Source organism: Victivallis vadensis, from assembly GCF_003096415.1.
GTDB lineage: Bacteria > Verrucomicrobiota > Lentisphaeria > Victivallales > Victivallaceae > Victivallis > Victivallis vadensis.
Genome location: NZ_QEKH01000018.1, coordinates 56,967 through 114,637, shown reverse-complemented (window position 1 = coordinate 114,637; position 57,671 = coordinate 56,967). Strand labels below are relative to the sequence as shown.

Sequence of the window (57,671 nt, the reverse complement as noted above, 5' to 3'; positions counted from 1 at the left end):
AAATTCTCATCCGACGGAGCGTGAGAAAATCACAGCCCGTCTGCGTCGGCTCTACCCGGCTTATTCCTTTCTCGATCGGGAGGCGGCAGACGGCTGCTTCGCAGATTCCCGATCCGGGCGGCGGATCGTCATCATCACCATAGCCGAAACGGCCGTAGAGGGAGACGGCCTTATCTCTTGCGGCGGAACCATCACATACGGTTCACTAGGCAGCTCCGGCTTCACCTTTTTCTTCAGGGAGAACAGCGGCAGGTTCCTTCTTGAGAAAATCCAGATCGCCAATGCCATAGGCTGAAATACGAGGTTTTCTTATGCGTATCCCGCCCCTGCCGTTGATCTTACTGCACCTTTTCGGCGCCGGCTGCGCCGCCACTTCTCCGCCGGAAAAGTTTCTTGGAGAATATCTTGCGGCCTGCAAACTGAATCTTCTGAAGAAATCTGTTTCCATTGCCGCAGCTTCCGGGGACCACGGGCTGACTTTCAGAATCGCGGTTCCGGAATATAACACGCAAGTTGCCACGGACATTCTTGAAAAATTGCGGGCCGAATATCCGGCATATACATTTCTTCCGGCCGATTTTTTTGAACCAGCTCCCGGATCTCCGCCCGGCATCCTCATTCGGCTGCATCCTCAACTCGCCATAGATGGCCCGGAAACCATTGCCTTTTTCGTCAGTATCTCCGTAGACTCCGCAAACGTGACCATGTACCGGATGCAGGTAAACGCTCAGGAAGAGGTTTCCGGCCTCTCCGTCTGGAGCCGTTACCAGCTTCAATAAACAATCGGCCGCCGCAATCCAGCTCACCCCAGCCCGCGGCGGCAGGGACGGGGGCCGCAGGGACCGAACTTTTCCTGCGTCAGGCCCTCCGGCAGGAACGGAGCGGCAGGATAGCGGATCATCATGCGTCCGGGGGCGATATCGACTCCAAACGCATGACCGGTCAATTCGCAGGCCTCGCCGAATGTGCCGTAAATCCCATCCTCCCGCAGGCGGAATCCGGCTGTGTGTTCCGGCGTCAGCTCGCACAGCGCCGTAAACCTGAACTCCCGCTGTCCGGTGCACTCCGCCACACGCGAAAACTGCCGGATCGCACCTTGCGCCCACGGATAGAACCGCCCGCCCAGCACCGCGTCATAGCCTGCCGTCCGGTATTCGCCCGAACGAAACTCACCGTCCCCGCGTAAGGTCAGGAAGGTACGGATTCCCTGTTGTTCCAATACCGCTTCCGGACTGTCTTTCACTGTTTTTCCGGGTGCGTTGAACTGGCATTCGATGCTGCCGACTGAACCCTCACCCGTTCGCCGCACCCGGTCGGCGACCAGCAAGAATCCGTCCCGCTTCAACAGCACCGCCCGACTCCACACCCAGCCGCCGATATTACCCAATACCGTTTCGAGCAGGAAACAATCCCCGAATCGCCTGCGGGCAATCACGGCCGCGAAAGGAGGCGGAATCAGCACATTGCCCTCCTGATCCCGGAAGATCAGAGTGTTGTGACAGTTCGGACCGGTTTCGTGCCGGTCGTAGGCCTCCGCCATATTCTCCACGCCGCTCGGCTTGCCGTAGCCGTTGTCCACCAGCCCCCACCGCCTGTGATGTGTGTAGGCGAGGATCGAATTCATATCGAAATGGGCGTGCGCGTCGCAGGAATAAGGCTCGAACAGCAGATACTGCGCCTCACGGTCCCAGCCGGAACGCCATGCGATCTTATCCGCGAGCCATTCCGGCGGCATTCCCGGCTCGTTGCGAAGCCGGACGTGGCCGGCCAGCGGCAGAACCTCCCAATCCCCCGCCCCATCCGCTTCCGCTTCCTCCGGCTCGTCCGGCGCGAACAAATTGCCCCAGCCCGGCTGAGGCAGCAACAGAAAAGGCTCCCGCCCCATCCCGTCGAAGCACCGCTTGAGCAAAGTTCCCGGCAGCGGATCCGCCGGATTCAGCGCAGCGGCGGCCCGCAGCAGGTCGAACACCGCAACCGTCGCCACCACCGGCTCCCCGTCGCCGTAAGGAACCGACATTCCCAGCGGATCGGTCGCGGCCCGGATCCCGGCGACCACTTCGCGCATACCGGCACGCCGCGCCGCCCGTTCCGGCGAAGTCAGCGAATCGTACACAAATTTCTGCGACGGGACGATCCACTGATAGGAGCTGGAATTCTCCGTCTGCCGTCCGAAACGCTCCACCATGCCGGAAAAAACCAGCGCGGCATGTTCGTGCCACGCCGTAAACTCCGGCGAACTGACGAAGGTTTCAAAGTAACGCGCCGCCCATTCCAGCGACAGCGCCGGAAAGGTTTCGTGGTTGAAGCGCAGCAGCTCCGGCTGAACCGGCCAGTAGATCCGGTGATACTTGTCGATCAAACGGCAGGAGGCAAGCAGAAACGATGCGATCAGCAGCCGGTCGGACTCCGAAAACAGTTCATCCGCCTCCACGTCGCTCCAGCAGTTGATCAGGTTGCCGAGGTAGAAATCATAGTCGCTCGGATAGCTCGCCCCGTCCGGCGTCGCCAGAAAGTATTCCACCAACCCGAACAGCGTATCGCGGAACACCCGCAGAAAGCGGCGGTCGCCGGTATATCGGTACGCCCAGTGCATCCGGATCATGTTCGGAATGGTCGGATGGCCGTTGTCCCGGTTCACCGCCTTGCCGCCCGAATCAAACGAGCGGATAATCTCCCGCGACATGCCGTCGAATGTCGCGGCAGCTTCGCCCAGCCGGGAAACGTGCAGCGCGATCGAACGCAGCAACTCCGGCGCCGTTCCAAGCCGTTCCCGGCAGGCCGTCCCCGGTGCGGTATGGTCGGCCCGCGTCAGAAACCAGCCCCCTTCCCGACGTATCAGGCAATTGCGCCAGTGCGACAGAAGTTCCGGCAGGCTCTCCGCATCGGCGGCCAGCACCAGTTGATTGCCGCCTGTAACCGTCTGGATCATCCACCCTCCCCGTCCCGGTACGAGGCCGTTCGCAAAGGCCAGTTGCCGTGCCGCCAGTTCCCGGATCAGCCGGTTCGTATTGGAGTTTCCCAGCAACAGAAGCGGTTTTCGGCACTCCGGTTTCACCTCACGGTCCGTGCAGCAGGCGATACCGCCCGCAACCGTACCGCTCAGGGCCGCCGCCATCTGCCGGTGGAACGGATCATTTTCCGGCACGACCAGCAACGCTTCATCAAGTTTCACCTCCCGTACCAGCGGTCTGGGGGCGGGCAGATCCAGCGCCGGGAACGCGAACTCTCCCTGACATCGCAGTTTTTCATCCAGTGCGGCCGCGCCATGCTGTTCCAGCAGTTCCCGCTCCGCCGCCGTCAGGTCAACCACCGTATCGGCCCGCTCCGTCCAGATCGGCAGCGCTGCCGTCTGTTTGCGTAAATGCCAATGCCGTTCCATGCAGATTTCCGTTAATAACATCACCTTCGCCCCCAATGTCAAACAATTTGAAACACTATTGATTCCCGTTATTATTACGCAGGTTATTATACCTTTTCTCCCTGTAATATTCAAGGATTATTTAAAAAAATTAAACAATTTCACACAGCGCTCTTGACAAACACCGGATTCTTTGGTATAATATAGACAAACACATTGAAACAGTTCAGGAAGGCGATACGATGAAAACCACAAACGATCCCCGGAAAAACCTGATCCGCGCCATCGAGGCGCGAATCTCCGCCGGGCAGCTCGCCCCCGGAACCCGCCTGCCCTCGCTGCGGGAACTGGCCGGAGAGTTTTCCCTGACCGTTTCCGGCGTGCGCCGCAGCCTCGAAACATTGTGCGAGCGCGGCGTACTGGAATCCCGCCACGGTTCCGGCATCTATGTGCGGGCACACCGTGACAGCACGAAACCGGAGGCCGCCTGCCGGGTCACCGTATTCGTCAGCGGCGAAGACCGCAGCCGCGATTACTGCGCCCACGCGCTGGCAGGAGTCCGGAAAGCCGCCGAAAACGGAAACACCGCTGTGAATTTCGACATCGTTTCCTGCCATCTCCAGCAACTACGCAGCAGACAACTGGCCCTTCCGGAGCCGGACGCACTGATCCTGCTCGGCTGTTACGATCTCAATCTCCCGGAGCTGCCCGGCAACTGCCCCGCCGTCGGGCTGGAAATGCACGACAACTACGGCGGCCGCCTCTCCACCGTCGCGCTCGATCCGCTGGCGGCGGCCCGAACCGCGACCGATTACTTTCTCGCCGGAGGCTTCGACCGGGTCACGGTTTTCACCTCGGAACTGCCTTCCTATCAGTTCCGGGCGGATATCTTCTGCTCCACCTTCCGGCGCGCCGGCGGCGAATGCGGCCTGATCCCCTACCATCAGGCCGGCATGGAGTGCCTGAAGGATGCCGGTTCCGGCTATCTTTTCATCGGCGACTCCATCGCCCAGCTCTTCGCACAGGAGTACCGCGCCGCCACCGGGCGTTTCCTCGCCGCCGACCGCAAGATCCTCGGACTGGACGGCAAAAGACGGCTGTTCCCCAACTATGAACCTTTCCCCTCCGTGTCCCTCGACTGGCAGTATGCCGGGCGGATCGTATTGGAAGAGTGCGTGCGCCGAATCGTCCGGCCGGGATTGCCCGCACGTCGCATCTACCTGTGCGGAACGCTCGACGAAGCCTGATCATGTATATCATCCCCAAAAAACTCAAGGAGTCCGCCATGAATTCCAAGCTGCCGCCTTCTTCCCGAAAAAGTCATTTTACTCTGATTGAACTTCTGGTCGTTATTGCCATCATCGCGATTCTCGCCGGGATGCTGCTGCCTTCGCTGAACAAGGCGCGCGACCGGGCCAATCAGATCAAATGCGTCAGCAACCTCAAGGGACTGAACACGTTATTCGCAATGTACGGCGACACTTTCGGGTGCTGGCCCGCGATCATGAATGCCGACGGAGCCATCGACTGGCACATTCAGGTGCAGGAGTTCTCCTCGGTCAAAGGCGACCCGGCCCTGACCAGCAACATCTGGAACTGCCCGGCCAAGAAAGGACCGGATTACGTCGGCGACATCCCGGTGAACTCGCAGTGGTGCTTTGCGCTGACCGCCTTCACCGGCACCGGCGAGGCCTCGCTGAAAACACCGTTCGTCCCCAGCCGGGTCAAAAACGCCTCCCAGAAAATCTACCTTGCCGACGGCATCAGCGGTTATCTCGATTACTGGAACTTCATCCCCGGTCCGGGCCGTTACCAGTCGCTCGCCGCACGCCATTCACAGAAATCCAATGTCGCCTACGTCGACGGCCACACGGCAACCCATTCACCTCACGACTTCCCGCCGATCTCCGGCGACGACGCCTATCGCAATGCAATACACCCGTTCTTCTACAAATAAAGGTATCCGGATCATGTTTCATAAATTACTCCCCTGCACTGTAATCGGAGCTGCCATCTCATTGGGCGCGGCCACGGTTGTCACGGTTGACCCGTCCCGGTCGGAGGGGGCGGTCAACCCCTATATTTTCGGACACAACATCGAAGGCGGCAACGGCAAAGGCTATCAGGGCAGGACCGACACTCCCGCCGGCAATTACGCTTCCGGTGCATGGCGCCCCGAACTCAACGCTCCCAACTCCGAATTGGTCGGAATCCTGCGGGAAGCCGGAGCGAAACTGATCCGCTATCCCGGCGGCTGCCTGTCCCACAACTTCGACTGGGAAACCGCCGTCGGACCACAGGAAAAACGGCCTCACCAGAAATTCGGCATCCCGGAACTGGTGCGCTTCTGCCGCGAGATCGGTGCGGAGCCGCTGATCACGCTCGGCGACCTGACCACCCCGGAATCCGCCGCTGAACTGGCCGAATACCTGAACTCCCCCGCCGATGACGCCCATCCGTGGGCGAAACAGCGTGCAGCCGACGGTTTTCCGCAGCCCTGCAACGTCAAATTCATTGAAATCGCCAACGAGAGCGATCACGGCAACCATCAGGGGGAACCGCGCCTCGTGCGCACGCCGCAGCAGTATGCCGACTGGGTCGATCGGGTGATCCGGGCCATCCGCAAGGTCGATCCGACGATCCGGCTCGGCGGCCACTTCAGCACCGGAACCGGCTGGCAGGATCCGTGGAATACCGCGTTGCTGCGCAAAAACGGCCGTCAGCTCGACTTCATCGCACTGCATCCCTACGCGACCGTAGTGGAACAGGCCGCCCGCGCCAATGCCTACCCGGAACTGATTCTGGAATCCGCGCTCGCGGCGCCCGACCAAACCGGTGCGCTGGTCCGCGAGTACCACGCCAACACCCGCCGCCTGACCGGGCGCGACATCCCGATCGCGCTGACCGAATACAACATGCTCTGGATCGACACCCGCTCGCCGCAGGGGATGCTCAGCTATGGCCCGGCCCTCTACTGCGCCGACCTGATCCGCGTGATGCTGCAAAAGGAGAACAACATCGCCTTCGCCAACCAATGGCAGTTCGTCAACGGCTACTTCGGTTTCGTACACGGCGGCCGCTGGAAAGAGGGGCGCCCGCTCAACCCGTGGCACAAGCTGCCCGGCTACTGGCTTTACCGGCTGTGGGGATCCCACTTCGGCACCGAACAGGTCGGCGTTGCCGTGACCGGCGAACCGAAGGTCGAATTCGGCGGCATCTCCCGTACCCGGCAAGCCGGAGACGCGCCCGCTGTACCGGTGGAATTCCGGCCCGATGCCGCCGACAAAGAAAACTATCGGATAATTCCGACCGGTCCCGACTCTTTCACGTTGAAGTTGAAAGATTTCAGCGGCGAAGCGTATCACAACTTCCCGCCCTTTGCCATCCGTCCCGGCGTCTCCTACCGGGCCGACTACGAATTCCGCGTGAAATCCGGTGACGACTCCGGCGCGGCGGTCGGGCTCGGCTTCACCGATGCGCGCGGTTGGAGCAAGACCATGTCCGCCAGCGGAATGGAGTCCGAATTGTGGGAAAGGGAGTGGATCCGGCGCAGCGTCAGCCTCGCCGTGTTGCCCGATGCCGAACAACTGAGTCTGGTGGTGCGGATGATCCGGGGAGTGAAACCAGTCAACGCCGAAATCGAATTCCGCAACATTCGGCTCACGCAGGGCCCGCAGTTCCCGGCCTACTCCGCCGTGACCTCAGCCGCATCACTGTCGCCGGACCGCCGGACGCTCTATGTGATTATCTTCAACAAACTTCAAAAGGAGTCCGCTCCGATCACCGTGAAAGTGGCGGACGGCTCCGCCCGTTCCGCCCGGCTCTGGCAGGTCACCGGCCCCTCGCTCGCCGCCAACAACTGGAAGACGCAGGAGGTTGCGGAAACCGTTTCCGGGGCCGAGATTCCGGCGGTTTCGCCGCAGGGCTTCGGACTGACGCTGCCCCCGCTGTCGATGACTGCCGTTGAGATCACCCGCGAACTCCCTGCCGGAAAGTGAGCGCTGACATGAAAATCAGAACCGCCCTGGCCGGCCTTGGCCGGATCGCCTGGGAATTCCATTTGCCGGAACTGGCGCGCCATCCCGCTTTCTCGCTGGAAGCGGTCGCAGATCCGCTGCCGGAGCGGGTCGCCGACACCCGCGAACGATTCCGGGTGCCGCGCGGCTACCGTTCCTTCGCGGAACTTCTCAGCGCGGAAACGCCGGCACTGGTGGTGATCGCCTCGCCCACCTGCTGCCACAAGGAGCAGATTCTGCAGGCGTTTGATGCCGGATGCGATGTTTTCTGCGACAAGCCGCTGGCACTGTCGGCGGCGGAAGTGCGCGAAATCGCCGCGGCCGCCCGGAATCGGAACCGCAAAATCATGACCTATCAACCCCACCGCCTGATGCCGGAAACACTGGTACTGCGCCGGATTCTGGAAGAAAACCGGCTCGGCCGGCTCTTTCTGGTCCGCCGGGTCTGGGCGCGCTACCAGCGGCGGGATGACTGGCAGGCGTTCCGCGCCAACGGCGGCGGGATGCTGAACAACTACGGCTCACATTTCATCGACCAGTATTTCAGCTTATTCGGAACCGCGCTGGCACGGCGGCACATGGAAACCCGCCGCATCGTTTCCGGCGGCGATGCCGAAGACATGGTCAAGGCCCAACTGATCCGGCCCGACGGCCTGATCTTCGACCTCGAAATCAACATGGCTTCGGCTTTCGACTCCTCGGCATGGGAGCTTCACGGAGAACGGGGCAGCGCCCGGCTGCACCCCGCCGAACGGCGTTGGGAGCTGCGCACTCTCGCCGCGCTTCCGCCGCTGCGGATCGACCGCGAACTAGCCGCCGCCGGTCGTCGCTATCCTTCCGAACGGCTCGACTGGCAGGCGAGCAGTATCAGTTTCGCCGACATGCCGCCCGGCCCCTTCTACGACCGGGTTGCCGGTTATCTGGCCGGAACCGAACCGCCACTGGTACCGCTCGGCGACACGCTGGCTTTGCTGGAACTGCTGGATTTCGCCCGCAGCACCTCCCCCGCCGCCGAGAGTGTGAAGGAAAGGTCGCATGAATCGCTTCCTGCCGCACTCCAATCGCGGCCACCGTCGTCGGTCAGGTCGGGACCGATGCTGTAAAGCCGCGCCCCCGGTTCCGCAACCGTCCGGTTGACTTTCACGAACCGCCCGCCCTCCCGGTGGATGTCGGAGCGGCTGATTTCAACTATTCCGGCCCGGTAACGAAGCGGCTCCCCGTCGAATGGATCCGACGGCACCTCCGGCAGAAACTCCGGCACCAGTTGCCGCAGCGAATCCGGGTAGCCGCCATACCGGCGGCGGTACAGTTCCAGCGCCGCCCCCGCATACCCCAGCCGGCAGACCAGCCGGTGGCGGGACACCGTGACGATGTCCCGACTTCCGGGAGCCTGCAGCAGCAACTGTTTCCAAGTACCGTCAAACTCCTTTGCATATTGCTCCACGGCTTCCCGGACTTCGGAGAAGTCCTTTCCGGCAAGCCGTATCGCCCGCTGTACCGGGCGGAATTTCCGCATCCGGATGAACGGTCTTTGAACAGCTCCGCCCCACTCCAATGCCTCCGAACCGGCGTACCGCCATGCCAGCTCCCGGGCGAACAATTCCGCGACCTCCTTTTCCTCCTCCCGGAAGTATGCGATTTCCTGCCGCAGATTCTCCGCATCCAGATCGCGCGCCTGCTCCTCCAGCCCCCGCATCCGGCTCAGATCAATCAGGTAGGAATAGTGCTGGACCTCTTCGTCATTTTCCCGCAGATAACCCCGGAACCGGTCGAAGCGTTCCCGCGTCCGGTTCCAATCGACGGCCTCACCGTTCCGTCGGGCGATCCTGTCTTTCTCCCGGAAGAAACCGGTGAGCCGCACAAGGGCGTATGCGACATCCTGCTTCGTCCGCCCCTCTCCGTTATTCTCCACCGGGAATCCCCATGCGGGAAACTCCCGCAGTTTCCGGTCCAGCCGCTCAAATACGGGGGTATACCGGAGGTAAGAGGCTTCGGCACGCTTTCGGAATTCCGGGTCGATGCTTCCCGTAAAACGCATCGCATAATCCCGGTTTTCGGCAACCCGTTCTTCGTGTTCATGTTCCGGCACGTCCGTCGCCTTCACCGCCGATGACGCATACGGTCCCGGCGGCAGCGGTGTGCTCAACTGCTGCCGCGTCAGGCGCAGTTGCGGATGCTCCCGCACGACCTCTCGCCAGCGGTACTCATTCGCCAGCCACGGCGGTCCGAAGCCGACCAGCAGCGCAGCCAGCCCGATCAGCAGCCCGATTCCGGCCTCCCGCCAGCTTCCGCCGAGCTGCTGTTTTCCCCAGCGCCGGGCTGTGCGCAAAGGTTCCGGCAGCCGTAGAAACACTCCCCGCGGCGGTTTCGGCAGCGGATTTTTCTGTTTCAACCGCCGCAATTTCCGAATCAGCAGCGGACACAACCCCAGCCAGCTCCCAGTCATGCTCAACACCAATCCGGCAAAGCATACTCCGGAAAGGATCTCCGCCGGAGCGATCCACAGCGACAGTGTGAACAGCGCCGCGAATACTCCAATGCAGACATTGCCCGCCGACAGCACGCGCCATTCCCATATCCTCAGTTGCGCTCTCAGTCCAACGATTCGTTCCCGAAAATACCGTGGCCCGTCCCACAGATTCCAGTAGGGAATCAGCAACATCATCATCCGCACCGGTTCCACGTTGGTCCGGCCGTAACAGAATAGGTTACACACCTGCATCATCCCGAGAAAGCCAAGCCAGGCGTACAGCACCGCCAGAATCGTCCCTTGCGGTTCGTAAAGGCGGAAACTTCCGCAGTCCACCAACGTGAGGCCGAACCTCCCCAATGCGATGAGCAGCAGGCTCGGGAAACAGACCAGCATGTACTTCAAGCAGTTGCAATATAAAGCGATCACTCCCGCCGCGCACTCCGCAAGCCCGGGAACTGCGCGCAATTCCCGGAATCCGCTGCCGGAGGCAACGGAGCGCACCGGCGTCGCCGCACTGATTTCACCGGCAATCAACCGGTCGAAAAGTTCCGTCGAATCGACCTCCCGGTCACCGTCTGCAAAACGGACCACCCAGTGTTCCGAAAGAGCCTCCGGTTGCCCGCCGCCCTGAAATTTCATTCACCTTCCTCCGCTGTTGCCGTTTTACTTGAGGAAGTATATTCCTCTTCGGCGTTTTTCACAAGGGGATGACGGAAAGATATCCGCTTTTTTTCGGAAAAAACGTCCGCCGTATTTGCGTTTCAGCAGGAATGGCGTTATACTCGTTCTCCATAAATCCATCAATGCGAGGAAACCGACATGGAAAAGATCAAGATCGGCCTGTACGGCGACAACGGCCATCAAATCTGGTTCGCTTTTCAACACCCCGGAGCGGAGATCGTCGCGGCGGCCGGAATCGCTCCCGAAAAGATTCCGGCGGAGCATCGTTCCGAACTCCGTTTCTGCGATTCGCTCGACGAGCTGCTCCAGACCGACGCCCAGTTGATTTCGCTGTGCTCGCCGCTGCGGTCGGAACAGGCACAGCACGCGCTGCGCTGTCTGGAGGCGGGCAGGCACGTCTACGCCGAAAAGCCCTGCGCTTTCCGCGAAGAAGAGTTGGACGAAATCATCCGCACCTCCCGGCGGGTCGGCCGGAGATTCCACGAAATGGCTTCGGTCGCGTTCCAGGCCCCCTACGCGGCGCTGCGCAAATGCGTGGCCGCCGGAACCATCGGCGAAGTCCTTCAGGTCGTCTCCCAGAAATCCTATCCGTGGCGGCTGGAACGCCCCGCGGACGAGCATGTGGACGGCGGCCTGATCCGGCAGGTCGGCATCTACAACCTGCGTTTCATCGAACACCTGACCGGCCTGCGCGTCACCGAGCTTTTCGCCCGCGAGACCAGGCTCGGCAACCAGGGGCCGCAAAGCGAATGCCGACGGGCGGTCTCCTTCAGCATGGCATTGAGCAACGGCGCGATCGCCAGCGGAGTTTCCAACTACGCGGGGCCGTGCGCGCCGCACTGGAACTCCTGGGGATATGAAAACGTGCGCATTTTCGGCGTCAACGGTTTCGTCGAATCGGTCAACGGCGGCGAAACCGTCCGGTACTACACGCCGGAGCAGGGAGTCGTGCCGCTCGATCCGAACGACGGCGCGATCGACTGGTTCGACACGGTCCTCGACGAAATCCGCACCGGCAAAGAGCTGATTCCGGTTCCGCTTGAAACCGAGCTTTCCCCGACCCGCTGGGTGATCCGGGCCGGAGAGCGTCCGCTGCGCAACCTGACGGGGCGGGAGCATTGAACCCGCCGCAGATTAGATAAGCCTAACGGCTGATGAATCACAAGATTTTGATTATCATCATGTTAGACCAGAATAATTTTCTGTTTTTCTTGCCGCCGCGATTTGACTTTTCCCATTCCCGCCGGTATGGTAAAAGCAGTGATCAGGGTTCCGAAAGCGGGACCGGAGAAATAAACCAATAACATCAGGAGGTGTAATTATGGCCGCAGAAGTGAATAAGGAAAAGTGTACCGGATGCGAAACCTGCGTCGGCGAATGCCCGGTCAGCGCGATCAGCATGGTTGACGGCAAGGCTTCCGTCAATGCCGGCGACTGCGTCGATTGCGGCGCCTGCACCGGCGCCTGCCCGGTCGAAGCCATTACGCTGGGGTAACATCCGTTACAGTACCGTTTACGGCCGCTCCCGAAACAGTCGGAAGCGGCCGTATTTTGTACAATCACCATCCAACCGCAACGGCATTCATGATCCGGCCGGATCGATCCAGATATTTTCCGCGTCGTCCAGCGACAGGTCGCATTCGCGGCCGTCGACCCGGCAGACGCAGCGGTTCACTTCCGGCAGCAGCCGTTCCACCGTGACCGTCGCTCCGACGGTAAGGCCCTGCGCTTCGAGCCGCTGCGGTTCGGCGATATTCGCGCCGAGCTTCAGCACCGTTGCATGTTTTCCAACTGGTAGCGCGGGTAGGACCGTGCCGACTTCCCGCTCGGCGTACCCCAGAAATTCAAAAGCCTCCTCCAGATAGTTCCGCAGCGCCCGGCAATCGTTGCGATGGCGGATCGCCCCGGAAATGATCTGCATCCGGCTCGCAGTGTTGCCGTCGACCACATGCTCGATCCGGCAGGCGGCCTCGCCGGAAATTCCCGCCGGAAGCCCGAGCAGCTCGTGAAAGAAATCCTCCAGCACCCGGTGTTTCCGCCGCACCCGTTCGGCCATCGCGATACCGGCGCCGGTCAGCATCACCGGCTGGTTCGGCCGGTAATCCACATAGCCGCCCCGGGAGAGCGTACCGAGCGCATAGGTCACCGACGGCATCTTCACCTTCATCCGCTCGGCGATGTCGCTGGTGTGCGCGTGGCCGTGTTCCTCGATCAGGGCCGCAATCGTCTCCAGATAATCCTCCAGACTGGCGGAGAGCTGGATCGCCTCCGCCTTTTTCGGACCCGTTTTCAGCATTCCTCCTCCTTTTCCGGCTCTTCTTCCCACGGCGGCCAGACAAAGGAGTCGAGCACCACCGGTTCCCCTTCCCAACGGCAGCAGCGGCACTTGTCGCATCCGCCGCAGCATCCACCCGGTTCCATACACATTATTAGATCATCCTAATATAAAATCCGTAAAAAAATCCACTCCGCAAAGTGGACTCGATTTACTATAATCCGAAAAGGGGATGCCTGCAAATTAGATCTTGCTAATTTACATTTTTTTCTTCCGTTTCCGCCCGCTTTCTGCGCAGCTCGGCCGCTTCGGCGGGCGTGATCTCCTCAAGCCGGACGTTGTCGAACCAATAGACTCCGGCGGGCCAGTAAGCATAGATGCGCACTTTCATCTTCACCGTCTGCGGCGTCGGCCTGAAAGTGATCGAACAGCTCCGCCAGCGGTCCGCCGCCCCTCCCGGCGGCGCCAGCCTCGTCTGGTAGCAGTCGGTCAGCGTCTTGCGCTTCGGATGAATCATAAAACCCTTGATCCACACGAACGGCGTGCCTGCCCCGCGGTAGTCGATCGAGAGCTTGTAGTCCTGCCCCGGCTTCACATCCAGCAGCATGCTGTCGAGCGCGGTTCCCTCGTTGGAACCGATGCTTTTGAGCGGCTCTTTCGGAATCACCGCCTTCGGCGCGGGAGCGTCGGGATTGCGTTTGCGCTCCTCCCGATAGGCGAGCACCTGCTTGCGGTCAGGGCGGGTGTCCAGTTCGAGGATGCGCCCCCGTTGGCCGTCGTTCCGCCAGAAGCTGGTCAGGTTGTCCGTCTTTTCCCAGTGGAGCGCCTCCTTGCCTCCTTCGTCGAAAGAGCCGTTCGGCAGCAGGTTTTCCCCCGCCTGAAGCGCGGCGGCCAGCAGCATCATAACCGATAGACCAATACGCATACCTTATTCCTCCGTCCTTTCCGCGCCCAGCGCCTTGAAGTAATCCCCGACCCAGTCGTCGAACCCCGCCGGAATCTTTTCGGCCGCGGAGGCTCCGGTCACGAATCTGCGCAGCCGCGTGGTCCGCACTTTTTCGGCGTCCGCCTGCGCCGCCGCGTCGATCGCGGTTTTCGCCCGGCGCAGCGAGGCGGCGATCTCCCCTTTGATCCGGCGAATGTCCGCCCCGCCGACTGAACCGGAATCCGCCGCCCCCAGCTCGTCGATCCGGCGCAGCGCCGCATAGAGTTCGCCTGTCGGCAGTCCGCGCGCGCTGACCTGCCGCAACAAAGCGAGGGTGCGCTGCTTAAGCTCGGCCTGCTCTCCCGCCAGCCGCGCGGTGATGTTCGGGTCCTGATCGGGCGTGGTGCCGCTCAGCCCTGCCGAGCCGACGCCGGACTGCTTGCCGCCGCCCGTTGCGCCTCCCTGCGGATCGTCGGAACGGTCGTCCACCGTCCCCGCCTCGAAGGGAGATTGCACCAGCCGGGTCGGGGTTTTACGCCCGCCCTTGCCGGTCGCGGTCTTTTCGACGAACTGGCCGGAGGATTTGCCGGAACGCCCTTCGCCGGAACGGCCTCCCACCTCGTTGTTGTTCGGCAGCACATTGCCGGTGATCCCCTTGGCCTGCATGCTGTCGATGGTGCCGTCGGAGACGCCCCAGCCCAATCCTTCGTCGGTATCGAAAGTAAAGGAATTGGTGCCGTCCTGCGTATCCTCAGTCATATCCTCCTCGGTTTCGATCAGGTCGCCGATGATGTCGGTCAGCTCCGCCGGCAGATCGGTCAGGTCGACGTCGGTCATCTCGCCGTTCTCCTCGGAAACCCATTTGATGTAATCCTTCGCGTCGGCAAGCCACCGTTCGAGGTTCGCCGCGACCGCTTCGGCGCTGTCGCAGGCGGTGTTTTCGGCCAGCGTCGCGATCTCGATCTTCTTTTTCAGCAGCGCGTCGCCCGCCTTCTGCAGCTCCTCATACATCTCGACGAATTCGTCGGCCATCGCGGAGTTGGAGAAATCCTGGCTCTGGAGCTTGGAAAGATCGTTGAAGGCGGCCCGGAAGTACTGCCCGAACTCCGCCTCCTTCGCGGCGAGCTTGCCGAGCAGTTCCTCCTCCGCCTCGCTCCAATCGTCGGTTTTGGCGGGGTCGAAGGCTTCGGTTTCCGCGATGATCTTCTTCTGCTCGGTGCGGAACTCGGTCAGCTTCTCCTGTACTTTGGCGAGCTGTTCGTAGAGCAGTTTTTCCTCGGCGGCTTCCAATCCGGCCTGCTCGCGCTTCTCCCACGCGCGGCGGACGGCGGCGAGGCCGGTCAGCAGCCGCCGCAATTCGTCGATCGCGCGGCTCTGTTTGAGCACCACCTCATTCAGGTGGCGGGTCAGCGCGTCGCCGGAACGGTTGAAGGGGGGAGCGGTCTGTTTCTCCAGCGGTTCCAGCTCTTTCGCCGCTACCGCTTCGATCGCGGGAAGCACCTGTTTCGGCAGCGAACCGGCCTGCTCCATCCCGCGCGCCACCGGTAGCGCCGAAGCGGCGATGCGGCGGATCTCACGCTGGCGGTTGCACAACTCCCGCGCGTCGCCGACCCGGAAATTGCGAAGCCGGGCGGTCACGAAAGAGCGCGCCGCCTCCTGTTTGTCCAGCACCGCGAACAGCAATTTGTAGAGCCGCCCGTCCCCCCGGTCGGAAGCGGCGCGGCGCAGCTCCTCCAGCGGATCGGTCACATGAATCGTCAGTCCCGGCGCCGTCCCCGGTTCGCCGCCGGGCCGGAAATCGAACGCCGCCGCGCCGACCTCCACCGTGCTGCCGACCGGGAAATCGCGCGGAGTCAGCCGGAACGGGACCAGCTCGCGCACCTCGGCGCGGGCCGGTTCCGCCGGATAGTCGTAACTGCGGATTTCGGCCTGCTGTCCCTCGCGCCGGGCCAGCAGCGTGATCCGGCGCACCGCCGCGTCGTCGCGCGCGGAGACCTCCAGCATCACCGTGGAACCGGCCGGAGCCTCGAAATTCCGCTCCCGGTTCAGGAAGCGCACCTCGGGAGCGCGGTCGGGGCGGCACTTCAACAGAAAGCGAGCCGAATCCGGGTAGCAGATGCCGCCGGCTTCATCGATCAGCGTTGCAGTCAGGGTCGTATCCTCTTCCAGCCTGAACCGCCCGGCGGGAACGATCTCCACTCGGTAACCGTCGGGAGGCTCCGCGTCCAGCCGGATTTCGGTATTCCGCCACAGGGTGAATTCGCCGCGCGGTTCGGTGCCGGTTACCGTCTTCTGCCGCAGATAGGCGGGAGGCTCCGCCGAAAACTCCAGCTTCGCGAAGCGCGGCGAAGGACGCACCCTGACCTTGCAGAAGCGCGACGCGTCGCGGCCGCACTCCACCCGGTAGCGGAAGTCGCGCGTCACGCCGGAAAGCTCGCGCACCGCGCCGCCGTCGTGTCCGGCCATGTCGAGAGTCGACACGCTTTCGCCGGATTCGATCCGCAGCCGCAACCCGGCGCGGGGCCGGCCGTCGATCAGCGCCGCAGCCCGGATGCGGATTCCGCCGCCATACGGGATTTCCGCATCGCCCGGCTCCACTTTGAACTCCGTCCGGTTGACCGGGGCCAGTTCCTTCCACGGCAGCAGGATGCGCAGCGCCGCATTCGCGGCGGGACGCGGCCAGATTGCGGCGTACATCAGGATCAGCAGCAATACGCCCGGCAACGCCGCCCCCCAGCGCCGGATTTCCGGAAGCCGCCGGATGCGGAAAGGCTCCCGATCCATCGCCGCCTCCTCCGCCCGGCGCTCGTACACCTGCCGGATCGCGGCGGGAAGTTCGTCCCGGGAACGGAATTCGACGCCGTTCACGAGGGCGTTGTCCCGGATGCCGAGCCGCCGTTCCAGCTCCAGCGCAACCGCGCGGTCGCTCCGTTTCGCGAGCCGCCGCCGGAAACGGCATGCCGCGACCGGGAAATACAGCAGCGCCGCCGCCATCCCGCCCCAGACCAGCCAGCGCAGCAGGGCGTTCCAGCCGAACAGGTTGTCGATCACTGCGGCGGCGAGGAAATATGCCGCGCACACCGTCGTTCCCCGCAGGAACGCCGCCACGCCCTGTTTCCGCGCCAGATAGCGGCGGAACTCAATCAAGATTGCGGATAAATACCGCGCCATCGTTCCCCTCCCGGGCCGCATCGATTTCGACCCTGTCGCCCGGCTTCACACTGCCGAGCCGCTGAATTTTAAAAAGTTTCCGCACGGAATCTTTGCCCGGCTGTTTGTAACGGACCGGGATCTGGCGGGTGTCGAGTTTCCACGTTTCGCCGTCGCAATGGAAGTTCCAGATGTCGAGGTGCCATACGTAACCGCCGTCCGGCGTATGCTGCCCGGCGGCGTAGTAGTCGCCACGCCGCTTGTAGATCAGCGCGCGGGCGTGCCGTGCGCCGCCATTCGCCTCCAGCAGCCAGCGTTCCCTGAAAAAGTCGTCGGCCAACGGAAACACCTTGCGCATCCCCGCAAGCTCGTCCGGCGCAACCGGTGTTCCGTTCAGTCCGTAGAGCACCGCCCGGTCGGTGCGGACGTACATCTCGTAACAGCCCGGCAGCAGTGGCGGAAAGGTGAAATTCTCCCCATCGCATTTTGCATGGATCACCACGCCGCGCTCCACATCAAGCAGCGTCGCCGCTTCGAGGCGGCCGTAACCGGCAACCCGGCCCGATACCGGTTTCGCCTCCGCCTTCACCGCCTGCGGGAAACGGACCGATACCGGATAGACCAGCGATTCGAGCGTCTCGCCCACCTTGCCCCTGATCTGGCGGTTCAGGAAAACCTTGCGTCTCTTCCCGTCTTCGCCGCGCAGCAACAGCACCGCCGAAATCACGTGGCCGCGCAGTTTTTCACCCGAAATCAGTTCGACTTCCGTGGCGAAATTCACAAACGGATACTCCCCTTCCAGGTAGGTTTTACCGGCCTTGCCCGCTTCGGTGTAGAGCCACGGGCGGTTCATCGTTTCGGTTTCGACCAACTGGGTTATGCCCGCGAGATCGGGCAAGGTGAATTTGCGCTGGATCTTACTGTCGGGAAGCCGCAGGATCAGCGGGCGCGCGCCCATGATCGAAAGCTCTCCGACGGCGGAACTTCCATCCGAAAACCGCACCTCCGCCGGTTCCGCCGCCAGAACGGAACAGGCCAGCAGTGCGCCGAGTATCCCAAGCCATTTCATGTCAGTTTCCTCCTCATCAGCCAGGCCAGCGCCGCCAGCAGCAGCACGGCGGCGATCAGGTACGGGGTTTCAAAGGCGGGGCGGAATTCCCGCTCTGCCGCATTCTGCATCACCAGAGCGCGCAGCTCCTGTACCAGCCGGTCGAGGTCGGCGGGAGAGTAGATCCGCTCCGGCGCCGCCGCTTTGCGGAAGTTCGCGTCGAGTGTGCGTACTTCATCCGGTTCCGCGAAAGCCGAACCGACCGCGACCGGCAGCACCCGGCGCGTCTGCTGTGCCGAACCGCCGGCGGCGGTGATCTCCAGCTCGCCCGCCGCTCCGTCCGCAAAAGAGGTCCGGGCGGTGAACACGCCGGTTTTTTCCCCGGAAAAGAGCAGTGCGGCGCGCCTGCCGTCCAGTCCGGTAAAACCGCCGGTGACCTCCGTCGTTCCCGGCGGCGGCGTGACCCGGACCGTAACCGTCTCTCCCGGCAACGGCACGGGCGGCAGCAGCTCCACCTGCAACTGCGCCGACGCCGAACGCCCCAGATACGCGGTCAGTTCCGCCCAGAACGTCCCGAAATTGGCGTCGCGTTCCGCCGCGTTTTTTCCCCACAGCGGCAATCCCTGCGACAGCACCGCCGCGACCTGCCCCCTGCCGTATGGCATCGCGACCGCCAGCGGGAACTCCCCGGCCTGCAACAGCACGGTCGTGCCGGGCTTCAGGGATTCGACCGCTTTCAGATTGCGGATCGCGCCCCGGTTCAGGCGGCCCGCGAAAGGGCTGCCCTCCGGCGCGGCGATCTCCAGCGGAGTATCCGGCAGCGGCTGCACGGCGGGAATGAAGGGGAGCAGCCGCGCCGCAGCTCCGCCGGAAACCCGGAAAGAGTCTGCGCCGCCCAGCAGCACCAGCGTGCCGCCCTGCTCCACATAGGCCTCCACCGCCGCCAGTTGCGCGGCGCTCCAGCCCGCTTCGTCGAAGTCGCCGAGGATCAGCACGCCCACCGGCTTCAGCGCCTCGGCGCGGTCGGGTATGCCCTTTTCAAACGCCTGCCCGGCGCGCGAACCGATCCGGCGCACTCCGCCCCCGGCCCCCGCCGGATAGAGCGCGGCGAAATCCGCCCGCACCCGGGTGAAATAACGCACCAATGGCCGGAAACCGGCCGAAAGGCGCGGGAACGAAATCAAAGTAAAGCGCGCGTCCGGCTCCGCATCAACCGCGACGGCGCGGCGGTTGTCCAACGCCGTGACCTCATCCGGCAGCGACGAAAGCTCGATGGAGAACCGGTGCAGTCCGGCCATTACCGGTTCGGTCTTCAGTTTCACCGTTTCCGTCGCGCCCGGAGCGAGTTCAAATTGCTCTGCTTGAATTACTTGCCCTTCTTCCAGAAGTTTCAGCTCCAGCTTCTGCGGCGCATCGTAACCGGTCAGCGTGACCGGCACCGGAAATTCCACCGTCGAATCCGCCCGCACCGTCTCCGGCACCCGGAATTCGCCAAGCGAAGCGTTGCGCGCCTCCCCCAGCTCCGTACCGAATTTCACCGCAAACACCGGAGCCGAAGCGCCTCCCGGCCGCCAGCCGGAAACATCGCCGCCGTCGCTCAACACCACCGCCGCCGACAGAGCGCCCGCGCCGTGAAGTTCATCCAGTTTCGCAAACGCACCGCGCCAGTGGGCGGCAAACTCCGGCTTCGCCGCTTCGCCCGGCGTCAGCCGGTAGTCGAAGGCGTAGCGCGTGACCGGAGCGGCGTCTCCGAAACGGCGCAGGAAGCGGTCCGCAAACGCATTCGCCGCGTCGAGCCGGGTTTTGCCGTCCGCATCGGGGACCTGCATCGAAGCAGAGGAATCCACCAGCAGCGCCACGCCGCCGTTTTTGGAGTCGGGCCGCCGCACCGTGACCACCGGGTCGGCGATCATCACGCCGAGCAGCGCCGCGACCAGCCAGCAGACCAGCCGCAGCCGTTTGCGCCCGACCGTGCGGTAAATCACGAAACACACGCCCGCCAGCGCCGTCAGCAGCAGCCAGACCGGAATCAGAGGATCGAAGGAGATCATCGCGCCGCCTCCTTTCCGAGATACGAATCCACGCCCCAGAGCAGCAGCGCCGCCAGCAGCAGCCAGCCCGCCAGCGCACTGCCGCGCCGCAGCTCATCAAGTTCCAGCTTCCAGTCGCCGCCGGGCTGAAGCTCCCGGACGCCCGGCAGCCGGCGGCGCAGTTCGGCGCCGGAGGCCGACGCGAGATTCGACTCCGCGCCGACCGGCGCGCCTTTGTCCAGTCCCGGCTTCGCACCGCCGGAGGCCATGTAATCGGTCAGCTTCGCCATCGCAACCGGAAAAGAACGCAGCAGCGGCCAGTTGCTCGAACGGTTGCGCAGGCCGAACGCCCCGAGGTAACGCCGCCCCTCCCCATCGCGCCGTTCCAGCAGCAGCGGCCTGCCGTCGGCCAACGCCAGCAGCACTGCGTCGCCCGGCAGAGGAACCAGTTCCGCCGGAGAGCGCCATTCGACCAGGTCGAGCTGCAGCACGTCGTTCAGCTCCGCCAGCGCCCCGGCGAACTTCGCATTTTTCCCGTTTCCGGCGGATTTTGCGGCGGAGGCGGGCAACTGCCAGAGCCGCCCGCCGCCGCGCACATAGGCGTCGAGCGCCGGGTGCGCCGCGCCGCCGGAAACGACCACCAGCCCGAACTCCCGCAGCCGGTCGCTGGAAAGCTCCGCCGTCCCCAACGTTTCCAGCGTCACCCCGCGTCCGCCGTCATTGCCCGGATCAAGCGCATAGCGCAAAAAGTAAAAGGGATCGGCCCCCTGCCCTTCGCCGCGCACCAGCCCGATCTTCAGCGGTGCCTCGGCGCGGAAAGTGAATCCGGCGCGGTTGTCCTGCGTCACATTGCCGTCCTCGACTGTAACACTCCCCGAAGTGAGGCCGGGGGCCGGAGTGAAGGCAAACTCCAGTTCCCGGCTCTCACCGGGGGAAAGATTCAACAGTCGCTCGCCCGCCTTCCGCCCTCCATAGCGGAATTCCAGACGGCTCTCCGCGGGCCGGCCGGAGTAGTTGACCGCTTTCACCCGGAGCTGCTGCTCCACTCCGGCGCGCGGCGGCAGTACAGCTCCGCCGGAAACTTCAACGGCCAGATTGTCGTCGCGGCCCCGCAGCGCCAGCGCGTAAATCCGCAGGCCGCGCCGCTCTTCCCACTTTCCAAGCATACTCTGCTGGAAGTCGGAGATCAGAAAAATTTCCGTCACCCCCGCCTGTTCCGCCGCCCCGGCGAGCGCGGTCCCCAAAGTCGCGGCGCGCGGCCGGAGCTTTGCGGCGCGGATCGCCTCGCGCAGCTTGTCGCGGTCGCGGGTCGGCAGCACGCCGGGCACATCCGACGTGAACACCAGCGCGGTTTCGCCGTCGTCGAAGGAATCGGCCAGCGACAGAGCCAGCCGGCGGGCCGCGTCGAACGCACTCTCCCCGGCGGGCAGCTTGCGCTCCATCGAAAAGGAGTCGTCCAGCACGATCACCCGGCGCGGTTCGTCCCCGGCCGCGAGTTTCATCCCGGTCAGCCGTGGCTGCGCCATCGCCAGCACCGGCAAAGTCAGGATCAGCAGCCGCACCAGCAGCTTCAGCCAGTCGCGCAGTTTGCGCCGCATCGCCGGATGGTGCTCGTCGCGCAGGAAGAAGCCGACGTCGGAAAACGGCACCACCTGCCGCTTCCTGCGGAAATAGAGATGCAGCACCAGCGCCGCCCCCCATACCGGCGGCAGCAGCCAGAGCCACAGCGATGCACCGAAGTCGATCATTTAAAAGAGCTTCTCCCGTTTTGCGAAATAAGCCGCCAGCGCCCGTTCAAACGGGGTGGAGGTGGACAAAGTTTCAAACATGAAGTGCAGCGAATCGCACAGCTTCCCGAGCCTGCGGTTGTGTTCGCCGAGCCGTTTCAGGTAGGACGCGCGGATCGGCTCCGCCTCCAGCTCCAGCCGCTGCCCGGATTCGAGGTCGCGCAGCTCGACCCGCCCCCGGTAGGGAAATTCCAGCTCCGCTTCGTTCAGCACCTGAAACAGGATCACTTCGCACTGCTTGAAGCGCAGCAGCCGCAGCGCCGCCTCGAATTCCGCGTCGACCGTGAAGAAGTCCGAAAACACCACCGCCAGCGAGCGGCGCGGCATCTGCCCGGCGATCTTCTTCAGGCAGCCGCCGTTGCGGGTCGGCCCCGCCGGGACGAGCGTTTCGAGCCTGCCGAGCAGCGCGGTCAGGTTCGCCCGCCCGGCGCGCGCCTCCGAAGCGCATGTGACCTCGTCGGAGTACACGAACAACCCCGACGCATCGTGCTGCCGGTACATCAGATAGCAGAACGCCGCCGCCAGATAACACGCATAGTTGAACTTCACCGTATGCCCCGCCGGATCGGCCATCGCCATCGACCCGGAGGAGTCGAGGATCACGTAGCTCGCAAGGTTGCTCTCCTCCTCGAACTCCTTGATGAAGTATTTGCCGCTGCGGGCCAGCGCCTTCCAGTCCAGATAACGGATCGAATCGCCGGGCGCGTATTTGCGGTCCCCCGCGAACTCCGATGAAAAACCGTGATAGGGAGAACGGTGCAATCCGAGCAGCGCCCCCTCGACCAGCGAGCGGGCCACCAGTTCGATCCCTTTCAGACTCTCCAGCGCGGAGGCGGGCAGATAGGTGAATCCGGCGTTGCCCATCGCATCACTCCGCGCTTTCCGGCACGTATCCGATCAACTGTTCGACGATCATGTCGCTGGTGAGGTTCTCGCCGACCGCGTGGAAGTTGCAGGCGATGCGGTGGCGCAGCACCTCCGGCGCGAACCTCCGCACATCGGCGCAGCTCACGTTCAGCCGCCCCTCCAGCGCCGCCGCCGCCCGCGCCGCCAGCAGCAGATACTGCCCGGCGCGCGGCCCGGCCCCGTAGGAGAGGTTCTCGCGGATGAATGCGGGCGCTTCCGGGTTCTCCGGCCGGGACATCCGCGCGAGGTCGGCGCAGTAGGCGATCACATGGTCGCTGACCGGAATCTCCCGGACGCAGCGCTGCAGATAGATCAACTGCTCGGCATTCAGCACCGGCTGCGGCGCCGGACGCCCGTTGCCGGTGGTTTCGCGCAGGATCGCGATCTCCTGCTCCCGCTCCGGGTAGGTCAGCCTGATCAGGAACATGAAGCGGTCCAGCTGCGCCTCCGGCAGCGGATAGGTTCCCTCCTGCTCGATCGGGTTCTGCGTGGCCAGCACGAAGAACGGGCGCGGCAGCGGCAGACGCATCCCGTGGTTGGAAATCTGTTTTTCCTGCATCGCCTCCAGCAGCGCCGCCTGCGTCTTGGGCGGAGTGCGGTTGATCTCGTCCGCCAGCAGCAGATTGGTAAAGACCGGGCCGGGCACGAAGCGCAGTTCGCGGCGGCCGCTGCCCGGCTCCTCGTCGAGGATTTCGCTGCCGGTGATGTCTCCCGGCATCAGGTCCGGGGTGAACTGCACCCGCCGGAAGTCGAGGTCGAGCGCCTGCCCGAGGCTCTGCACCAGCAGCGTTTTCGCCAGCCCCGGCACCCCCTGCAGCAGACAGTGCCCGCCCGCGAGCAGCGCGGCGAGCACCGCTTCGATCACCTCCTCCTGGCCGATCACCGCCTTGCCGATCTCCGCGCGGAGCTGCGCGAAACTTTCGCCGAGCCGTTCGAGGTCGCCCGGAAGCCGTTCCAGATCATATTGCATATTCCAGATTCCATTCCTAATGGGTTAAAAAGTAAGTCACGATCGTGCCGCCGAGCCGCCCGGCGGCGGAAGAAAGGTACATCACACTGCCGGGGCGCGGCACCTGCTGCCAGCCCCCCGCCAGATCGACCGGCGAATAGACCAGCGCCAGCCGGTCGCCGTCGGAGACGCCGTACAACAACGGAAATGTTTCGCCGGGATAACGCGCCGCCGCCTCCGCCGTGAAACCGGAATCGGCGAACTTGTACGGCCCGTGGGTGAACAGCACGTGGTCCGCCGGAATGCGTCCGAGCTTCTTTTCCGGGTAGAGCCGCGCGATGAACCGGCGCGCCGCCCCGTCGAATTCCGCCAGCCCCATCGTGTTGTTGACCAGCAGGAAGCCGCCGTCGTCGAGGTAGCGGCGCAGTTTTTCCAGCGCGGGCTTCTCCAGTGTAAAATCACCGAGGCCGTTCAGGAATAAAAACGGATAGTCCGAAAGCTCGGCGCGATCGACGTTCACGTAGCTCACGCTGCCGGAGGTGTTGACCTTGAGATTTCTGCCGAGGTAGCGCAGGAAGCGGTCGCCGGAGCCGGGGTCAGAATTCCAGAACCCGTCGGTCACCAGCTGCGCGAAGGGCACCTGCTCCGGATTCGCCGTCCCCGGTTCCGCCTCGCTCTCCCCGGCCGCGTACCGCCGGGCGCTGTCGAACCAGCCGACCGCGTACAGCGCGAGGTTCACGCCGAGGTCGACCGCAGCGGCGGGTTTGTAGTAACGCGCGTCCGTGATCAGCTCCGGCCTGGCATTATCCCAGCCGCAGCCGAGGCCGACCGGAGAGATCACCGCCGCCAGCCGGGGGCCGAGAAAAACCCCTTCCAGCTCGAACGGCTGCGCTTTGCTCCGGTTGGTTTCACCGGCAACCAGCGATTTGGCCAGATGAAAGACCGGATGGTCCGCCGGAACCCGCCGCAACGGGGCTTCGGGCAGGATCTTGCGCATCTCCCCGGCGGCGCTCCGGCTGAAAAACGGGGAACCGGCCACCGAATCGAACCAGACCATCCCGCCGTCCAGCAGATACTTGCGCAGCCTCGCACGCTCTCCGGGCGTAAAGGAGATGCTCCGGCCGCCGGAGAAGAGCAGCACCGGCACCTCCGCCGGATCGCCCGACAGCATTCCGAGATCGAGCGTGACCGCCTGATACTCCAGCCCGCTGCGCCCTTTCAGGTGGCGGAGCAGCTGCTGCGCGTCCGCCGGAACCATATTCCAATCGAACACCCGGCTCACCACACCGTTCGGCCAGGTGTAGTCGAGGTAGCCGCCCCAGATCACCTTGCCGATCAATGTGGTCGGCGCAGGCGGATGCTTCTGCTCCGAACGGCGCAGCGGCGTCGCGGGCAGCGGCAGCGGCGGCAGCGATTCTCCTCCCTGACGGCGCTGCGCTTTCGCCACCGGAGGCTGCCCCACCGGCCTCAGAAACGCGTCCTCCTCCGGCCCCGCCGCACCGGCCGCACACGCCAACGCCAGGAAACCGCCGATCAACCAATGCTTTGTCATCGTTCAACCTCCCGGTTGCGGATTTCATTGAGCAGCCGGGCCGCGGTTGCGGCCGCATGGGAGCGCGGAGCGGCGGCGACCGCCTGCTTCCAGCTTCCGACGGCGGCGGCGCTTTCGCCGCGCCCGGCATAGAATTGTCCCAGTTCCAGCGACAATTGCGCACACAGCTCGTCGTCCGGCTCCAGCAGCAGCGCCTGTTCCAGCAGCCGGGCGGCGGCGCGGGGGCGGCCGAGACCGGCTTCAAGGCGGCCGCGCAATTGCAGATAATCGGGAGAAAGCCGGATCGCGGGCTGCTTTTCCTCCAGTTCGTCCGCATAGCGCAGCCCATCAGCGAACTTCTTCAGCACGATCGCGTTGCGGATGCTCAGCTTCACCCCGTCCAGCGCCAGGAGCTGCCGCGGCGTATAGCGGTTGGCCGGAGCGTCGATCCGGGCGGCCAGCGCGGAGGCGGCGGCTTTGCCCTGCCCGGCTGCGGCAAGCTCCATCTCCAACACCTCGTACGGGCGCACCCGCGCCTTCGGCAGGGCGGAACGGTCGATCTTCGCCAGCTCCGCTTCCGCTTCCTTCCGTCTGCCGAGTCCGTAAAACTCCACCTCCGCCAGCGCCAGCCGGGCGGCGCCAAGTTCGGCGGGAGCGGTCAGGCGTCCGATCAAAGCGCGCAAGTCCTTCGCGGCGTTTTCATACTTTTCCTGCTTCAACTGTTCTTCAAGCCGGGTCGCCTCATAATGGCGGAACAGCACTTCAGGCTCGATCGCATTCTGCCTGCGAAGCAGCGTCTCGTAAAATTCTTTGCTCTCCTTTTCCAGTTTCGCGCGGCGCAGCGCCTCGCTCAGATAGCGGTATCCCTCCGGCTGGAGGCCGTTCTTGCGCTCCTGCTCCAGAGCGGTGCGCAGGATCTCCGCCTCGCGTCCCGGCTTCGGCAGCGACTGGCTGAAGCGATAGCTCAACGCGACCGCATGCGACACTGTTTTGCCGTCCCCGGCCGTCACCGTAACCGTGTAGTCGCCCGGCTTGAAGTAGGCGTGAGCAAGCAGCCCGCCCGCTTTGCTGCCGTCGCCCCAGTCGACCGACCGGATCACCGTGCCGGGCTGGGCTTCGACCTGTACGAAATAGAGCTGCCGGTCCCCCTCGGTGAGCATTTCGTCGAGCCGCCAGCCGAAATCGTCCAGCTTGCGTCCGTAACCGTCCAGCCGTGGGCCGACCTTCGCGACGGCGGAGGGGGTGAACGCGGACTCCGGGATCGCCGCGAATTTTCCGCCGCCGGGCGGCTGCCACGCCGCGATCGAGTAGCAGCTACCCCGGAAATTGGCGTGCAGATAGGTCAGGCGGTGCGTTCCGGCGGCGAGTTCGATCTTCCCGGAATGTTCGCCGCGCAGGCCGCCCCACACGTCGTGCCGTCCCGGCCACGCGGCCACCGGCCGGCCGTCGATCTCCAGAAAAGAAGCATCGGTCGAAGCGGTGTAAAAGGTATAAGTCCCCGGCCTGACGATATGCAGCACCCCTTCAAAGAGATGCAGACTGCGGGGATTTCCGGCGAGCGGATTCCAGCCGGAGTAGACCCGCTCTTCGACCGTGCGGCCGACCGGCACACCGGAATCCAGCAGTTTTTCCAGCTCCTCCCGGGTGTTGGCGCGGCCATCTTTGATCCGGTAGATGCTGCGGAGCACACCGGAGGCGGGCTGCCAGCCGCTCGCGGGATCGGTCGGCTTCTCCCCCTCGATGAAACGCAGCCGCTCGCCGGGGCGGGCATTAAAGGCGAAGCGCAGCAGCGAACCGTGCCGTTCCAGCACTCTGGCCGGAATCTCCCGCCGGTTCGCGCCGACCAGCCGGAACTCCGGTTCGTCGAGATGGCATTCGGCCTTGACCAGCAGCTCGGGCGCGGCGGAATTCCACGTCCCCGGCACCGTCACGTAACGTTCCGCCGCTCCGGTTGCCGATACTATAAAAAACATCAGGCAGGCGGCCAAAGCCGCCGCGTATTTGCTTTGATTTCCACTCTTCAACATGCCGTCCTCCGGAATCACCGGAAATACAATCGCTCCGACGTGCGGCAGTTTCAAATGAAATTGATGTTTTTTCCGTTACATTTTGGCAATTCCCGCTCCGGGACAGTGCGGGGAAACACTTGTGAATCCATAATGCGGGGAAAAGCGGTTTGCTTTTCGCGACAGCCGGAATATATTATAAGGCATTCTGAAATGCCTGAAAAAAATCAGAGGATATCATGAGTGCAGTTTCATTGAGCGCCGCCCACCGCCGTTCCGCGTTCGCCGTGTGCGATCCGGCCTATTCCGCCGCCGAACCTTACCCGCCGCTTGCGCCGGAACCGCAATGGCTCTATCCGCGTTCGGAGTACGAGTGCTTCCTGCTGCGCAAGATGCGCGACGAAGTCGGCCGCGCCGGGCTGAACGTCGGTTATCCGGGAATCTTCCACGAACCGGTCGCCACCGTCCGGTTCCGGGCGGAAATCCCGGCGGGCGAACTCCGGCTTCGCGTCAGCGGCATCGCCGAGGCGGAGCTGGACGGCGTTCCGCTGCCCCTCCCCTCCCCCGGTCCCGACGGCTTCCGCCACGTTTCAACCGGAGCCGGAACTTTGCTGGTCACAGTCACTTCGCCCGACATCCGGTCCGCATTGCCCGCCCTCTGCGCCCCCGGAATCACGTGGGAAGCCGCGATCGACGGCGACGACTTCGCCCCCGCCGTGCCGGGCGGCATTCCGGAAGGAACTGAACTGCCCGCCGTCTCCGTTCCCCTGACCGTGCTCGGCCCCGGCAAGTGGGACGCCGGCACCGAGGTGCTCGCCTATGTGGAACTGCACGCCCCGGAAAAACCGGACTTCGGCTGCGGCGAATCGCTGCCGGAGCTGGAAAACCGCAATCCCGCCCACTTCGAGCAGAGCCTCGCGCTCGTGCAAACCGCTCCGAATGTGTGGCGCACACCGACTCCGCTGGCCTTCCGCTATCTGCGTTCCGGCAATGCGGAACAGGTCTCCTGCCGCGCGCTGTTCGAACCGGCGGTCTACCGGGGCGCCTTCGCCGCCGATCCCGAACTGACCGAAATCTGGATGCACGCCGCCTACACGCTCCGCCTCTGCCGCCATCACTTCCTGATCGACGGCGTGAAGCGCGACCGGCTGCCGTGGGTCGGAGACCTCGCGCTGAGCCTGCTCGCCAATGCCTATGTGTTCGGCGATCCTGCCCCGGTCCGGCGCACGCTTGCGGTGCTGGGACGGGCCGGAATCCGCGAACAGCACCTGAACGGCATCGTCGATTATTCGCTGTGGTTCCTGATCTGCCACGACCTCTATCAGCGTTACTGGGGCGACCGGGATTTTCTGGAACTGCAACGCCGCGAACTTGTCGATCATATCGAAGTGCTGCTGGAGCAGTCGCGCTCCGGAATCTTCCTGCCGTCGGCGGGAACATGGCTTTTCATCGATTGGGTCGACTGCCCCAAAGAGAGCGCCCTTCAGGTCCTGTTCCACTGGTCGCTTCAGGCGGCGGAGCGCCTGGCCGAACGGCTCGGAGAATCCGCCCTTGCCGGACGCTGCCGCGAACATGCCAGGCAGTTGAAAAGCCGGCTGTTCGCCGAAGCCTTCGACTCCCGGCGCGGCCTCTTTTTCCAGACGCCCGGAGAGCCGGACTCCGGCTTCGGGCGCCACGCGAATTTCTTCGCGCTGCTGACTGATCTCCCGGCGCCGGAGCAGCGTCCCGCCATCGCGGAAGCACTGCTCGGCGACGGACTGCCGCCGGTCGGCACGCCGTACATGGCCGCCCTCGAAATCTGGGCGCTGCACCGAAGCGGCGCTTCCGGCCGGGCCGTGGAGCGGCTTCGCCGGATCTGGGGCGGCATGCTCAGGCAGGGAGCTTCCACCTTCTTCGAAGCGTGGCGCGAAGGCGCCGGAGAGCAGGAGCGGCACTCCTTCTACGGCCGCCCCTACGGTCTCAGCCTCTGCCATGCGTGGAGCGCCGGTCCGGCGGCGCTGCTGCCGCTGATCTACGCAGACTGCGAACCGGCGGCGGACGGCTGGGAGCAATACCGGGCCCGGGAGGTATTTCCCGGCAAGGAGTTCCAGCTCACCGTCCCCCTGCCCGGCAACGAGCTTTTCATCGAATCCGGCCCGGACGGCTTCCGCATCGGTTCACGCCTGCCGCCGCCGCCCCGGCGCTGAACAAAAAACAGAGGCCCCGGAAACTGTTTTCCGGGGCCTCCCTTTATTCCCGCATCACATCCAGTGCTTCAGCAGCTCCTCGCGCGAAAGCGTGGAGAAATAGGTCGCGGGGATATCGAGGATCGTGAACGCCCCCTTGCGCCCTTCCCGCGCCAGCCGGACCGCCGCCCGGGCGTGCGCGACCAGCACATTGGCGGTCGCCTCGGGATTGCTGCCCCACTGGCAGCGGTATTCGACAAGCGCCGGATTGCCCTTGCCGGTCGAACCCGCCGCGACCACCAGGCCGTCGTGCGGGAACCCCTTGTATTTGGTATTCAGCTCCTCCTGGGAGATGAAATTCACCGTGGTCTTGTAGGGGGCGAAATAGCCGGGCATTTCGAGGATGGTTTTCGTAATCGCCTCCTTGTCGGCCCCCTCCTCCAGCACCACAAAGCACTCACGCGTGTGCATGTCGCCCGGCTCGAAAGCGGGATTTTCGCCGCGCCGGACCCGTTCGATCGCCTCCGGCACCGCGTGGGTGAACTGGCGCGCGTCCTTCACGCCGGGAATGGTGCGCAACGCGTCGGAGTGTCCCATGCTGAGGCCGCCCTTCGGCCCCAGCCCGTAGAAACCGTAGGCCCGCACACCCGGCACGAACGCATTCGCCAGCGTCCGCTCCAGCGAAAAGATGCCGGGGTCCCAGCCGGTCGAAATCACCGATACGTGGCCCGCCTCCTGCGCCGCCCGGTCCATCGTTGCGAAATATTCGGGGATGCGGCTGTGGTTGTCAAAGCTGTCCACGGTGGTCAGGTGCCTCACGAATTCCGGCCCCTGCTTGGGCAGGTCGTCCTTGGAGCCGCCGCAGAGGATCGCGACGTCCGGACGCAGTTCACGCTTCCACCCCTCGATATCCTTTACATCCATCACCGGCACATCGGACAGTTCTCTCTTCACGCGTTCCGGCGAACGGCTGACCACTCCGGCCAGCTCGAAATCGGGATTATTGCGGAGCGACGCCAGCACGCCGCGGCCGACATTGCCGTAACCGACGATCATCACACGGATTTTTTCCATAAAAAATTCTCTCTTTCCTCTTACATGTATTGAAGATTAAATTGCTTTAAGATAATCCGATTTTTTTGCTTTGTCAATCCCGGCGGCTTTCCGCCTCCGGCAACTTTCCCCGAAAAAATCGGTTATATGTCAACAATATTGCAAATTGAAGTTGCGTTTTAAAAATGAGGGTGTATATTCCTTTGCAGAATCGAAATGAATCAGAATAGAGCGGTGCGGTAATCATACGGTTCCGGCCGGTTCAACTCAACAACAACCGTAATAAAATGAAACAAACCATAGAAAAAACCGAGACTCCGGTCGATCTGACGCATGACTTCCCCGTACAGGCTCCCGAATACTTCAATTTCGGCTATGACGTCGTCGACGCCTGGGCCGTCCGGGACCGCAACAAGCTCGCAATGATCTGGGCCAACCAGAAGGGTGAGGAGAAACGCTACACCTTCCACGACCTGAGCAAGCTCTCCAATCAGGCCGCCAATCTGCTGATCAAGCACGGCATCACGTCGGGCGACCGGGTGATGCTGATGCTGCCGCGCCTGCCGGAGTGGTGGATTTTTTCACTGGCGCTGATCAAGCTCGGAGCGGTGCAGTGCCCCTCCCCGACCCTGTTGACCCCGCAGGACATCCAGCACCGGATCCGCTACGGTAAATTCAAGATGGTGATCACCGACGCGGAGAACGCCCATAAATTCGATGAGATCTATGACGACTGCCCGACGCTCTCCGCGCGGCTGCTGGTCGACGGCGACCGGCCGAACTGGATCAGCTACCGTTCCGAAATCAGCGGGCCGAACTCCACGCTCTCCCGGCACGAGGTGAAAAGCTCCGTGAAGATCAGGACGCGTTCCGACGCCCCGTTCCTGCTGATGTTCACCAGCGGAACCAGCAAATATCCGAAGATGGTTCAGCACTACGGCAGCTATGCGCTCGCCCACCGCATCACCGCGGAATTGTGGCACGGGCTGACTCCGAACGACCTGCACATGACCATCTCGGACACCGGCTGGGGCAAGAATCTGTGGGGCAACTACTTCGGCCAGTGGATCATCGGCGCGTGCGTGCTGATTTTCGACTTCCGCGGCAAATTCCACGCCGACGAGCTGCTTCCGGTCATCGAAAAGTACGAGGTGACCAGTTTCTGCGCGCCTCCGACCGTCTACCGGATGCTGACGCTGAACGACCTGACCCGTTTCGATTTCTCGGAGCTGAAGCACTGCACCACCGCGGGCGAGCCGATGCAGACCGAAACCATCCGCATCTGGAAGGAGAGCACCGGCCTGACGATCCGCGAAGCCTACGGGCAGACCGAAACCGTCTGCATGATCGGCAACTTCCGCGGCTTCAAGGTCAAGCCCGGTTCAATGGGCAAACCCGCGCCGGGCTGGCGGATCGAAATCCACGACGAGGACGGCAAACCGCTTCCGGCCGGAGAAGACGGCCGCATCGCGGTCAGGCTGGACCCGGCCCCGGTCGGGCTTTTTGAAAAGTACCTGTACAATGAACCGGAAAACAAAGCCTGCTTCCTGAACGGCTTCTATTACACCGGCGACCGCGCCTATGTCGACGAAGACGGCTACTTCTGGTTCGTGGGCCGGGTCGATGACATCATCAAGAGTTCCGGCTACCGGATCGGCCCTTCGGAAGTGGAAGAAGTAATGTCCCACCATCCGTCGGTCTACGAGGTCGCCGTGGTCGGCGCGCCCGACCCGCTGCGCGGCATGCGGGTCAAGGCCTACGTGGTGCTCAAGCCGGAGTTCGAGGCGACCGAATCGCTGGTGCGCGAGCTCCAGAACTACGTGAAGCAGGAGACCGCGCCGTACAAATATCCGCGCGAAATCGAATTCATCAAACAGATGCCGAAGACCTTTTCCGGAAAAATCAAGCGCGACATCCTGCGCCGCCATGCCGAAACCGGAGAGAACAACTGGGAGCACTGATCCGGGCTTCCCGAAGGAGGAAAACATGAACAGACGCCGCCGGCGCGGAGCTTCCATGCTCGAAACCATGATGGTGCTCTGCATCATGCTTTTCCTCTTTTTCTCGCTGTTTCAGGTCTACTCGTGGGTCGTGGCCAAAATCTTCTGCAACTACTCCGCCTATTACGGCGGCAAGGGGATGGCGCTCGGCTACCGGCTGGCAATCGCGCGCCGGGCGGCCCGGGTGGCGGCCATCGGTATTTCGGGCCGTGCGCGCGACCAGGCCGCCGTCACCACCGTCGATGCGGAGCGCGACGCGGCACAGCTCTACATGACCAAAGGGGACGCCAGCGGCGTCTGGTACGATTACTGGTATCCGCGGACCGGCGACGATCCGCAACTGATGCTGGGCGGCCGCTTCAACTCCGGGGACAACTCGGTTTCCACAACGGTCCGGCTGGAAAACGCGCCGCTGATCTCTCCCCGCCTGGCCATTCCGCTCGGGATTTCCCGGAACCCGGATCCCGGTGATACCGTGTCCACTTACAACCATTCCGCCCTGTATCTGGAAGAGTAGAGGAGGCCCGCCATGCATCTTCCGATCATCCGGCGTCCCGCTCCAGAGGGCCAGGTTCTGCTGCTCGGCATCGTGATCATGCTGGTGCTGCTGCTTGCGATCCTGTTCCTGTTCGACATCCACAATGTGATCCGCGCCAAATTCAAGACCGAGACCGCCCAGCAGGCCGCGGCGCTGGCGGCGGCCAACTGGCAGAAGGAGTCGCTGAACCTGATCGGTGAAATCAACCTGATCAAAGCGGCGGAGACGCTGCTGCAGGACGAAGGCCGCTGGGTCGACGTGCCGCAGCTGGAGCCGGATCCGGTCACCGGCGAACCGTCGCCGTATCCGCTGAAGCCGCGAATCGACCTGCTGACCGAAATGCAGACCCGGATCAGCTTCATCGGTCCTTTGATCGGCTTTGCCGCCGCCCAGCAGGCCGCCAAGCGCAACGGCCTGAATCCCAGTACCGACCTCGACAGCTATATCGAACTGCTGAACACCCACAACCGGTACAGCAGCCATCCGCTGGTGAACAACTACCGCTGGAAAGCGCCGTATCTCCAACTGATCCGTTCCATCGTCGGCAACGGCATCGCGGTAGCGCCGAATGCCCGGCTGACCAGCAATCCGATCGTCTATCCTTCGGAGCTGGCGCAGCAGGCTCTCTACGACGCGCTCTCCCGGCACTACACCGAAATCAACGCCGGACTCACGCCGCCCGTACAGACCACCTGGAACGACGCCGGCCTTTCACTCTACACCAAACCGGACTCCTATTTCAAAGGAAAATGGTGGGACATCGACTACAGCATGATCCGCTTCCCGAACGAGAGCGAAATCTACACGCTCGGCGTGATGTACGGCGGCAGCTACGGCACCTATAACGGCGTCTATTATCAGGACTACCTTGCCACGCTGCAGCAACTGCTGGCCGACCAGCAGTTTTATGCCGAAAATGAAATCCCCGAAGGCATGCGCTGGTGCCGGTACGACAATTTCTGGTATCCGCAATACTACCGCGACCGCTACGAAAACGATTACGACGTAAACCATTACAACTACTGGTTCCGCAGCGGTGTCCTCCGCCGCGACGTCAAAAAACAGTACATCTATGAAGGCCCGGCCGCCTACGCCGAAGGACGCGTCTCCGTGCAGGGCGTCTATCTGGCAGGCAAACTGAACAATCCGCGCACGATCGGCCGGGATGAAAGACAGGGCAGCGCGATCCGCACCTTCACCACCGCGGTCGGCAGCCGCCGGGAGGACCCGGACAGCAGCAATCCGATCAACACCGACTACCGGCCGGGAGCGATCGCCAAACCGCTGGGTGAACTTTCCGGCAACCGTCCTCCCATCGACATCCCGCTGGTGCTGCCGGTTTTCGACAGCGCCTCGGTGATGCCGACCTATATGCCGGTGCCCTACGGTTTCGGCGTGCTGCGGACCGGTTACTCCAGTCTGGAACGGTTCCTGAACTGGCTCTCGCGGCAGGATTCCCTGACCGGCTACACCGAACCGCCTCCGGCCGGCACGGAATACTATTTATTCCTGCTGCAGCAGTTGGCGGACGGGGAACATTACCGGTATTACGGCTACAACCAGAAATTCGACGAATCCGGCTTCGACGCCCGGTGGAAGAACCGGATGGACGAATATCACAAGAACCGTGACCGGATCGTCTATCTCCCGACTCCGGATCAATCCGCCGGGCCGGGCTGGCTGCAGGAGCCGCGTTTATTCAACACCAGCGAGGTAACGACCAGCAAGGATGCGATCGCGGCCGGAGTGCTGATCAGTCCGGTCTCCGGCAAACCCATCTATCTGCGCTTCACGGACAGCACCAGAAAGAGCCTCTACATGGTGTACGAAGACCATATCATCAACAACAGCGATCTGGACCCCAGCCGCTACTACGGCATCAACACGCCGGGTACCGGCCCCGGTTTCGGCGGCACCAACACCGCCCCGGACCTGATGCCGGGACCGCCGCGGCTTTGAATACAGGAGGCGACAATCCCATGAAACCGCACTTTCCCCGATGTCCCCGGCCACGCGGCCAGGCCCTGCTCGAAATGACCGTGATGCTGGTCGGAATCGTCGCGATCCTGCTGGGCGTCGTCTATGTCGGCGGACTGACCGTCGCAAACAACCGGCTGCTGCTTTCCGCCAAATTCAATGCGGAAAAAGCGGCCCGGCAGCCGGATTCCGCCGTACAGCAGAGCGACGGCGAGCTTCGCGGCTGGAGTTATACGACGCTCGAAGTCTCCTCCCGGAAAAAGATCACGATTCCGTTCCTGGCGGACGACCGGCTCTCCTCCTCGACGGATGTGAGCACGCTCAGTTCGGTTTCCAGCGGTTTCCGCAATGCGACTCCCTCCGAAAGCGACTTTTACAGCTACAGCTGGCATTCGCCGCGCGACTTCGACCGCCGTCTGAACAGCGATTTCGCCGATACCGCCGGCAATGCCTTGAATGCAGCGGCGCTGGTGCGCGGCACCGACTCGCTGCGCGATCCGATTTCCGGCTTCGACCGCGGCGAGCGCGACAATGCCTCCTTTGCGATGCGGAATGCTTTCCAGGCCTGGTTCGGCGTGCGCATCACCGGGGAGATGCTCGGCAACATCCCCTCCAATCAGGTCTACATGCCCCATATCCCCTATTCGGAGAGTCAGCCATGAAATTCGTGCTCGCCCCCGACTCCTTCAAGAACGCGCTGCGTTCCCCCGAAGTGTGTGCCGCGCTGACCGACGGTATCCGCATGGCGCAGCCGGAGGCGGAAATCCTCGCGATTCCGCTCGCCGACGGCGGCGAAGGCACCGTCCGGGCCGCGGCACTGGCGGCGGAAGGCGTTCTGGAACAATATGAAACCTCCGGTCCGCTCGGCGCTCCGCTCACCGCGGAAACCGCCCGCCTGCCCGGCGGCGTCGCGGTCGTGGAGATGGCCTCCGCCGCCGGGCTGGAACTGCTTTCGCCGGACGGCTGCGCACCGCTCGAAGCCACCACCTTCGGAGTCGGGCTTCTGCTCCGGCAACTGCTGGACTCCGGCTGCCGCGACTTCGTGATCGGACTCGGCGGCAGCGCCACCACCGACGGCGGCGCGGGAATGCTTCAGGCGCTCGGCGCGCGCTTTTACGACGACGCCGGACGGCTGTTGCCGGAGGGGATCGGCGGAGGAGGCCTGTCGGCGATCCGCCGCGCCGATCTTTCCGGGTTGCTCCCGGAGCTGGCGGCAAGCCGGATACGGATCGCCTCCGACGTGACCAATCCCCTGACCGGCCCGCAGGGAGCCGCCGCGGTTTTCGCTCCGCAGAAAGGGGCTTCCGCCGCCGAAGCGGAGCTGCTCGACACCGGTTTGCGCCACTACGCCGCCCTGTTCGGGGATGATGGTTCCCGTCCCGGCGACGGAGCCGCCGGGGGCATGGGCTTCGCGCTGCGCAAACTGCTGCACGGCCGCCCGGAATCCGGCGCCGAACTGCTGCTGGAGCTTGCCGGCTTCGACCGCAGGGTTGTCGGAGCCGATTTCGTGATCACCGGCGAAGGGCGCTCCGATTCGCAGAGCGCCGCCGGCAAGCTCTGCGTGACCGTCGCCCGGCGGGCGGCCCGGGCCGGAGTTCCGACGATCCTGTGTTCAGGTTCGCTCGGCCCCGGCAGCGAACTTCTGGAAACGGAATTCGCCGCCTGCTTCAGTTGCTCCATCGGACCGGAACCGCTGGAAGAGGCGCTGGCCGCAACGCGGGAGCGGCTGACCCGCTTCAGCCGCAACCTGACCCGATTATTAACCTCAAATCCATCGAGATAACCATGAGTATTGCCCTGATTTCCACCGGAACCGAACTCCTGAAAGGTTCGGTCGTCAACACCAACAGCGCATTCATCGGCCGGGAGCTGGCCTCCGCCGGTCTGCAGGTGATCGCGGATTTCACGATCGGCGACCATCCGCGCGAACTTTACGCGGCCCTGAGTGACGCGCTCAAACTGGCCGACATCATCGTGATCACCGGCGGACTCGGCCCCACGCGGGACGACCTGAGCCTTGACGCCGCCGCCCGTTTCTTCGGCCTGGAACTGGAAAGCGATCCGGTGCTGGAGGAAAAGGTGACGGCCTTCTGGCACAGGCGCCACACGGGCCGGGTTCCCGGACTGGTGCTGAAACAGGCCCGGCGTCCGGCCGATTCCGTGGTGCTGGACAATCCGAACGGCTCCGCTGGCGGCATCGCATTCCGAACCGTATACGACCGGCGCGAACGGCTGGTGGTGCTGCTGCCCGGCCCGCCCCGCGAACTTGAACCGATGGTCCGTCAGGCCCTGATCCCGCTGCTCAAGAGCCAAAGTACCACTGACCGCGAATACACGCTCGGCTTTCTGGTCTCCGGCGTCGGAGAATTCACGATTCAGCAGCAGTTGGAAAAGGCTTTGAAAGAGTTTGAAATCGAACTGGCCTACTGTGCCCGCCCCGCCGGGACCCGTGTCTTTTTCTCCGGGGCGGACCGCGGCCGGGTTGAAGCCGCCGCCGAACGCGCCCACGCGCTGCTCTCGCCCGCCGCTCTTCCGGTCGGAGAGCTGGAGATGGCCGATTACGTGGTCAAACTGCTGGGACAAAGCCATTTGCAACTGGTCACAGCCGAATCCTGTACCGGCGGCCTGATCGCCGGCCGCCTGACCGACCTGCCGGGAGTTTCGGAGGTGTTCAAAGGCGGAGTCGTGGTCTACAGCAACGAACTGAAGCACCGGCTGCTCGGAGTTCCTGAGGAATTGCTGGCCGAACACGGCGCCGTCAGCCGGGAGTGCGCCGAAGCGATGATCCGGGGAGCGGTTTCCTGCCTGGAAGCCGACTGCGCCATCGCGGTAACCGGCATCGCCGGTCCGGGAGGCGGCACCGAAGCCAAACCGGTCGGCCTCGTCTATATCGGAGCCAAACTCGGGGAAGCCGAACAGGTGCGGGAATTCCGTTTCAACGGCGACCGCCGCGCCATCCGGGAACGGACAATCGAGCACGCATTCGCGATGCTCCGGGAATTGCTGGAACCTTCCACATTCTGATCAATACCACATTATCCCATTCCGGAAGTACCCGATTCTGTTCTCTGCAGCAAAAATGATAAAATTATTCCTGGAGCATTAGAGCCCCAGAAAAACGCTTCCTATAAGAGACGTTTTCTGCTTAAAAAACAATGAGTTATGGACTTGGTTTACAGGGGATTTTGGAACCTTTTTACCAATAAAAGAGACAAGGGAACTCAAAATCTCTGTTTTTCAAAAGAAATATAAATTCCCTGCCATTTGTTATCAGTTTTTGTTTCCGGTCTGTCATATAAACAGCAGAAAAAGTCCCTACTTTGAACGGTAATAATAGTTCAATAAGCCAGGAAGCGTTGTTATTTGCCTGATTTCTCCTTCCGTCTGCCAATGGGTCTCATCTTCCAGGATACAGCCGCCATTAAACCTTGTATTTGGCCGCTGGGTATTGTAATATTTTACATACATATCCAGAACATTCCGGAGCGCATCACCACTTAAAAACAGGCAATGCGAAAGGCACTCATGTTTGATCTTCCTAACAAACTGCTCCGCGTGAAAGTTCATTACCGGAGCGCCGGGAGAAATAATCTTCGGCATTAACCCCACCTGCGCAAAGTACCAATCAACCTCCGCTGTATATCGGGTGTCCCGATCCCGGATCAAAAATCTGGCATCTGGCCCGAAAGGACTCTCGCCGTCAGTCCACCATTTTATAGTGTTAATGATCCATTGAGAAGTACAATGCCTGGTCGTTCCGGCCAGAAATACCCGCTGCGTTTCCAGATGAATGAAAAATAAAGTAAAATAGGTCCATTGTCCGTAGTCGGTCCATACGTCTGTTGAAAAGAAGTCACCGGCCCAGGTTACTTTTTCAAATCGCTTCAAAAAATCTTTCCAGGGCAGTCCGCGAACAATCTTCTTTGCATCCCAATGCCCGATGTCATAAAGCAGGTCGTAAACCTGGAACGCCGGGATGTCTGGGAAATATTTTTGCATTTCCTCCCAGACCTCATGTTTTGTCCAGCGGGGATGCTCCTCGACGATACTGCGCAGAATGTCGCCTTTATATACTGTGGAAATACGGGGAGCACTTCTCTTTTTCGGGAAAAGGCTCACATACTTTTTGCCCGAAGCCTTTTTTGAAAAGCGAATGATCTGCGCCGGGGAAAGCAACGAAACTTTCACTTTGGATCGTCCCCGCATCTTCGCTGCCGGAACCGCAAGCTCCTGTTTTTCTGCCTCCGTCAGCTTCAGGCGATCTTTCCGCTTGAAATACATCCCGCGCAGAATCATATTTTCCATGTGTAGATATTCATTCCGTAATGTCAATTCTTCGTCGAGTTCAGCATTTTCGGTAAACTCAATGAGCTTCCGATGAAGGGACGCATAGGGATTCTTCCGCAATTTGCTGTTTGAGCGTTTTGTCATTTGAAGATCACGCCTCCCAGCCCGTTTGCAGATTTCATGGCTGCGACAAACGCTTTCCAGGGCAGTCCCTTTTTGACGCGCTCGGCGGAAATCGGAATGTGATTTTTTACCAGAACCCGTCTGACGTGATGCTCCTTCAGCTGGAAGTTACCGATATTTCGCAGGGCATATAAAATATGTGGCGATCCCCAGGTCGGATTTTCCAGGGCAAAATCAATGATCTGTTGCTCAATTTCCAAAGGAATCTGATTTGATTTTACCGGCGGCGGGTTTGATTCAAAATGCTCACAGCCCCGGATCAAATCTTCATATTTCATTATGGTAACGTCAGAACGGAAACGCTCCGGCAAGCGTTTAGCCAGGCGGCCCAATATGCGAAAGTTCTGTGGCGTTATATCCAGCAGCTCAGTATCACCATTAGTCAGGCGGCGGAATAACAGCTGATTTTCCTTTAACAAATAATCTGATTCAGCGTCCATCTGTTTGTTTATATCCAGCCCGGTCAGGTTTCTGGTATACTCCCGGTAGGTGCTGAGTTTTTGTTTTTCTCTGAGTTTGTCGCGCTCCGTCAGCGGCAGAGCCATATAAAAAGAAGGTTCTTTTTTCATGATGTGATTTCCTTAATATGGACGAGCAGACCGCGCAACGATCCCGGCTGCAGAAAGTCTCTTTTGAAATTCGTCAACGGAAAGATCGGATATTTCCAACACCCTGTCTACATATTTTTGAGGGACAAAGCGTCCTTTAATTTCCCAATGCTGGTAAGAACTCATGTCGACTTTCAAAAAGGCAGCCATTTGGATCTGCGGGATTCCGAAGCGCAGACGAATCTGGCGCATCTCTTCGCCAGAGATCCTTGTGTCAGTATTGGGTTTAGTTTGAATTTGAGGTCCCAGATTTCTGGCTCCCGGTTTGCGACCTCCCAGAAATTTAGATACCATCCCTTTCAAAGTGCGCTTATCTTCATTATAAATAGGAGCGACCTGGTCATAAAACTCGTCACCGACACGCCGTTTTTTAGTTTCCCAATTTTTATATACGGAATGGGGAACTTTCAAAAAGTCCGCCATTTGCTGGCCGCTGAGCCCCAGATACAAACGGAACTTCCGTATATCGTCACAGGTTATAGCGGGTCTGGAAACATTAGTTTTTTCAACAACCGGTTCGGCAGCGGGTGCTGGCGGCGGAGTTGCTTCTGTTATTCCCAGCATAAGTTTTGCTTCGTCGGGATTCATATTCATGAGTTCCCTTACCTTATCCTGGAAACTGGAAGGAACACACCGGGACGGATGTTCCCAATTCTGATATTGGGACAGAGGGATCTGCAAATAGTTTGCCAGTTTCAATCTGGTCACACCGATAGAATGACGGAAGTCGCGGAGCTGCTGGCAAGTGATTTTATCCGGTGAAATTGGTGTTTTTTCGATCTCAGCAGAAGCTCTTGCTGACTCAGTGGGGAAGCTCCCGAAAAGGCTCTGCATCTTTTCAATATATATGTCAGAAGGTCTGCAATTCCCTGATTCCCAATTTTTATATGTAGTAACAGGAACGCCAAGAGCCTCTGCCACTTCACGGCCAGACATTCCGGAGGCGGCACGACCGGCCCGGATTTTAGCAACAGGCATAATGGGTGATTCATATATTTTACGAGTCGAGCTTTGACGATTAACGGAAGAAGGCTGCTCCAGTTTCGGGTCTTTCGGCTGGGCGGCGAATTGTTTTTTGAACAGATCCAGCAGTTTTTCTGCAAATTCGCCTCTTGCAGTTCGTTCTCCGTTTTCCCAGCTGGCAAGCGTTCTCTTTTTACAACCGATAAGATCTGCGAGCTGCGGACGCGTATATCCCAGGGCCTCCCGTAACTGCCGGATCTGTTCTTTTGAAATAACCTGCGGCGTTTCTGTGACCGGTGCAGGCTGAACCACCACTTCCGGTTGTTCTTTTTGTACCGGCAGTTTTGGCATTTTTGTCTTTTTACCGGTCGTCAGGAAATGCCCGCGTTCCTGTAATTCGGTGCGAAGTTTGGTAGCGGGCCACTTTTGAATTTCCCGGAATCGTTCTTCAACAGCAGGCGCCAGAGCAAAGCGACCGCTTTCCCAACGGGCATATTTCTGTGCGGATGCATCGAAAAGAGAGCCCATAGCTTCCTGGCTCAACGATCTGCCCAACCGAAAACGCTTCAGGTGAGCACCGGTGATCTTTTGTTTCGGCTGTTCCTGGCGCTGTTGTTCAGCAGCCTGTTCTGCCCGCGTCAACGGTGTCGCGCCATAGTCATTGAGTTTTTTGACGCGCAGTTCCAGCGTAAAAAGGCGCTGTTTGAGAAGTTTGTTTTCCTCCTGGAGCTCTTTTACCCATTCGCCCAGCCGGATCAGGTTTTGATGTTTGCGGATGTTCTGCTTTGAGACGCGATCCGCAATCACCTCAATGTCGTGAATAATGTTTGATTTTCCCATAAACGTTCCTTTCTTGTTTTTTATATTAAGGTTAAGGGATTTTCAAAACCGTCAAAAATAAAAAAGCACTGTGACCGTTTATCACAGTGCCATTATCGCAAACGATATATATGTATGTTTTAGTTGATCCAATCCCAGCTCTCAACGGAGATGCTGCTTTCCAGTTTTTCCTGTTTTTGTTTTGGAACCAGACTGAAAAAATCCAGTCCAGTTAATTTTTCGACATGATCGACGGTCACAGCGAAGGAAAGAAGGTCCTCGGAGCTGCCTTTGTTGGGCAGAATAAAACCGATCATTTTCTGTGGTGGCGTGAGATCATATACAACCTTATAATAATATTCGGGAACAGAAACCTTGTTTCGGCCAATCGTAATAGTTGGCGTTTTCGGAAGGATCGGCCCGGTGACAACAACAATCATTCCTTCCCGGTTTGCAAAATACCGGATTTGTTTTTCCAGCTTTCCCCAGATTCCGCGATTGAAAGCTGGCTTCTGGGGCGACATATTGCTCATGAAAAAACTGTCGCTCATCGTTTTCTGTGAGAATGACATATCGGCGGCCGGGGCCAAATGGCCGCGATCAAAGCCAGATCTGGTATAGTCGGAAGGATGTGCGGAACCAGTCGGAATTAGGGGATCTTCCCGGAAGTTATTTGTGCGTTTTGCAACCCGACTGGAAAGTTCATCTTTTGTGACAATATAACAAACCCAGCTCGGCTGTTCATGTTTTTCGATATATCCCAGGGCATAACCTTCGCGCTCAATAATGGTATCAGCCGGACCGGGAACGCCATATTTAAGGTTATCATACTGTGGATATTTCGGGCGATAAACAAATGGCTCTTTTGCAGAGATCGTGACGATGGAAACGAAAAGAGAAACTGCAATTATCAGAAATCGCAGGCTGGATATATGCGTATTAAAAAAGTTTTTCCCGCTTCGTTTATTCAGCATGTAATATCAAAGCAAAAGCATAAAAAAGCGACCTCGACCGATTGTACCAAGTGAGGCTCGCCAAAGCCAGAGAGATGCAAAAGGCCGGGTCGCAAAAACGACCCGACAAACTTTACCCTCTCTCGAATAGAAAATTGGCGATTTCACTTGGAGGAAAATTTAGTCGTCGGTATTATCCAACAATGTATGTATTAAAAATAGACGCTTTTATTATGTCAGATGCTGCTCCTTTCTCTATTTATAACGCTCTATCTGTCACAGCGTAATATATCACCAAAACGCGCATTTTACAACCTTAAAAAGTCATTTTTCTGGTTTCAATAACGCCGGGTTTTATTTCCTGGAGGTTAACAAAACAAAAAGTCAAAATTCTCCCACCCTCAAAAACAGCCAAAAGTTCGTAAAATGGGGACAATGGTTCAACACCCGTTCAAATTCCGAAAAAGTCATAAACTTCGAAATTACGGATTTTTCGATGTACGGGGACTTTTTACCGAAGATTGACGCCAGCTTTTTATAAGCGTTGGTTCGCCTAATGTCAAAAGTCCTCTAAAAAAGGCCGCTGTTTCAGTTTCAAAACGATCTCCTCAATGGCCGGTGCAGCTACTCGGTTTACTGGACATACATGTTTTCCGCGCTTTGATTCATCGACGCAAAGATAGTAAAGATATTTCCGACCTCTTCGCCTGGCGTATGTCGGCCCCATCGCACATCCGCAATGTCCGCAGCGAATAACTCCTTTAAGGATTGCAACGGTCTCCTGCTTTTTGTTTCGCAGATATTTCATAGGATCATTTTCTTTGAGATGCTCCTGGGCTTCATCCCAGCTCTTTTTGTCAATGATAGCCTCGTGTTCACCTTCGTAAATCTCACCTTTATAATTGACTTTCCCGATATAGGTATGATTTTGCAAAATCCGGTAAATATGACTTACATTCCAGGGCCTTCCATCGCGTCTTGCCACGCCAGATTCTTCCAGTTCAAAAGCTATCTGTCGCGGAGAACCAATTTCCAGGAATCGCGTAAAGATCCGCTTTACAATTTTGACTTCTTCTTCATTTATGTGCAAATGCTTGTCCACCACCTTATATCCCAGAGGAACCGAACCGCCAACCCATTTGCCTTTTTTGCGGCTGGCGGACATTTTATCGCGGATACGTTCTGCGATAACCTCTCGCTCATATTGGGCAAAAGTTACCAGAATATTTAGCATCATTCGACCGGAACTTGTGGTTGTGTTGATTTCCTGCGTGACACTGACGAAGGATGTTCCATGTTTATCAAAGACCTTGCTCAATTCGGCAAAATCGCAGATGGATCGTGAAAGTCGATCCAACTTATAAACGATAATAATGTCGATCTTACCAGCTTTTACATCTTCCAGAAGTTTTTTCAAACCAGGTCGATTCATATTTCCGCCAGAATAACCGCCATCATCGTAACGATCCGGGAGCAAGCGCCAGCCATTCATTTTCTGGCTTTGGATATATGCTTCGGCCGCCTCCCGCTGCGCATCAAGACTGTTAAAAGAATCCTGAAGGTTCTCATCGGTACTTTTACGCGTATAAATTGCACATCGCTTTATTTGTGATTTATCCATAATTATTTTACTCCAAAGAAAACTTTACCGTTCCAGTGCGATCCGGTGATTTCGGACGCTATTCCTGAAAGCGATCTAAAAATTCGGCCTTCATATTCAAAGCGTCCATCGTCCATGATGGTTACTTCGTACTCTTTGCCCTTCCAGGTTCTTGTCAATCTTGATCCCGGAAGCAAAACGGATTCATTATTTGACGTCTTTTGCAGGTTTGCCAGCGGATCGTTTGAGGCGACTTCATTGAGAATATCTTTTTCTGCTGTTGTCAATCCGCCATAATAAAGCTCCTGAATTCTGAAAGCAATGCGTTTTCTCAATGTTACCACTCTTTTCTGAGTTGTCGGGAAGCCGTACAGTTCTTCAAATCTGGCCTGCAAAGCAGGGACTCCCATATTCTGCAGCTCCATTAACTGACGGGTCACACTCGTTGGTGTCTGTTGTCTCATCTATAAATCCTTTCTTTGTTAAGATGTTGATATTGTTTGCTTTGTGCATACATTTGCTCTGGTTTTGAACTAAAGCAAGTTCACTTTCTCGTCTTTTGCGAAATATTCTCTGAATTATTCGCATGGCTTCCGTAAAGTCTTTTTTTGTTTGGGACATGTTGTTGCTCCTTCTGTTGAGGTCTCCAAACAAGTATCTTTCCAAAAAAGTCCCAATTGGTGCCATTATTTTTGATTTTTTTTCAAAAAAAGATTTGTAATTCACATCAAGTTGTCATATATTATCAGCACCGTAGAATAAAACCAATAGAAAGGAACGATTATGTCCGAGAGTAACGCCCTGGGCGACAAAATCCGCGCACTGCGAGAAGTGAAAAAGCAGAGCGATCCGCGTTTTTCACAGCGCAAGTTCGCAGAAATGCTCAGCCTGAGCCCTACCTATTTGAATAAGGTAGAAGCTGGAGAGTTGATCCCGGCAGCAGATACAATCATAAGGATTGCAGATCTGCTCGACATCAATCGTGACGAACTGTTGGGTTTAGCCGAGAAGGTGGACCCCGCACTCAATGCTATTATTCTGGAAAAGCCAAAGGCTATGGCAGCGTTTCTGCGTACAGCCAGTGGAATGTCCGAAGCTCAACTCGCACAATTTCAGCGCTTTATGGAAGCTGAGAAGAAGGCGACTGAAGAAGCAAAAAAGGAATAATGGCAATGGGCTATTCCTCCTACATTCCCGCACAAAAAATAGAAGATGAAGCCATGTCGGTTCTGGCTGCCTACGCGCAGAAGTATAAAGAACCGATCACTGCTCCCGTTCCCATAGAGGAGATTCTTGACTGCCTTTATGACGTGACGATCGAAGCAGCGGATCTCCGGGCGAAGTATCAAAACGACGACGTGCTGGCTGAATTTCTTGTAGGCAGGAACAGAAAAGTCATCCTGATCGACCAAACAATTCACCCGGATTTCAATGCAGACAAAGAGGGACGTTACCGATTCACTCTCGGTCATGAAACAGGACACTGGATCTTGCACCAGCACTTGCTGGCCAGTGTGAACACTGACAACCTGTTCGACGATGAGTTAAAACCTGTCTCCGTTTACCGAACCAGCTGCAAAGAGCCGAAAGAAAAGCAAGCGGATATGTTTTCTGGTTATATCCTCATGCCAAAGGACTTAATCCTTCGGGAGTGGGAGGCTAAATTCGGTCCCGATCATGGTCCGGAAAACGTCTACGAGGAAATCCGCGAAAAGAGCGAGCGCTTCCAAACTGAGCCGGAGAACATCCGCTGCGACTTGGCGAGGGAGTTTGCTATCAAGTTCAAGGTGTCTGCACAAACCATGCAGATCCGGCTTCGTGATATGGGCCTCCTTGAGCTTGCCGAGCCAGAACCTCGTTTGTTCTGAACCCATCAATTTTGTGCCAGCGTGCTCGGATGTCCACGTTGACAAATGCTGACTATTTACTAAACACTCAATTAACGAAAGGTAGACATTAGCTATGTGTACGACGTATAATACCAAGAAGGCTTTTCGTTCTCTGTCACAAGTCATGCAGAAAGCCATCTTTGAAAAACTCGCTCCTGAACTTGAAATTGACTGGACCAAAGTCAAAGTACGGAATGTTGATCACCTTTATTCCCGGTTCCTCACACTTAGTGACGATCTCCGGGGCAAGGTTGATTCGGCTCTGTACGAGATCTTTGTTTTTGCAGAACATCCAGTCAATGCCACAACTCTGCATAGTTTGATCGCCCAGCAGGGACTTATTCCACCTGCTGAATTCGACGAGTGGAGTATCCATGACAAAGCGGCATGGGTATTTCTGCAAGACGAAACTGCCTGGACTCAGGCTGCCAGATTTGCCCATATTGATCGAATGACAGAGTCCCTCTGGTTTGTCCAGAAACTTTTTAATGGCGGAGCCGGAAAGGTTGAGTACGAAGATGAACACTTTGATCGACTTGAACGGGGAATAAGTGAGTACATTTATAATTTGGAAGGCCGGGGCAAATACTGCTTCATAGAGTATTTTGAACGTCTCGCGCTGGATAAGGAGTGCTTCTTCCTTTACCTGAGCGACTATCCCCGCAATACGATGCAGTGGAAAGGCGGCAATGATTTCTCTCGCGGGATCGACAAGCACGCCTATGAAATCGTCATAGTTTATGATCGGAAGGAAAATCACCTGTCTGTTCGAACCACTGGACCTCGCGCCCACAAAGAGCGTTTGTGCCAGATCTGGGCCGAAACAATGCGGGACACAATTATCCAAGATGCCGATTTGAAGAAGCAGGCATTTGATATTTCCGGATTCAAAAAAGGCCCTGATAACATCATTGTTGATCCGCTGTCTGACGTTAGAGAAGCAAAGGTGCTTATGCTTGAAGCCGGGATTGCCGGTAACAAAGGCAGCCGCCGCGTTTATGAGGAATCCGATCTGGACCTTTATACTCAGATGCGCAAAGAGCTGAACCCGGATCGTGTTCCGATGTCCATTCTGGAAATATCCTGTGTGAAGCTCCGCCTTCAGCTTGATCCGAAAAAGTATGGCAGAAAACAATGCCAGACCGTAACAGTCCGGCCGAACTCCTGCAACATTAACAGCAAAGATCCCGGCGTTCAGCTGGTTATCATGGAAACTCTGAAAAGTTGGGGGATCGTATGTGCGTAAGAGCTATTCAACTGGTGACTGATCGTTTGTGTTTGACTGATCCGGAATGGCAGAGCAAGGAGCTTGTCGGAGAAGCAGAAATGTGGAAAAAAGCTGGAATCCTCCGGGCCACCAAGCGCTATACAACGGTTGACTGCGATTGTGACGAACAACTGCACCAGGCAGATGTCATGGAGTTTGAGCGCGACGGAAAAACAAAATATATGGCGTTCTGTTCATTGACCGGCGGAGCCAGAGAAGTGAAAGAAGAAGAATTGATCGGCTACACTTTTCAGCCTGCAAAGGTGGCGGAGTTGTTTCATTCGCTGTTCCGATGCCGGGCAGATGTTGAAATGATTATTCCCGGTCGCCTTTGGAAGATGGGCCGGTCTGGAGTTCCTGTTGCAGGCCGTAGCCGGGATATTTATTTCACGCCTCGTCTGAACGATGATCCGCAGGACATATATAGCAAGCTGCCAGATACAAAGACTCCTTTATTGATCGTTGGCAGCAGCCGTTATTCCAAAAGCCCGGATAATCCGTATGATGACAACCGGATCGTTTCAGTGGACACGATCCTGATGATTCAGGACGACAAATGGGCGCTTGATATGGAATGGCTGCACCAGCTGGCCTGTGATGGGCCTGACGAGGAACCGGAGCCCGAAACACGTGACGCAACAGCGACGACTGTCGGAGCTATGAAAAAAGCTCTGCATGAGTATCTGGAAACACAGTACCGGCATTATTGTCACGAGTTGAGTCGGGGCAACGGATCTCAGCTGTTGAAGCCGATCACGCAGGAGTACCTTGCAGAACGTATCGGAAAAAGCAAACCGCGCGTTTCAGCGCTGTTGGAATTGAAAGTCAAGTTTGAGAAATGTAAGCATCCGGAAATTCGGGCCATGTGGGACGCATCCCACGATCTTGAATTGATGATCGCCTACGGTAATAAGCATTGGGGCAGTCGGAGAAGGACTGCTTAAAAACACGAAAAGCCTCCGGGAATTACTCTTGGAGGCTTTTTTACTGTTCGGACACTTCCGGTAAGGTGAAAACAACATTTTTTAGGGAATTTCGGGGTTTTATTACTTTTTGTTGATATAAGACAAGGTGATTGTATTCTCTCCGAAACCGCATCATTAAAATCCGTCTTTTACGTCAAAAACGGTTGTTTTGAGCTCAAATCTGGTAAAGGACGCCGTCCTCCACCCGGAGAGAAAGAGAGAGGATTTTTGACAGAAAAACCCAGTTTGACACCCGGAATAGCGCCAGTTTACATTCTCTGTGGCAAAACTGTTTATCGGTAAGACTTTAAGGCTGAAACAGATAGGATATAAAAGAAAAGAGCACTAACGTAAATCGTTAATGCTCATACATTTAATACTGGTGGAGGTGGCGGGAGTCGAACCCGCGTGCCGACGAGGTCCAATGAGGACGTCTACATGCTTATCTCATCTTTTCTTTTTATCGTCCTTTGCCGAAGCCAATGAGCAGGCCTGACTCCAGACTATTCCTTCCTTTGATCTCGCCTTGAACCGAAAGACGATTGTTCAAAGCCAGAGCGCTGAATGACGCCATGATCCCCTAGCACTCCTCAGGGACGACAGCGTGGCGGGACTTAAGCCGCCAGAGCAAACTCTTCGTTCGCAGTTATCGTTTCGACCGATGTTTTACGAGGCCAACGATCATCCTCGGCATGCAATCAACACCCAACCGGGCCGGTCGAATCCGGAACACCCCCAAAATCGGTAACTATCACTATATCATCTTTTCACGAAATGTCAAGCCCGATTCCGGCAAATCACTCGGTCGTGCGGCCTGTTTCCGGCAAATTCTTCAGAGCCTCTTCGATCAGCGGCCGAAAAGACGGAAGCGGTTCCTCCGTCAGCGCCCGCCGATAGCAACGCGCCGCTCCCGCGTTATCCCCTTTCAAGCGACGCGCTTCCCCCTCGAAAAAGCTGCGTTTCGATGCCAGGATTCCCAACCGGGCCGGATCACTCCGCTCCAGCGCCGCCGCCGCCGCGTCAAAACGCCCCTGCCCCAGCTTCACCAGCCCTCCGTAATACCACAGCAGCGCCGGTTCGATCGCTCCCGCTTCAAACGCCTTGGCCAGCAATCCTTCCGCCCGATCCAGCTGCCCGGCCGGGATCAGCCGCACCATCAGGTTCACCAGCGCCGCCTGCTCCGTAAACCCGCTTTCCGCCAACCCCTGCTCAAAGGTTTGCAGCGACGCTTCCGAAACACGTTTGCCGCCTTCCTCCATCGCCATCGCCCATGCCACAAAATCACTGCCGCGCACAAACGGCCGTTCGCTCAATGCCAGATTCAGCCCGGCGCTTCCGGCAACCGCCGCCAGCATCCATACCGTCCGCTTCCGGCAGCCTTCGGGGCCGCAACGCAACGCCCACCAAGCCGGATAAACCGCCAGGATGGACAAATACGGATAAAGCAGCAGACGGTAACGCCCCATCGGATAATTCGCGCATAACGGAAGCATCAAAAGCAGGATCACCCCCAGCAGCAATCCGTCGCGCCTTTTCCACCGCCCGGAAAACAGCAGCAGGACCATCCCGGCCGCCGCCAGCGGCAGAACCAGCCACGGGCCGCAGCTCATCCGCAACGGCGGAAACATCTCGCGGATAAAATAATAATTGAGGTTGTCCGGCACCTCGTGAGCACAGAAGAGCACCGGCAGGCGTTTCACGGCATTGACCCCGATCCGGACCGGCGGCGGAAGTTCAAAAGCGGCCTTGCTCTCCGGTACGGCCGACGACGGCGTCTCACCGCCCGTGTTGACCGAAGCCGAATAAGGCAGCACGTTGAAAAAAGGCGACCAATTACGGCTGTAATGCCAGTTGAGTCCGCCGATCAGAATCCAGACCACCAGAATGCCGCCCGGCAGAGTCCACCAGCGACGCAGGCGGTTCCGGCGCTTCAACTCCAGCCAGAACCAGAGCACCGCCCCCCCCGCCAGCAGCAGCGCGGTCGGCCGGCCGATCGTAGCCAGTCCGAACAGGACACCGCTTGCCAACGCGGCTCCGCCACCCCAGTGCAAACGGTGCGCCCGAATCAGCGACACCACCGCGGCAAGACAGGCGAAAGTCACCATGCTCTCCTGAAGCATCGTGCACTCGTACATCAGGGCGGGCCCGTAAAGCGCGGCGACCATCCCGGCCGCAAGCGCATACCGGCGGCTGCCGAACAAATGCAGCACGATCCAGGCGGTCAGCAGCGCGGCAACCACGCCGAGCACAAGCTGAACGCCCGCCAGTTGCATGACCTGATGGCTCCGGCCGTTGACAGACCAGAAAAAAGCGACCAGCATCCGGTGCAGCGTGAACAGCGGACTGGCCGTCGCCCCCCATTCGCCGCGTTCCAGCAGCGTCTGCATATCCAATCCGGGCACCAGATGGAAATTCCGCAATGGAGAGCCGGCCAGTGCAACCGCCGCCCAGCACCGCAATACCGCCGCGACAGCCGCCACCGGCAGGTAGACCTGACTCCAGGAACGCCGCATTTCAAACTTCCTCCGCTAAAATTCAACCTGTTCCCAATATACAGTCGGAGCACTTTCAATGCAAACCTGCGGAAAAATAATATGGATGCTCAAAAAAAAGCCCGGACACTCTTGTATATTCCAAAGGGATGGCTATATTAACAAACGCAAGGTACATCAGCCGTGGGCAATCGCGGACAGCTGGGCAACCCGCCGTTCGAGGAAAGTCCGGACTGCAGAGAGCAGGGAGTCCTTTTGAAAAGAAGGATATCGCGGACCATACGCCGCGAGAAGGCCAGTGCAACAGAAAGCAAACCGCCTCCGGCTTCGGCTGAAGGTAAGGGTGAAAGGGTGGGGTAAGAGCCCACCGGGCGCGCAGCGAGAGCGGCGCCGCATGGTAAACCCCTCCCGCAGCAAGACCAAATAGGGGATGATGCCGCTGCTCGCGGCGCTATCAGTCCCGGGTTCTGGTCGCATAGACAGATGATTGCCGTTCCGCTTCGGCGGGATACAGAATCCGGCTTACAGCGGCGATGTGCTTTGCTTCGCCTGAATTCCGGAACAGGTTCCGGGAACGGCGAAAGGCGCCGGGATTTTGCGGGAAAGAGATTTCCGGCACGATCCTGTTTTTGTATGAAAGATAAATCATAATTGAAACACGCTTCGCTTTCCTCAAGGCGAAGCCGAGGTCGGGATAAGAACGAACGATGGCTAAGTACGCGATTCTCAGTGACATTCACGCCAACAGCGATGCACTGAAGGTGGTTCTGGAAAAGTGCAGGGAGATCGGAGTCGATCATTTTGTTTCACTCGGCGACATCGTCGGCTACAACGCGGAACCGCGCGAATGTCTTTATCTGGTACGCGATCTTGCCTGGGTGGCAATGGTGCGCGGCAACCACGACGAATACACGGCCAACGGCAAGACGGAGCTTTCCGGCTTTAATCCGCACGCGAAATTCGCGGTGAACTGGACCAGGGAGCAGCTGACCGATGCGGAACGCGCGTGGCTGGTCTCCATGCCCTATCGGACCCGGATCCCCGGCAACAACTCCACGATCGTTCACGCGACGCTGGACACGCCGGAAAACTGGGGCTACATCTTCGACTGCCACCATGCCGCGGACAACTTCTCCTATCAGTTCACCCAGATCTGTTTTTGCGGGCACTCCCACGTTCCGGTCGCGTTCTGCAAGAAGCCGATCACCAGCATCAACGAGCGGAGCATCGACGAAATCCCGGAGTGGACCTACAACTACCAGTTCGAGCTTTCCAATACCGATTTCAACTATGAAGACGAGCTGACCGTCGAAATCAAGGCCGGCTACAAATACCTGTTCAATGTCGGCAGCATCGGCCAGCCGCGCAACCGGGACCCGCGTTCCAGCTTCGCGATCATGGACACCGATGCGGGAACCATCACCCGCTACCGGATTCCCTACGATATCGCCGCGCAGCAGAACAAGATCATCGACGCCGGATTGCCCGAAAGACTGGCGCTCCGGCTCGCCGTCGGTACCTAGAATGTTCGAACTCGCCAAGGTCAAGCGGATTCTGGTCATCAAGCCGAGCAGCCTCGGAGATATCCTGCATGTGTTCCCGGCCCTGGCGGAATTGCGCATTCACTGCCCGGAAGCGACGCTGGACTTCCTGATCCATCCCGCTTTTGCCGACATCCTCGACTACTCCCCCTTTCCGGTTTCCGAACGGATTCTCTTCGAGCGCAAAAGGATGGGACGGGTTTCCACGATGGTGCCGGAATTCCTGAAGCTGGCCCGCGAACTCCGGCGCAAGAAGTACGATCTGGTGATCGACTTTCAGGGGCTGACCCGCAGTGCGCTGTTCGCCTCCCTGACCCGGGGCGGTCCGGTCGTCGGCTTCGCCCAGACCCGCGAAACCGCCGCAAAGTGGTTCTACAGCCGGCGCATCGCCGTCGCGCCGGGCCATGCCCTTGAACGCAACAGCGCCCTGATCGGGGAACTGACCGGAAACAATGGCCCGGTCAGGCTGCCGGAGCTGCCCGCCAATCCGGCCGCCCTCCGCAAACTGGAGACTCTGGCCGGTCCCCTGCCCTCCCGGCTGGTCGCCCTGATTCCGGGAGCCCGCTGGCAGAGCAAACAGTTTCCTCCCGCCCTGTTCGCCGGAATCGCCCGGCGGCTTCACCAACTGCTGCCGGATTACGTATTCGCGATCATCGGGGCGGGCGGCGACCGGAAGATCGAGCAGGAGATCGTCGAACGGCTCCGCGGCGAAGTTCCCGTGCTGCCGCTGGCCGGAAAAACCTCGCTGACGGGCATGATGGAGGTGCTCCGCGCCTCCTCGCTGGTGATCAGCAACGATTCCGGCCCGGTGCACGCGGCGGCGGCGCTGAACAAGCCGGTCTTTGCCTTTTTCGGCCCGACCTGCCCCGAAAAGACCGGCCCCTACGGAGAGCGTACCCGGATTTATCAGTTGAACATCGATTGCGTCCGGTGCATGAAGCGCAACTGCCGTCCTGTCGACGGGCTGCTGCGCTGCCATCGCCTTGACGCGGATAAAATAGCGGCGGACGCCTTTCAGGTACTCACCCAACCACAGGAGAACTGAGCCATGATTTCCCACACCCTTTTGAAACTGCTGCTGACGCCGGCGGCGCTGGTCTGTGCCGCCGCCACCTTTGCCCAGGTCGCGATGGATCTCAGCCTGAACCGGACTGTCTACATGCAGTATGAACCAATTTACGCCGCCGTCACCCTCCGCAACGACAGCGGGCGGGCGCTGGCTTTCGGACACGACCCGAAGCTTCAGGGTTTCGTGCTGTTCGAAATCCGCGACAGCAAAAACAACCTCGTGCCCAAGCGCCCCGGCGCGGAGATCAACACGACCGGGCTGCTGCTGCGCGCCGGCGAAATCAAGCGTCTGGTGATTCCGGTTTCCAAATACTACAATCTGGATCCGCTCGGGACCTACCGGATGTTCGCCTATGTGAGTCATGCCCAGCTTCCGGCGGAATACCAGTCCAAGGAGACCCGTTTTCAGGTCAGCCCCGGCGTGGAAGTCTGGTCCAAAAGCGTCGGCATCCCCGACCTGACCGGCAAAGGAGAAGAAAAGTCCGTGGAACGCACCTATTCCATCCGCTCGATGACCGAAGGGCCGGACCGCTTCTTTTACCTCGTCGTGGAGGACAATGACAAGGTATACGGTGTCATCCGGATCGGCAAACGGATCGGGCAGGAACAGTTCCGCGCCGAAGTCGACATGCTGAGCCGCATCCACCTGCTGATGCCGGTTTCGCCCAAGGTGTTCCACTATCTGGCATTCGCTCTGGACGGCACCTGCATCGCCAACCAGCACTGGAAAACCACCGGCACCATTCCGACTCTCGTCCGCGATCCGGCCAACGGCATGGTCACTCTCGCCGGCGGCGCCGTCGCCCGCGTCGGCATCGATTTTCAGGATCCCAACGCCGGCAAGCTCACCGCGACCCAACTGCTGAACGAAAACGGCGACCCATTGGAGAATGCCGCTCCGCTGCCGCAGCCTCCCCGTTCCAGCGGCCTGCTCGACCTCGGCAAAGAGGTCGTCAATCCGAACCGCTGAACCTTCCGGGATTGCAGGCACGGGAGTGTACGCTGCTGCCCCCGCCGAAATAGCTTTCCGGCCTCACGGACGCCGGGGAATGCGGCGGTAAACCATATCGCTGCCGTGCTCGACCAGCAGCTTCATTTCGAGCATCATCAATGTGGAGAGCAACGCACCGGTTTCGCGGCCGGTCTCCTCGGCAAGGAGGTCAAGGGAAAGCTCGCGCCCGTCCAGCAGTTTCCAGATTTCACGCGCTTCCGGCGGAAGATCGCCGACGGATGAACTGTCGTAGGGCACCGCGTCCTCATTCGCCTCGCCGCCCGGAGCAAGGCCGGGCAGGTAGCCGAACCCCACTCCGATCGCATTGAGCACGTCGCTGAAATTCTCGATCAATCCGGCGGCCCCCTCTTTGATCAGCTGGTGACAGCCCTGCGCCTGCGGATTGTCCGCATGTCCCGGCACCGCGAATACATCGCGGCCGTTGTCCAGCGCCAGCCGCGCGGTGATCAACGCTCCGCTGCCGATCCCGGCTTCGGTCACGATGGTCAGCCGGGCCAAACCCGCAACGATCCGGTTCCGGCGCGGGAACGAAGTGCGGCTGACCGGGAAGTTCATCGGAAATTCACTGATCACCGCGCCGCCGGTTTCCACGATCCGGCGCGCCAGCGGCACATTCTCCTGCGGATGAATCCGCATCAGTCCGCCGCCCAGCACCGCGACCGTACAGCCGCCCTGCTCGACGGTCATGCCGTGCGCGACGGTGTCGACTCCGTAAGCCAGCCCGGAAACCACAGTGTATCCGGCCGCCACCGCCTCGGCGGTGATCTGCCGCGTCATCCGGGCCCCGTAATCGGACATCCGGCGCGAACCGACCACCGCGACTGCGTATTCCGGAAATTCCGGCAGGCGGCCCCGCACATACAGACACAGCGGCGGATCGTAGAGGTTGCGCAGCACGGCGGGATAGGCCTCATCGAACAGCGTGATGACCCGTACTCCCGCTTTGTCCGCCAGCTCCAGCTCGCGGGCCAGCTCCCCTTCCCAATCGAACTCCGCGATCTTGACGGCCAGCGTTTCACCGATGCCGGGAACGTGCATCAATTCGCGGGCGCTCCGCCGGAATACGCCGGCCGGCGAGCCGAATTCGTCGCAGAGCGCCGTGTATTTCACATATCCGACGCCTGAAATCATATTCAGGACAATACAGGCCTCCCGGTCAAGCATAAATCGCCTCCACCGCGGCGGCAATCGCCTCCAACGGCGGCTGCCCGACCGCGGCATGACCGATCCGGTCGACAGTCACCACCTTGATCCTGCCGTCCGCACTCTTCTTGTCGCGCCCCATCACATCGACCACCTTGTCTACGGCGAACCGGCGGGAAAGGGAAACCGGCAGGCCGACCGCCTGCAGCAACGCCTTCTGACGGTCGGCTTCAGCACGCGAAAGGGTTCCGGAGGCCACCGCCAATTCCGCCGCGGCGCACATGCCGATCGCGACTCCTTCCCCGTGGCTGATGGAAAAACCGCTGAGCATTTCGACCGCATGTCCGAAGGTATGGCCGTAATTCAGGATCGCCCGCAGCCCCGCTTCACGTTCGTCCTCGGCGACGACCGCCGCCTTCAGCTCGCAGCAGCGCCGGATGATCCGCGCCATGCGCCCGAAATCGGCCGCGTCAACCAGCCCGGCCGGATCGCGTTCCAGCTCGGCGAACAACTCCGCATCGAGGATCATCGCGGTTTTGACGATCTCCGCGAGGCCGCAGCGGATCTCCCGCCCCGGCAGGGTCTTCAGGAAATCCGGGTCGATCAGCACCAGTTGCGGCTGGTGGAACGCGCCGACCAGGTTCTTCCCCTCCGGGATGTCCACGCCGGTCTTGCCGCCGACGCTGGAGTCGACCATCGCCAGCAGCGTAGTCGGAATCTGCACGAAACGGACGCCGCGCATATAGATCGCGGCCGCGAATCCGGTCATATCGCCGACCACACCGCCGCCGACCGCGACAAAACAGCTTTTACGGTCGTATTTCTCCAGCGCGGCATACCGGCAGATGTCGATCACGGTAACGGGAGTCTTGGAGGCTTCTCCGGCCGGAAAGATGAATTTGAAATCGGCGCCGATCACCGTGTCAATCCACTCGCCGTACCGTTCATCAACCTCGGAATCCGTCACCGTCAGCAGCCGTCCATATGCAAGCTCCGCCGCGCGTTCGCGCACGCCGGAACCGATCAGAATATCATAGGCGCGCTCCTCCAGCCCCACCCGTACCGTTTCAACCGCCATAACAAACCTCTCACAATATTTCATGATAAACACAAATCGGATTCATGTGCTATAAAATATTGCAAGAAGCGGCGGTGCGCAATCGCAAAACGGAAAATTCCCCCGATATTTCCTTTCCGGCAGGCCGGCGGCAGTAATCAGAATACTGCCGGACAGGTACCGGAATACTGCTCCGTAAACAATGCTCCATATCGCCGGCTTCCTCTCCAAACACACCTCTTCGCATGTGGGAAAACGAATGCCGGATAAACCGGCATTATTCCAATTCAATTGAAAACGCAACCCTGTTTAAATGAAAATAAAAATTCATTCTTTTTTCGCCTTCCTCCCGGAAAATCAACTTTTTTCCATGCTTCCTCCTCTGAAAACCGCTTGGCGGAGCGACCGGAGCCGGAGCGGTCACGCTGAATGCGGGAATCTGCGCAAACGGCCACTTCGGAACCGTCACGTGCGATCAACCGCACCGTTTCCGCCGCCCTCCGAAGCCTGAACTTCTCCGCGAAACCGGCGGAAACATGCTTTCCGAAGTTGAAAAAAGCCGGACTCGGCGATACAGTATCCGGACAACCGTTAACGAAAGTGAGAATGATGGCTTCCAGACCGTTCGCCCGCATCCGGCGTATCTGCAACTATTTTTTCATGGCTTTCCTGATTCTGCTGGGGGGGCTGCTTTTCAACCTCGACCGGCTCGACTCGGTCGGAATCCGGCTGCTTCAGGTGCAGCGCTTCCTGCCCCGCTCCGTGCGCACCTTCCTGCCCGGCGGCTCCGCGGCGGAAGGCAAAGCACAGCCCCGGGAAATCCTGGAAGGCAAGATCATTCAGGTCTACGACGGCGACACCGCCACCTTGCTCACTCCGGAAGGCGACACCAAATACAAAATCCGGTTTTACGGCATCGATGCGCCGGAAGCCGCCCAGCAGGGCGGCGGCGCTTC

At 59.8% G+C, this 57,671-nt stretch carries 46 protein-coding genes and 2 other RNA genes (2 of these 48 cut by a window edge); 24 read left to right on the top strand and 24 right to left on the bottom strand.

The features are described 5' to 3' along the window. Nucleotides 1-295, top strand: the 3' portion of a protein-coding gene (locus C8D82_RS11945) for a hypothetical protein (protein WP_116884520.1). The gene continues 218 nt to the left of window position 1, outside the view; only the last 295 of its 513 coding nucleotides appear in the window; its start codon lies beyond the left edge, outside the window; its stop codon occupies nt 293-295. A 16-nt stretch (nt 296-311) separates the two neighbouring features. Then, the gene (locus C8D82_RS11940) at nt 312-779 is read left to right on the top strand and encodes a hypothetical protein (protein WP_116884519.1); all 468 of its coding nucleotides are present in this window, start codon (nt 312-314) and stop codon (nt 777-779) included. Nucleotides 780-802: 23 nt separating this feature from the next. Here C8D82_RS11940 and C8D82_RS11935 read toward each other — a convergent pair whose 3' ends face one another. Then, nucleotides 803-3,379, bottom strand: a complete 2,577-nt coding sequence (locus C8D82_RS11935) for a hypothetical protein (protein WP_116884518.1) — start codon at nt 3,377-3,379, stop codon at nt 803-805. Between the two features lie 221 nt (nt 3,380-3,600). Between C8D82_RS11935 and C8D82_RS11930 the strand changes: the two genes are divergently transcribed. From C8D82_RS11930 to C8D82_RS11905, 6 genes are all read left to right on the top strand, one after another. Beyond that, complete coding sequence (locus C8D82_RS11930; protein ID WP_116884517.1) at nt 3,601-4,605, top strand: GntR family transcriptional regulator; 1,005 nt, start codon at nt 3,601-3,603, stop codon at nt 4,603-4,605. Between the two features lie 38 nt (nt 4,606-4,643). Beyond that, entirely contained in the window at nt 4,644-5,315 is a 672-nt protein-coding gene (locus C8D82_RS11925) for a type II secretion system protein (protein ID WP_133245175.1), read from the top strand. A gap of 13 nt (nt 5,316-5,328) precedes the next feature. Further along, nucleotides 5,329-7,356: a GH39 family glycosyl hydrolase gene (locus C8D82_RS11920; RefSeq protein WP_165833041.1), complete on the top strand. Its 2,028-nt coding sequence runs from the start codon at nt 5,329-5,331 to the stop codon at nt 7,354-7,356. 8 nt (nt 7,357-7,364) lie between these two features. Next, nucleotides 7,365-8,477, top strand: coding sequence for a Gfo/Idh/MocA family protein (locus C8D82_RS11915; protein WP_116884514.1), 1,113 nt, complete (start codon nt 7,365-7,367; stop codon nt 8,475-8,477). A gap of 2,189 nt (nt 8,478-10,666) precedes the next feature. Further along, complete coding sequence (locus C8D82_RS11910; protein ID WP_116884513.1) at nt 10,667-11,650, top strand: Gfo/Idh/MocA family protein; 984 nt, start codon at nt 10,667-10,669, stop codon at nt 11,648-11,650. Nucleotides 11,651-11,849: 199 nt separating this feature from the next. After that, nucleotides 11,850-12,023 carry a 4Fe-4S binding protein gene (locus C8D82_RS11905; protein ID WP_116884512.1) on the top strand — a complete coding sequence of 58 codons (174 nt, stop codon included), beginning with the start codon at nt 11,850-11,852 and terminating at the stop codon, nt 12,021-12,023. A gap of 87 nt (nt 12,024-12,110) precedes the next feature. Here C8D82_RS11905 and C8D82_RS11900 read toward each other — a convergent pair whose 3' ends face one another. From C8D82_RS11900 to C8D82_RS11855, 11 genes are all read right to left on the bottom strand, one after another. Further along, nucleotides 12,111-12,824, bottom strand: coding sequence for a metal-dependent transcriptional regulator (locus tag C8D82_RS11900; protein ID WP_165833040.1), 714 nt, complete (start codon nt 12,822-12,824; stop codon nt 12,111-12,113). Beyond that, a complete protein-coding gene (locus C8D82_RS22150; protein WP_261798346.1) occupies nt 12,818-12,949 on the bottom strand; it encodes a hypothetical protein in 132 nt (43 codons plus the stop codon). The genes C8D82_RS11900 and C8D82_RS22150 overlap by 7 nt, the downstream gene beginning before the upstream one ends. A 107-nt stretch (nt 12,950-13,056) precedes the next feature. Beyond that, entirely contained in the window at nt 13,057-13,728 is a 672-nt protein-coding gene (locus C8D82_RS11895) for a hypothetical protein (protein WP_133245174.1), read from the bottom strand. Nucleotides 13,729-13,731: 3 nt separating this feature from the next. Then, a complete protein-coding gene (locus C8D82_RS11890; RefSeq protein ID WP_116884509.1) occupies nt 13,732-16,899 on the bottom strand; it encodes a hypothetical protein in 3,168 nt (1,055 codons plus the stop codon). Further along, nucleotides 16,868-17,947: a hypothetical protein gene (locus tag C8D82_RS11885; RefSeq protein WP_116884508.1), complete on the bottom strand. Its 1,080-nt coding sequence runs from the start codon at nt 17,945-17,947 to the stop codon at nt 16,868-16,870. Before C8D82_RS11885 ends, C8D82_RS11890 begins: the two co-directional genes overlap by 32 nt. Beyond that, nucleotides 17,944-19,977: a vWA domain-containing protein gene (locus C8D82_RS11880; protein ID WP_116884507.1), complete on the bottom strand. Its 2,034-nt coding sequence runs from the start codon at nt 19,975-19,977 to the stop codon at nt 17,944-17,946. The genes C8D82_RS11885 and C8D82_RS11880 overlap by 4 nt, the downstream gene beginning before the upstream one ends. Next, nucleotides 19,974-21,704: a vWA domain-containing protein gene (locus tag C8D82_RS11875; RefSeq protein WP_116884506.1), complete on the bottom strand. Its 1,731-nt coding sequence runs from the start codon at nt 21,702-21,704 to the stop codon at nt 19,974-19,976. The genes C8D82_RS11880 and C8D82_RS11875 overlap by 4 nt, the downstream gene beginning before the upstream one ends. Beyond that, the gene (locus C8D82_RS11870) at nt 21,705-22,607 is read right to left on the bottom strand and encodes a DUF58 domain-containing protein (RefSeq protein WP_116884505.1); all 903 of its coding nucleotides are present in this window, start codon (nt 22,605-22,607) and stop codon (nt 21,705-21,707) included. It abuts the gene before it with no gap. A gap of 4 nt (nt 22,608-22,611) precedes the next feature. Further along, nucleotides 22,612-23,619, bottom strand: a complete 1,008-nt coding sequence (locus tag C8D82_RS11865; RefSeq protein ID WP_116884504.1) for an AAA family ATPase — start codon at nt 23,617-23,619, stop codon at nt 22,612-22,614. A gap of 16 nt (nt 23,620-23,635) precedes the next feature. Further along, nucleotides 23,636-25,150 (bottom strand): DUF4159 domain-containing protein, encoded by a 1,515-nt coding sequence (locus tag C8D82_RS11860; protein WP_116884503.1) that lies wholly within the window; start codon nt 25,148-25,150, stop codon nt 23,636-23,638. Then, the gene (locus tag C8D82_RS11855; RefSeq protein ID WP_133245173.1) at nt 25,147-27,156 is read right to left on the bottom strand and encodes a hypothetical protein; all 2,010 of its coding nucleotides are present in this window, start codon (nt 27,154-27,156) and stop codon (nt 25,147-25,149) included. The genes C8D82_RS11860 and C8D82_RS11855 overlap by 4 nt, the downstream gene beginning before the upstream one ends. A gap of 218 nt (nt 27,157-27,374) precedes the next feature. Between C8D82_RS11855 and C8D82_RS11850 the strand changes: the two genes are divergently transcribed. After that, a complete protein-coding gene (locus C8D82_RS11850) occupies nt 27,375-29,321 on the top strand; it encodes an alpha-L-rhamnosidase-related protein (protein WP_116884501.1) in 1,947 nt (648 codons plus the stop codon). Between the two features lie 54 nt (nt 29,322-29,375). On the opposite strand, the gene C8D82_RS11845 is transcribed toward C8D82_RS11850, so the two are convergent. Next, nucleotides 29,376-30,374 carry a diaminopimelate dehydrogenase gene (locus tag C8D82_RS11845; protein WP_116884500.1) on the bottom strand — a complete coding sequence of 333 codons (999 nt, stop codon included), beginning with the start codon at nt 30,372-30,374 and terminating at the stop codon, nt 29,376-29,378. 266 nt (nt 30,375-30,640) lie between these two features. Here C8D82_RS11845 and C8D82_RS11840 point away from each other — a divergent pair, with 266 nt between their 5' ends. The 6 genes from C8D82_RS11840 to C8D82_RS11815 are packed head-to-tail and all read left to right on the top strand — an operon-like array spanning nt 30,641 to nt 37,892. Continuing rightward, nucleotides 30,641-32,314 carry an AMP-binding protein gene (locus C8D82_RS11840; RefSeq protein WP_116884499.1) on the top strand — a complete coding sequence of 558 codons (1,674 nt, stop codon included), beginning with the start codon at nt 30,641-30,643 and terminating at the stop codon, nt 32,312-32,314. A gap of 25 nt (nt 32,315-32,339) precedes the next feature. Next, nucleotides 32,340-32,870, top strand: a complete 531-nt coding sequence (locus C8D82_RS11835; protein ID WP_116884498.1) for a hypothetical protein — start codon at nt 32,340-32,342, stop codon at nt 32,868-32,870. 12 nt (nt 32,871-32,882) lie between these two features. Beyond that, nucleotides 32,883-34,850, top strand: coding sequence for a pilus assembly protein TadG-related protein (locus tag C8D82_RS11830; protein WP_116884497.1), 1,968 nt, complete (start codon nt 32,883-32,885; stop codon nt 34,848-34,850). 20 nt (nt 34,851-34,870) lie between these two features. Further along, nucleotides 34,871-35,530, top strand: a complete 660-nt coding sequence (locus C8D82_RS11825; RefSeq protein ID WP_116884496.1) for a hypothetical protein — start codon at nt 34,871-34,873, stop codon at nt 35,528-35,530. Next, entirely contained in the window at nt 35,527-36,651 is a 1,125-nt protein-coding gene (locus tag C8D82_RS11820) for a glycerate kinase (RefSeq protein ID WP_116884495.1), read from the top strand. The genes C8D82_RS11825 and C8D82_RS11820 overlap by 4 nt, the downstream gene beginning before the upstream one ends. 2 nt (nt 36,652-36,653) lie before the next feature. Next, nucleotides 36,654-37,892, top strand: coding sequence for a nicotinamide-nucleotide amidohydrolase family protein (locus C8D82_RS11815; RefSeq protein WP_116884494.1), 1,239 nt, complete (start codon nt 36,654-36,656; stop codon nt 37,890-37,892). Between the two features lie 291 nt (nt 37,893-38,183). Here the strand turns inward: C8D82_RS11815 and C8D82_RS11810 are convergent, their stop codons facing one another. The 6 genes from C8D82_RS11810 to C8D82_RS11785 form a co-directional block, all read right to left on the bottom strand. Beyond that, nucleotides 38,184-39,299 carry an integrase core domain-containing protein gene (locus tag C8D82_RS11810; protein WP_116884493.1) on the bottom strand — a complete coding sequence of 372 codons (1,116 nt, stop codon included), beginning with the start codon at nt 39,297-39,299 and terminating at the stop codon, nt 38,184-38,186. Continuing rightward, nucleotides 39,296-39,907 carry a helix-turn-helix domain-containing protein gene (locus C8D82_RS11805; protein WP_116884492.1) on the bottom strand — a complete coding sequence of 204 codons (612 nt, stop codon included), beginning with the start codon at nt 39,905-39,907 and terminating at the stop codon, nt 39,296-39,298. Before C8D82_RS11805 ends, C8D82_RS11810 begins: the two co-directional genes overlap by 4 nt. Before the next feature lie 12 nt (nt 39,908-39,919). Then, nucleotides 39,920-41,749 (bottom strand): helix-turn-helix domain-containing protein, encoded by a 1,830-nt coding sequence (locus C8D82_RS11800; protein ID WP_116884491.1) that lies wholly within the window; start codon nt 41,747-41,749, stop codon nt 39,920-39,922. A gap of 119 nt (nt 41,750-41,868) precedes the next feature. Continuing rightward, entirely contained in the window at nt 41,869-42,702 is an 834-nt protein-coding gene (locus C8D82_RS11795; protein ID WP_116884490.1) for a DNA/RNA non-specific endonuclease, read from the bottom strand. Nucleotides 42,703-43,240: 538 nt separating this feature from the next. Continuing rightward, the gene (locus tag C8D82_RS11790) at nt 43,241-44,302 is read right to left on the bottom strand and encodes a recombinase family protein (protein ID WP_116884489.1); all 1,062 of its coding nucleotides are present in this window, start codon (nt 44,300-44,302) and stop codon (nt 43,241-43,243) included. 2 nt (nt 44,303-44,304) lie between these two features. Beyond that, nucleotides 44,305-44,745 (bottom strand): DUF2924 domain-containing protein, encoded by a 441-nt coding sequence (locus tag C8D82_RS11785; protein WP_116884488.1) that lies wholly within the window; start codon nt 44,743-44,745, stop codon nt 44,305-44,307. Nucleotides 44,746-45,064: 319 nt separating this feature from the next. Between C8D82_RS11785 and C8D82_RS11780 the strand changes: the two genes are divergently transcribed. The 4 genes from C8D82_RS11780 (at nt 45,065) to C8D82_RS11765 (ending at nt 48,381) form a co-directional block, all read left to right on the top strand. Continuing rightward, nucleotides 45,065-45,448, top strand: a complete 384-nt coding sequence (locus C8D82_RS11780) for a helix-turn-helix domain-containing protein (protein ID WP_116884487.1) — start codon at nt 45,065-45,067, stop codon at nt 45,446-45,448. Nucleotides 45,449-45,453: 5 nt separating this feature from the next. After that, nucleotides 45,454-46,149: an ImmA/IrrE family metallo-endopeptidase gene (locus tag C8D82_RS11775; protein ID WP_165833039.1), complete on the top strand. Its 696-nt coding sequence runs from the start codon at nt 45,454-45,456 to the stop codon at nt 46,147-46,149. 94 nt (nt 46,150-46,243) lie between these two features. Further along, nucleotides 46,244-47,416 carry a hypothetical protein gene (locus tag C8D82_RS20700; RefSeq protein WP_133245172.1) on the top strand — a complete coding sequence of 391 codons (1,173 nt, stop codon included), beginning with the start codon at nt 46,244-46,246 and terminating at the stop codon, nt 47,414-47,416. Between the two features lie 14 nt (nt 47,417-47,430). Then, nucleotides 47,431-48,381: a hypothetical protein gene (locus C8D82_RS11765; RefSeq protein WP_133245171.1), complete on the top strand. Its 951-nt coding sequence runs from the start codon at nt 47,431-47,433 to the stop codon at nt 48,379-48,381. 401 nt (nt 48,382-48,782) lie between these two features. Here C8D82_RS11765 and ssrA read toward each other — a convergent pair. Beyond that, nucleotides 48,783-49,139, bottom strand: a transfer-messenger RNA (tmRNA) gene (gene ssrA, locus C8D82_RS11760). Nucleotides 49,140-49,199: 60 nt separating this feature from the next. After that, nucleotides 49,200-50,915 carry a glycosyltransferase family 39 protein gene (locus C8D82_RS11755; protein WP_116884483.1) on the bottom strand — a complete coding sequence of 572 codons (1,716 nt, stop codon included), beginning with the start codon at nt 50,913-50,915 and terminating at the stop codon, nt 49,200-49,202. A 153-nt stretch (nt 50,916-51,068) separates the two neighbouring features. Between C8D82_RS11755 and rnpB the strand changes: the two genes are divergently transcribed. The 4 genes from rnpB (at nt 51,069) to C8D82_RS11735 (ending at nt 54,473) form a co-directional block, all read left to right on the top strand. Continuing rightward, an RNA gene (gene rnpB, locus C8D82_RS11750) (RNase P RNA component class A) lies at nt 51,069-51,435 on the top strand. Between the two features lie 166 nt (nt 51,436-51,601). Next, on the top strand, nt 51,602-52,417 hold the full coding sequence (locus C8D82_RS11745) for a metallophosphoesterase family protein (RefSeq protein ID WP_116884482.1): 816 nt from the start codon (nt 51,602-51,604) through the stop codon (nt 52,415-52,417). A gap of 1 nt (nt 52,418) precedes the next feature. Next, nucleotides 52,419-53,480, top strand: coding sequence for a glycosyltransferase family 9 protein (locus C8D82_RS11740; RefSeq protein ID WP_165833038.1), 1,062 nt, complete (start codon nt 52,419-52,421; stop codon nt 53,478-53,480). Nucleotides 53,481-53,483: 3 nt separating this feature from the next. Beyond that, nucleotides 53,484-54,473, top strand: coding sequence for a hypothetical protein (locus C8D82_RS11735; protein ID WP_116884480.1), 990 nt, complete (start codon nt 53,484-53,486; stop codon nt 54,471-54,473). A 63-nt stretch (nt 54,474-54,536) separates the two neighbouring features. On the opposite strand, the gene dprA is transcribed toward C8D82_RS11735, so the two are convergent. From dprA to C8D82_RS21220, 3 genes are all read right to left on the bottom strand, one after another. Continuing rightward, nucleotides 54,537-55,679: a DNA-processing protein DprA gene (gene dprA / locus C8D82_RS11730; RefSeq protein WP_165833037.1), complete on the bottom strand. Its 1,143-nt coding sequence runs from the start codon at nt 55,677-55,679 to the stop codon at nt 54,537-54,539. Beyond that, nucleotides 55,672-56,736: a 3-dehydroquinate synthase gene (gene aroB / locus C8D82_RS11725; protein ID WP_116884478.1), complete on the bottom strand. Its 1,065-nt coding sequence runs from the start codon at nt 56,734-56,736 to the stop codon at nt 55,672-55,674. The genes dprA and aroB overlap by 8 nt, the downstream gene beginning before the upstream one ends. Nucleotides 56,737-57,002: 266 nt before the next feature. Beyond that, nucleotides 57,003-57,194, bottom strand: a complete 192-nt coding sequence (locus C8D82_RS21220) for a hypothetical protein (protein ID WP_165833036.1) — start codon at nt 57,192-57,194, stop codon at nt 57,003-57,005. A gap of 127 nt (nt 57,195-57,321) precedes the next feature. On the opposite strand from C8D82_RS21220, the gene C8D82_RS11720 reads away from it, so the two are divergent. Continuing rightward, nucleotides 57,322-57,671, top strand: partial view of a thermonuclease family protein gene (locus tag C8D82_RS11720; protein ID WP_165833035.1) — the 5' portion only. 277 nt of this gene lie beyond the right edge of the window; 350 of the gene's 627 nt are visible here — the first part of the coding sequence; it begins with the start codon at nt 57,322-57,324; its stop codon lies beyond the right edge, outside the window.

Coding starts and splice junctions, on each gene's coding strand:
- C8D82_RS11940 (WP_116884519.1), top strand. CDS start 312: ATGCGTATCCCGCCCCTGCCGTTGATCTTACTGCACCTTTTCGGCGCC.
- C8D82_RS11935 (WP_116884518.1), bottom strand. CDS start 3,379: ATGGAACGGCATTGGCATTTACGCAAACAGACGGCAGCGCTGCCGATC.
- C8D82_RS11930 (WP_116884517.1), top strand. CDS start 3,601: ATGAAAACCACAAACGATCCCCGGAAAAACCTGATCCGCGCCATCGAG.
- C8D82_RS11925 (WP_133245175.1), top strand. CDS start 4,644: ATGAATTCCAAGCTGCCGCCTTCTTCCCGAAAAAGTCATTTTACTCTG.
- C8D82_RS11920 (WP_165833041.1), top strand. CDS start 5,329: ATGTTTCATAAATTACTCCCCTGCACTGTAATCGGAGCTGCCATCTCA.
- C8D82_RS11915 (WP_116884514.1), top strand. CDS start 7,365: ATGAAAATCAGAACCGCCCTGGCCGGCCTTGGCCGGATCGCCTGGGAA.
- C8D82_RS11910 (WP_116884513.1), top strand. CDS start 10,667: ATGGAAAAGATCAAGATCGGCCTGTACGGCGACAACGGCCATCAAATC.
- C8D82_RS11905 (WP_116884512.1), top strand. CDS start 11,850: ATGGCCGCAGAAGTGAATAAGGAAAAGTGTACCGGATGCGAAACCTGC.
- C8D82_RS11900 (WP_165833040.1), bottom strand. CDS start 12,824: ATGCTGAAAACGGGTCCGAAAAAGGCGGAGGCGATCCAGCTCTCCGCC.
- C8D82_RS22150 (WP_261798346.1), bottom strand. CDS start 12,949: ATGGAACCGGGTGGATGCTGCGGCGGATGCGACAAGTGCCGCTGCTGC.
- C8D82_RS11895 (WP_133245174.1), bottom strand. CDS start 13,728: ATGCGTATTGGTCTATCGGTTATGATGCTGCTGGCCGCCGCGCTTCAG.
- C8D82_RS11890 (WP_116884509.1), bottom strand. CDS start 16,899: ATGGCGCGGTATTTATCCGCAATCTTGATTGAGTTCCGCCGCTATCTG.
- C8D82_RS11885 (WP_116884508.1), bottom strand. CDS start 17,947: ATGAAATGGCTTGGGATACTCGGCGCACTGCTGGCCTGTTCCGTTCTG.
- C8D82_RS11880 (WP_116884507.1), bottom strand. CDS start 19,977: ATGATCTCCTTCGATCCTCTGATTCCGGTCTGGCTGCTGCTGACGGCG.
- C8D82_RS11875 (WP_116884506.1), bottom strand. CDS start 21,704: ATGATCGACTTCGGTGCATCGCTGTGGCTCTGGCTGCTGCCGCCGGTA.
- C8D82_RS11870 (WP_116884505.1), bottom strand. CDS start 22,607: ATGGGCAACGCCGGATTCACCTATCTGCCCGCCTCCGCGCTGGAGAGT.
- C8D82_RS11865 (WP_116884504.1), bottom strand. CDS start 23,619: ATGCAATATGATCTGGAACGGCTTCCGGGCGACCTCGAACGGCTCGGC.
- C8D82_RS11860 (WP_116884503.1), bottom strand. CDS start 25,150: ATGACAAAGCATTGGTTGATCGGCGGTTTCCTGGCGTTGGCGTGTGCG.
- C8D82_RS11855 (WP_133245173.1), bottom strand. CDS start 27,156: ATGTTGAAGAGTGGAAATCAAAGCAAATACGCGGCGGCTTTGGCCGCC.
- C8D82_RS11850 (WP_116884501.1), top strand. CDS start 27,375: ATGAGTGCAGTTTCATTGAGCGCCGCCCACCGCCGTTCCGCGTTCGCC.
- C8D82_RS11845 (WP_116884500.1), bottom strand. CDS start 30,374: ATGGAAAAAATCCGTGTGATGATCGTCGGTTACGGCAATGTCGGCCGC.
- C8D82_RS11840 (WP_116884499.1), top strand. CDS start 30,641: ATGAAACAAACCATAGAAAAAACCGAGACTCCGGTCGATCTGACGCAT.
- C8D82_RS11835 (WP_116884498.1), top strand. CDS start 32,340: ATGAACAGACGCCGCCGGCGCGGAGCTTCCATGCTCGAAACCATGATG.
- C8D82_RS11830 (WP_116884497.1), top strand. CDS start 32,883: ATGCATCTTCCGATCATCCGGCGTCCCGCTCCAGAGGGCCAGGTTCTG.
- C8D82_RS11825 (WP_116884496.1), top strand. CDS start 34,871: ATGAAACCGCACTTTCCCCGATGTCCCCGGCCACGCGGCCAGGCCCTG.
- C8D82_RS11820 (WP_116884495.1), top strand. CDS start 35,527: ATGAAATTCGTGCTCGCCCCCGACTCCTTCAAGAACGCGCTGCGTTCC.
- C8D82_RS11815 (WP_116884494.1), top strand. CDS start 36,654: ATGAGTATTGCCCTGATTTCCACCGGAACCGAACTCCTGAAAGGTTCG.
- C8D82_RS11810 (WP_116884493.1), bottom strand. CDS start 39,299: ATGACAAAACGCTCAAACAGCAAATTGCGGAAGAATCCCTATGCGTCC.
- C8D82_RS11805 (WP_116884492.1), bottom strand. CDS start 39,907: ATGAAAAAAGAACCTTCTTTTTATATGGCTCTGCCGCTGACGGAGCGC.
- C8D82_RS11800 (WP_116884491.1), bottom strand. CDS start 41,749: ATGGGAAAATCAAACATTATTCACGACATTGAGGTGATTGCGGATCGC.
- C8D82_RS11795 (WP_116884490.1), bottom strand. CDS start 42,702: ATGCTGAATAAACGAAGCGGGAAAAACTTTTTTAATACGCATATATCC.
- C8D82_RS11790 (WP_116884489.1), bottom strand. CDS start 44,302: ATGGATAAATCACAAATAAAGCGATGTGCAATTTATACGCGTAAAAGT.
- C8D82_RS11785 (WP_116884488.1), bottom strand. CDS start 44,745: ATGAGACAACAGACACCAACGAGTGTGACCCGTCAGTTAATGGAGCTG.
- C8D82_RS11780 (WP_116884487.1), top strand. CDS start 45,065: ATGTCCGAGAGTAACGCCCTGGGCGACAAAATCCGCGCACTGCGAGAA.
- C8D82_RS11775 (WP_165833039.1), top strand. CDS start 45,454: ATGGGCTATTCCTCCTACATTCCCGCACAAAAAATAGAAGATGAAGCC.
- C8D82_RS20700 (WP_133245172.1), top strand. CDS start 46,244: ATGTGTACGACGTATAATACCAAGAAGGCTTTTCGTTCTCTGTCACAA.
- C8D82_RS11755 (WP_116884483.1), bottom strand. CDS start 50,915: ATGCGGCGTTCCTGGAGTCAGGTCTACCTGCCGGTGGCGGCTGTCGCG.
- C8D82_RS11745 (WP_116884482.1), top strand. CDS start 51,602: ATGGCTAAGTACGCGATTCTCAGTGACATTCACGCCAACAGCGATGCA.
- C8D82_RS11740 (WP_165833038.1), top strand. CDS start 52,419: ATGTTCGAACTCGCCAAGGTCAAGCGGATTCTGGTCATCAAGCCGAGC.
- C8D82_RS11735 (WP_116884480.1), top strand. CDS start 53,484: ATGATTTCCCACACCCTTTTGAAACTGCTGCTGACGCCGGCGGCGCTG.
- dprA (WP_165833037.1), bottom strand. CDS start 55,679: ATGCTTGACCGGGAGGCCTGTATTGTCCTGAATATGATTTCAGGCGTC.
- aroB (WP_116884478.1), bottom strand. CDS start 56,736: ATGGCGGTTGAAACGGTACGGGTGGGGCTGGAGGAGCGCGCCTATGAT.